50 protein-coding genes (1 of these 50 only partly in view) are annotated in these 57,384 nt (G+C 59.4%); 27 read left to right on the top strand and 23 right to left on the bottom strand.

Annotated elements, in window-relative coordinates; translation table 11 throughout:
* On the bottom strand, positions 1 to 121 hold the 5' portion of the coding sequence (locus ACN0X0_RS17670; protein ID WP_417280238.1) for a hypothetical protein. It extends 149 nt beyond the left edge of the window; the window shows 121 of its 270 coding nt (coding positions 1-121); it begins with the start codon at positions 119 to 121; its stop codon lies beyond the left edge, outside the window.
* A 186-nt stretch (positions 122 to 307) separates the two neighbouring features.
* Here ACN0X0_RS17670 and ACN0X0_RS17665 point away from each other — a divergent pair, with 186 nt between their 5' ends.
* From ACN0X0_RS17665 to ACN0X0_RS17650, 4 genes are all read left to right on the top strand, one after another.
* The gene (locus tag ACN0X0_RS17665) at positions 308 to 841 is read left to right on the top strand and encodes an RNA polymerase sigma factor (protein WP_417280237.1); all 534 of its coding nucleotides are present in this window, start codon (positions 308 to 310) and stop codon (positions 839 to 841) included.
* 25 nt (positions 842 to 866) lie between these two features.
* On the top strand, positions 867 to 1,931 hold the full coding sequence (locus tag ACN0X0_RS17660; RefSeq protein WP_417280236.1) for a FecR family protein: 1,065 nt from the start codon (positions 867 to 869) through the stop codon (positions 1,929 to 1,931).
* Between the two features lie 128 nt (positions 1,932 to 2,059).
* Positions 2,060 to 4,861: a TonB-dependent receptor domain-containing protein gene (locus tag ACN0X0_RS17655; RefSeq protein ID WP_417280235.1), complete on the top strand. Its 2,802-nt coding sequence runs from the start codon at positions 2,060 to 2,062 to the stop codon at positions 4,859 to 4,861.
* A gap of 71 nt (positions 4,862 to 4,932) precedes the next feature.
* Positions 4,933 to 8,088, top strand: coding sequence for an autotransporter outer membrane beta-barrel domain-containing protein (locus ACN0X0_RS17650; protein WP_417280234.1), 3,156 nt, complete (start codon positions 4,933 to 4,935; stop codon positions 8,086 to 8,088).
* A 409-nt stretch (positions 8,089 to 8,497) separates the two neighbouring features.
* On the opposite strand, the gene ACN0X0_RS17645 is transcribed toward ACN0X0_RS17650, so the two are convergent.
* From ACN0X0_RS17645 to ACN0X0_RS17590, 12 genes are all read right to left on the bottom strand, one after another.
* Positions 8,498 to 9,943, bottom strand: coding sequence for an aldehyde dehydrogenase (locus ACN0X0_RS17645; protein ID WP_417280233.1), 1,446 nt, complete (start codon positions 9,941 to 9,943; stop codon positions 8,498 to 8,500).
* A 10-nt stretch (positions 9,944 to 9,953) separates the two neighbouring features.
* A complete protein-coding gene (locus ACN0X0_RS17640) occupies positions 9,954 to 10,733 on the bottom strand; it encodes a coniferyl-alcohol dehydrogenase (RefSeq protein ID WP_417280232.1) in 780 nt (259 codons plus the stop codon).
* Between the two features lie 12 nt (positions 10,734 to 10,745).
* On the bottom strand, positions 10,746 to 12,224 hold the full coding sequence (locus tag ACN0X0_RS17635) for a flavin-containing monooxygenase (protein ID WP_417280231.1): 1,479 nt from the start codon (positions 12,222 to 12,224) through the stop codon (positions 10,746 to 10,748).
* A 12-nt stretch (positions 12,225 to 12,236) separates the two neighbouring features.
* Positions 12,237 to 13,076 carry an alpha/beta fold hydrolase gene (locus ACN0X0_RS17630; RefSeq protein WP_417280230.1) on the bottom strand — a complete coding sequence of 280 codons (840 nt, stop codon included), beginning with the start codon at positions 13,074 to 13,076 and terminating at the stop codon, positions 12,237 to 12,239.
* Positions 13,077 to 13,191: 115 nt separating this feature from the next.
* Positions 13,192 to 13,959: a 3-ketoacyl-ACP reductase gene (locus ACN0X0_RS17625; protein ID WP_417280229.1), complete on the bottom strand. Its 768-nt coding sequence runs from the start codon at positions 13,957 to 13,959 to the stop codon at positions 13,192 to 13,194.
* A 1-nt stretch (position 13,960) separates the two neighbouring features.
* Complete coding sequence (locus ACN0X0_RS17620; protein ID WP_417280228.1) at positions 13,961 to 14,689, bottom strand: ABC transporter ATP-binding protein; 729 nt, start codon at positions 14,687 to 14,689, stop codon at positions 13,961 to 13,963.
* On the bottom strand, positions 14,686 to 15,444 hold the full coding sequence (locus ACN0X0_RS17615) for an ABC transporter ATP-binding protein (protein ID WP_417280227.1): 759 nt from the start codon (positions 15,442 to 15,444) through the stop codon (positions 14,686 to 14,688). Before ACN0X0_RS17615 ends, ACN0X0_RS17620 begins: the two co-directional genes overlap by 4 nt.
* Positions 15,441 to 16,730 carry a branched-chain amino acid ABC transporter permease gene (locus ACN0X0_RS17610; RefSeq protein ID WP_417280226.1) on the bottom strand — a complete coding sequence of 430 codons (1,290 nt, stop codon included), beginning with the start codon at positions 16,728 to 16,730 and terminating at the stop codon, positions 15,441 to 15,443. Before ACN0X0_RS17610 ends, ACN0X0_RS17615 begins: the two co-directional genes overlap by 4 nt.
* Before the next feature lie 19 nt (positions 16,731 to 16,749).
* The gene (locus ACN0X0_RS17605) at positions 16,750 to 17,709 is read right to left on the bottom strand and encodes a branched-chain amino acid ABC transporter permease (protein WP_417280225.1); all 960 of its coding nucleotides are present in this window, start codon (positions 17,707 to 17,709) and stop codon (positions 16,750 to 16,752) included.
* Position 17,710: 1 nt separating this feature from the next.
* Positions 17,711 to 18,640, bottom strand: coding sequence for an SMP-30/gluconolactonase/LRE family protein (locus ACN0X0_RS17600; RefSeq protein ID WP_417280224.1), 930 nt, complete (start codon positions 18,638 to 18,640; stop codon positions 17,711 to 17,713).
* An 80-nt stretch (positions 18,641 to 18,720) separates the two neighbouring features.
* Positions 18,721 to 19,953 carry a branched-chain amino acid ABC transporter substrate-binding protein gene (locus ACN0X0_RS17595; protein WP_417280223.1) on the bottom strand — a complete coding sequence of 411 codons (1,233 nt, stop codon included), beginning with the start codon at positions 19,951 to 19,953 and terminating at the stop codon, positions 18,721 to 18,723.
* A gap of 363 nt (positions 19,954 to 20,316) precedes the next feature.
* The gene (locus ACN0X0_RS17590; protein ID WP_417280222.1) at positions 20,317 to 21,054 is read right to left on the bottom strand and encodes an SDR family NAD(P)-dependent oxidoreductase; all 738 of its coding nucleotides are present in this window, start codon (positions 21,052 to 21,054) and stop codon (positions 20,317 to 20,319) included.
* Positions 21,055 to 21,210: 156 nt separating this feature from the next.
* On the opposite strand from ACN0X0_RS17590, the gene ACN0X0_RS17585 reads away from it, so the two are divergent.
* Positions 21,211 to 21,987: an IclR family transcriptional regulator gene (locus ACN0X0_RS17585; RefSeq protein ID WP_417280221.1), complete on the top strand. Its 777-nt coding sequence runs from the start codon at positions 21,211 to 21,213 to the stop codon at positions 21,985 to 21,987.
* 30 nt (positions 21,988 to 22,017) lie between these two features.
* Here the strand turns inward: ACN0X0_RS17585 and ACN0X0_RS17580 are convergent, their stop codons facing one another.
* On the bottom strand, positions 22,018 to 22,368 hold the full coding sequence (locus tag ACN0X0_RS17580; RefSeq protein ID WP_417280220.1) for a fumarylacetoacetate hydrolase family protein: 351 nt from the start codon (positions 22,366 to 22,368) through the stop codon (positions 22,018 to 22,020).
* Between the two features lie 461 nt (positions 22,369 to 22,829).
* On the opposite strand from ACN0X0_RS17580, the gene ACN0X0_RS17575 reads away from it, so the two are divergent.
* Both ACN0X0_RS17575 and ACN0X0_RS17570 read left to right on the top strand, forming a co-directional pair.
* Positions 22,830 to 22,991, top strand: coding sequence for a hypothetical protein (locus ACN0X0_RS17575; protein WP_417280219.1), 162 nt, complete (start codon positions 22,830 to 22,832; stop codon positions 22,989 to 22,991).
* A gap of 198 nt (positions 22,992 to 23,189) precedes the next feature.
* Positions 23,190 to 23,423: a hypothetical protein gene (locus tag ACN0X0_RS17570; RefSeq protein WP_417280218.1), complete on the top strand. Its 234-nt coding sequence runs from the start codon at positions 23,190 to 23,192 to the stop codon at positions 23,421 to 23,423.
* Positions 23,424 to 23,749: 326 nt separating this feature from the next.
* Here the strand turns inward: ACN0X0_RS17570 and ACN0X0_RS17565 are convergent, their stop codons facing one another.
* A complete protein-coding gene (locus ACN0X0_RS17565; RefSeq protein ID WP_417280217.1) occupies positions 23,750 to 24,598 on the bottom strand; it encodes a helix-turn-helix domain-containing protein in 849 nt (282 codons plus the stop codon).
* 237 nt (positions 24,599 to 24,835) lie between these two features.
* On the opposite strand from ACN0X0_RS17565, the gene ACN0X0_RS17560 reads away from it, so the two are divergent.
* Together ACN0X0_RS17560 and ACN0X0_RS17555 are read left to right on the top strand one after the other, a co-directional pair.
* A complete protein-coding gene (locus ACN0X0_RS17560; protein WP_417280216.1) occupies positions 24,836 to 26,908 on the top strand; it encodes a TonB-dependent siderophore receptor in 2,073 nt (690 codons plus the stop codon).
* Positions 26,909 to 26,910: 2 nt separating this feature from the next.
* On the top strand, positions 26,911 to 28,524 hold the full coding sequence (locus ACN0X0_RS17555; protein WP_417280215.1) for an enterochelin esterase domain-containing protein: 1,614 nt from the start codon (positions 26,911 to 26,913) through the stop codon (positions 28,522 to 28,524).
* Between the two features lie 63 nt (positions 28,525 to 28,587).
* Here ACN0X0_RS17555 and ACN0X0_RS17550 read toward each other — a convergent pair whose 3' ends face one another.
* Positions 28,588 to 29,685, bottom strand: coding sequence for a LacI family DNA-binding transcriptional regulator (locus ACN0X0_RS17550; protein WP_417280214.1), 1,098 nt, complete (start codon positions 29,683 to 29,685; stop codon positions 28,588 to 28,590).
* Between the two features lie 105 nt (positions 29,686 to 29,790).
* On the opposite strand from ACN0X0_RS17550, the gene ACN0X0_RS17545 reads away from it, so the two are divergent.
* The 11 genes from ACN0X0_RS17545 (at position 29,791) to ACN0X0_RS17495 (ending at position 41,628) form a co-directional block, all read left to right on the top strand.
* Positions 29,791 to 30,690, top strand: a complete 900-nt coding sequence (locus ACN0X0_RS17545; RefSeq protein WP_417280213.1) for a ribokinase — start codon at positions 29,791 to 29,793, stop codon at positions 30,688 to 30,690.
* The gene (locus tag ACN0X0_RS17540) at positions 30,683 to 30,844 is read left to right on the top strand and encodes a hypothetical protein (protein ID WP_417280212.1); all 162 of its coding nucleotides are present in this window, start codon (positions 30,683 to 30,685) and stop codon (positions 30,842 to 30,844) included. The genes ACN0X0_RS17545 and ACN0X0_RS17540 overlap by 8 nt, the downstream gene beginning before the upstream one ends.
* The gene (locus tag ACN0X0_RS17535; RefSeq protein ID WP_417280211.1) at positions 30,841 to 31,761 is read left to right on the top strand and encodes a dihydrodipicolinate synthase family protein; all 921 of its coding nucleotides are present in this window, start codon (positions 30,841 to 30,843) and stop codon (positions 31,759 to 31,761) included. Before ACN0X0_RS17540 ends, ACN0X0_RS17535 begins: the two co-directional genes overlap by 4 nt.
* A gap of 297 nt (positions 31,762 to 32,058) precedes the next feature.
* On the top strand, positions 32,059 to 33,009 hold the full coding sequence (locus tag ACN0X0_RS17530; RefSeq protein WP_417280210.1) for a dihydrodipicolinate synthase family protein: 951 nt from the start codon (positions 32,059 to 32,061) through the stop codon (positions 33,007 to 33,009).
* A gap of 13 nt (positions 33,010 to 33,022) precedes the next feature.
* Complete coding sequence (locus ACN0X0_RS17525) at positions 33,023 to 33,976, top strand: phosphoglycerate dehydrogenase (RefSeq protein ID WP_417280209.1); 954 nt, start codon at positions 33,023 to 33,025, stop codon at positions 33,974 to 33,976.
* Between the two features lie 75 nt (positions 33,977 to 34,051).
* Positions 34,052 to 34,564 (top strand): TRAP transporter small permease, encoded by a 513-nt coding sequence (locus ACN0X0_RS17520; protein WP_417280208.1) that lies wholly within the window; start codon positions 34,052 to 34,054, stop codon positions 34,562 to 34,564.
* Positions 34,564 to 35,841, top strand: a complete 1,278-nt coding sequence (locus tag ACN0X0_RS17515) for a TRAP transporter large permease (RefSeq protein WP_417280207.1) — start codon at positions 34,564 to 34,566, stop codon at positions 35,839 to 35,841. Before ACN0X0_RS17520 ends, ACN0X0_RS17515 begins: the two co-directional genes overlap by 1 nt.
* A 56-nt stretch (positions 35,842 to 35,897) precedes the next feature.
* A complete protein-coding gene (locus tag ACN0X0_RS17510) occupies positions 35,898 to 36,902 on the top strand; it encodes a TRAP transporter substrate-binding protein (RefSeq protein WP_417280206.1) in 1,005 nt (334 codons plus the stop codon).
* Between the two features lie 128 nt (positions 36,903 to 37,030).
* Positions 37,031 to 38,656 (top strand): fucose isomerase, encoded by a 1,626-nt coding sequence (locus ACN0X0_RS17505; RefSeq protein ID WP_417280205.1) that lies wholly within the window; start codon positions 37,031 to 37,033, stop codon positions 38,654 to 38,656.
* 111 nt (positions 38,657 to 38,767) lie between these two features.
* The gene (locus ACN0X0_RS17500) at positions 38,768 to 40,393 is read left to right on the top strand and encodes an FGGY-family carbohydrate kinase (RefSeq protein WP_417280204.1); all 1,626 of its coding nucleotides are present in this window, start codon (positions 38,768 to 38,770) and stop codon (positions 40,391 to 40,393) included.
* 224 nt (positions 40,394 to 40,617) lie between these two features.
* Entirely contained in the window at positions 40,618 to 41,628 is a 1,011-nt protein-coding gene (locus ACN0X0_RS17495) for a substrate-binding domain-containing protein (protein WP_417280203.1), read from the top strand.
* Between the two features lie 45 nt (positions 41,629 to 41,673).
* On the opposite strand, the gene ACN0X0_RS17490 is transcribed toward ACN0X0_RS17495, so the two are convergent.
* Entirely contained in the window at positions 41,674 to 42,342 is a 669-nt protein-coding gene (locus ACN0X0_RS17490) for a histidine phosphatase family protein (RefSeq protein ID WP_417280202.1), read from the bottom strand.
* Entirely contained in the window at positions 42,335 to 43,117 is a 783-nt protein-coding gene (kdsB, locus tag ACN0X0_RS17485) for a 3-deoxy-manno-octulosonate cytidylyltransferase (protein WP_417280201.1), read from the bottom strand. The genes ACN0X0_RS17490 and kdsB overlap by 8 nt, the downstream gene beginning before the upstream one ends.
* 409 nt (positions 43,118 to 43,526) lie before the next feature.
* On the opposite strand from kdsB, the gene ACN0X0_RS17480 reads away from it, so the two are divergent.
* From ACN0X0_RS17480 to ACN0X0_RS17465, 4 genes are all read left to right on the top strand, one after another.
* The gene (locus ACN0X0_RS17480; protein WP_226553680.1) at positions 43,527 to 44,507 is read left to right on the top strand and encodes a substrate-binding domain-containing protein; all 981 of its coding nucleotides are present in this window, start codon (positions 43,527 to 43,529) and stop codon (positions 44,505 to 44,507) included.
* An 80-nt stretch (positions 44,508 to 44,587) separates the two neighbouring features.
* Positions 44,588 to 46,084 (top strand): sugar ABC transporter ATP-binding protein, encoded by a 1,497-nt coding sequence (locus tag ACN0X0_RS17475; protein ID WP_417280200.1) that lies wholly within the window; start codon positions 44,588 to 44,590, stop codon positions 46,082 to 46,084.
* Complete coding sequence (locus ACN0X0_RS17470; protein ID WP_417280199.1) at positions 46,077 to 47,057, top strand: ABC transporter permease; 981 nt, start codon at positions 46,077 to 46,079, stop codon at positions 47,055 to 47,057. The genes ACN0X0_RS17475 and ACN0X0_RS17470 overlap by 8 nt, the downstream gene beginning before the upstream one ends.
* 39 nt (positions 47,058 to 47,096) lie before the next feature.
* Positions 47,097 to 47,585 (top strand): VOC family protein, encoded by a 489-nt coding sequence (locus ACN0X0_RS17465; protein ID WP_321367322.1) that lies wholly within the window; start codon positions 47,097 to 47,099, stop codon positions 47,583 to 47,585.
* Positions 47,586 to 47,652: 67 nt separating this feature from the next.
* Here ACN0X0_RS17465 and ACN0X0_RS17460 read toward each other — a convergent pair whose 3' ends face one another.
* The 4 genes from ACN0X0_RS17460 to ACN0X0_RS17445 all read right to left on the bottom strand — a co-directional run bounded on the left by ACN0X0_RS17460 (position 47,653) and on the right by ACN0X0_RS17445 (position 51,934).
* Positions 47,653 to 48,702: an ABC transporter ATP-binding protein gene (locus tag ACN0X0_RS17460; protein WP_417280198.1), complete on the bottom strand. Its 1,050-nt coding sequence runs from the start codon at positions 48,700 to 48,702 to the stop codon at positions 47,653 to 47,655.
* A gap of 40 nt (positions 48,703 to 48,742) precedes the next feature.
* The gene (locus ACN0X0_RS17455) at positions 48,743 to 49,573 is read right to left on the bottom strand and encodes a carbohydrate ABC transporter permease (protein ID WP_043869034.1); all 831 of its coding nucleotides are present in this window, start codon (positions 49,571 to 49,573) and stop codon (positions 48,743 to 48,745) included.
* On the bottom strand, positions 49,570 to 50,490 hold the full coding sequence (locus tag ACN0X0_RS17450) for a carbohydrate ABC transporter permease (protein ID WP_417280197.1): 921 nt from the start codon (positions 50,488 to 50,490) through the stop codon (positions 49,570 to 49,572). Before ACN0X0_RS17450 ends, ACN0X0_RS17455 begins: the two co-directional genes overlap by 4 nt.
* 94 nt (positions 50,491 to 50,584) lie before the next feature.
* Entirely contained in the window at positions 50,585 to 51,934 is a 1,350-nt protein-coding gene (locus ACN0X0_RS17445; RefSeq protein ID WP_417280196.1) for an extracellular solute-binding protein, read from the bottom strand.
* 126 nt (positions 51,935 to 52,060) lie between these two features.
* On the opposite strand from ACN0X0_RS17445, the gene ACN0X0_RS17440 reads away from it, so the two are divergent.
* From ACN0X0_RS17440 to ACN0X0_RS17430, 3 genes are read left to right on the top strand one after another with little or no spacing between them, the layout of a single operon-like run.
* Positions 52,061 to 53,104: a 2-hydroxyacid dehydrogenase gene (locus tag ACN0X0_RS17440; protein ID WP_417280195.1), complete on the top strand. Its 1,044-nt coding sequence runs from the start codon at positions 52,061 to 52,063 to the stop codon at positions 53,102 to 53,104.
* Positions 53,105 to 53,160: 56 nt separating this feature from the next.
* Entirely contained in the window at positions 53,161 to 54,729 is a 1,569-nt protein-coding gene (locus tag ACN0X0_RS17435; RefSeq protein WP_417280194.1) for an FGGY family carbohydrate kinase, read from the top strand.
* A gap of 22 nt (positions 54,730 to 54,751) precedes the next feature.
* Positions 54,752 to 56,023 carry a class II aldolase/adducin family protein gene (locus ACN0X0_RS17430; RefSeq protein WP_417280193.1) on the top strand — a complete coding sequence of 424 codons (1,272 nt, stop codon included), beginning with the start codon at positions 54,752 to 54,754 and terminating at the stop codon, positions 56,021 to 56,023.
* Between the two features lie 9 nt (positions 56,024 to 56,032).
* Here ACN0X0_RS17430 and ACN0X0_RS17425 read toward each other — a convergent pair whose 3' ends face one another.
* Positions 56,033 to 56,989 carry a sugar-binding transcriptional regulator gene (locus tag ACN0X0_RS17425; RefSeq protein ID WP_417263481.1) on the bottom strand — a complete coding sequence of 319 codons (957 nt, stop codon included), beginning with the start codon at positions 56,987 to 56,989 and terminating at the stop codon, positions 56,033 to 56,035.
* Positions 56,990 to 57,384 lie beyond the last annotated feature (395 nt).

The raw sequence follows: 57,384 nt of genomic DNA, 5'->3' as shown, positions 1-57,384 counted from the left end.
CCGGAATGCCGCGTGCCTTGGCTTCGCGCGCAAGCACAAGCGCCTGACGGCAATAGCGGCGCGCCTCGAAAATCGCCTGACAGGTGTCCTGCGCCACTGTTCGCCAGAACTTGAATTGCAACGCTTGGCGATCCTTGAGCGATTTGATAGACGGACGCGAAACTCGGCGCCACCTTCTGCTCAACTCAACGGCAGCTGTCCGATTGCACAGACTGATTTCTGTGCTGACAGTGGGGGATAGGTGATTGGTACGCTTGGGGGGAACTCGGGGCACATGTGTTTGCCGTGCATACGACGGAGATGTTGTATGATGCACGAGCCCCCAAAACTACGGTTTGCCACATATTGGGAAAACCGGCCAATTCTGCTCAATTATGCGTTTCGCATCCTTGGATCGCGCGAAGCTGCTGAAGATGTTGTGCAAGAAGCTTACATCCGTTTCTCCACACAGGACAGGGCCACAGAACCGACCCATCTCAAGGCCTATCTGTTTCGCATCGTGCATAATCTGGCGCTGAATTCGAGCAAACGCCGCCGGTACGAGAGGGACCAATTGCGCCGAGATGTGCCGGACTGGGGCCTGCCTGCGGCGGCGTTGACGCCAGAAGATGTCCTTCTATTCGCAGAAAAGGTACGGGGTGCGATGCAAATTGTAGAGGATTTGCCCAAAGAGCAACGCCAGGCTCTGGAGTTGCATCGCTATTCGGGGCATTCGATGAAAGAGGTCGCCCGCAGGCTCGGGGTCTCTGAGCGCAAAGCTTACAGGCTCGCGCAAGCTGCCTTGGCCACCGTTGCGCTACAGCTGCGAGGACAGACACAGGAAGACCCGCCCCCTGAGTGACATGACCTCTTAGGATATGACTTTTATGACGCCCGGTTTGGACGGGCGCGATGCGGAACGCCAATCAAAGGAAGCCTCTGTCTTGGAACAGAATGACAATAGCAACCGCGAGGTTTTCGAACAAGCCGCCGGGTGGATGTTGCAGCTGAACGCGTCGCCCGAGGATTCCGAACTGCGGGCGCGGTTTGATGCGTGGCTGGCCCAGCCCGACCATCAACAGGCATGGTCAGACGTGCAGACCGCATGGGACGCGCTGGGGGGTGTGGATGCTTTTGAGCCACATCCCGTCAGCGAAGCACATAACACCGCAGAGGTCATCTCTTTGGCGGCGCGACACGGGCGCTCGCCTGCAAAGCGCGTCATGCGCGGAACGGCACGGGCGCTCGGTCTGATCGCCGCGCTTTGGGTTGCGTGGCTCTACATTCCTTATGCGCTTATTGCTTTGCAGGCAGATCATCGCACCTCGAAAGGCCAGACTGCTTTTCTCGAAATGGCGGATGGCTCGACCATCGAGCTTGCCGGAGCCTCTGCCATCGACGAGACTTACGCCCCGGCTGAACGGCATATTTCCCTGTTGCAGGGCGAGGTCTTCTTTGATGTGGCACAGGATAAAGAACGCCCCTTTGTGGTTGATGCAAGCGGGGTGCGCATCATGGTACATGGCACTGCGTTCAATATCCGCGTCACATCTCAAAGCACGACCGTTGCGCTTCTGCATGGGGCGGTTTCCGCACAGATCGACGGGCTCTCTGAGGAGCCAGCCGTGCTCACCCCGGCGCATCAGATTGTGATTGCACAGGACACAGGCGCCTATCGCATCGAACCTGTCGCTCCCGAGGACATTGGCAGTTGGCGAGATGGACGTATTTTTCTGAGCGACGTTACCCTCGCGGAAGCCGCCGAGATCATCGGGCGGGCGCATAGCGCATGGGTTTCCATTCCTTCGGATGCCCTCGCGCGACAACAGGTCAGCGGCTTTTTCGACCTCTCTGAACCCGATGCGTCGCTGGACCTTCTGGCCGCCTCCTTCGGCGCGCATGTGCGCCATATGACGCCCTATTTGAGGGTGATTTCCGAGGGCAGATCTTAATTCTGATAAAAAAAATCAGTTTTTGACAAAAAATCGCACTTCGCGCTGACAAAATCGGCGCGGCGTTTGTCCTTAGAACCAAATGCGCACTCAAGATGCGCCTGAGAGGGACTAAGGAGAAATCGCCGATGACCGCACAAAACCTATTAAAACCCATAAGATGCGCGCGCGTCGCCCGTCGCGGTCCGCACAGGTTTGCCTTGTGGCTCACTGTGGCAACGCAGGCGCTGGTGGGGGGCACGGTTTTGAGTTTTGCGCCGGCGCAGCTTTTAGCACAATCCCAGACCCAGCGCAGTTTCGACATCCCTGCACAATCTGTGTCCTCGGCTTTGGCGCAGTTCGGTCGGCAATCCGGCACTCAGGTGGCCTTTGCGTCCTCGGTGACCAGCGGGCTGACGTCACGCGCCGTGTCCGGCACGATGCCACCGGAACAGGCGCTGACCCTTCTGCTCAATGGCACGGGCATTCTTTGGCACAATTCCGGGGCCGGTTTCGTGATCGAAAAGCCGGATTTCGGCGCGCAAATGGGGCTGTCTCTCGGAGAGGATGTCATGGTGCTCGATACCATCGTGGTGGCTGCGGGCAGTTGGGGCGCTTTGGGCGACAGCGATCGAAAGTATCAGGTCCCGGCCTCTGTCGATTACATCCCCGAAGAGGATATCCAGTGGTTTCGCGGCAGTTCGGCCGGGGATTTTCTCAAAGGTACGCCCGGCGTCATGACCGGCGACAACCGCAACAGCGGGGCTGTGGATGTAAATATTCGCGGCATGCAGGGCTTTGGTCGCGTTCCGGTGGTGATCGACGGAACCCAACAGCAGAACACCGTCTATCGCGGTTATTCCGGGGTCGCCAACCGCAACTATGTCGATCCGGACCTGATCAGCGACGTGACCATCGACAAAGGACCAAGCGCGGGCGTCTACGGCGTTGGCGCCACAGGCGGCGTGGTGGAGATGCAAACCATCGGGGCAGAGGACATCCTCAAAGAGGGGGAAACCTACGGCTTTCGGGTGCGTGGTGGATTTGCCACCAATTCCTCGGCCCCACCCGCCGAGGGGACGCGGGGCGGCATCTACGGATTTGAAACACAACGTTACCGCACGGGATGTAGCTATGATTGCGCGGTGCAAGATGTGCCTGAAGGCCTCGATGATGTGAACAGCTACGGCACGCTCGACGGGATGGACCGGCCATCGGCCTTTGAGCCCACGTCGACCAATGGTAGCGTGGCGGCGGCGAAGGTGTGGGAAGACCTTGAGTTTGCCCGCGAAATCGAATTGGTCGGGGCCTATTCGCGGCGCAAGACCGGCAACTATTATGCCGGCACGAATGGCGACACCCCCACCATCGAATATAGCGATGTTCGACTGGATTTGTCCGGCGACCGCTGGGTCGATTACACCTATGTCACGCTGGAGGGATTGAACCGCTACCGGGCAGGCGAAGAGGTGCTCAACACGTCGCAGGACAACACGTCTTACATGCTTAAGGGCAGCCTTGAGACCTTCAACGGGCAGAGGTTCGAACTTGGCTATATGCGGTATGAAAGCCTGTTTGGCGAATTGATGCCCTCTGTCATCATCCGTGGTGAAGGCGCGGAACAGGCCCCTTTGTCCGAGGTTTCCGTCGATACCTATACGGCGCGCTACAAATGGGATCGGGACGATCTCATCAACCTGAGCGCCAATCTCTGGCACACCCATACGGACACTTTGATCCGCACGCCTTATGAATTTTTCGGCGGCGAATTCGATCAGGGCTATTGGGATATTTCCAAACGCACAGGCTTTGACATCACGAATGAGTCCACGCTGCGCACCGGGATGGGAGAGGTCGCGCTGTCTTATGGTGCGTCATATACCTACGAAACGCTCGCTCCGCCGGATGATTACGACGCAGAGGGCTCTGAGGTCTCCGACGTCTTGCAGTCCCGCGATGGCTGGCGGCGCGAGGCCAGTGCCTTTGTCGCGGCGGAATGGGACCCGCTCGACTGGCTGACGCTGAACGGTTCGTTGCGCTACACGCACACCCACAGCTACGACAACAATCCGGCGCAGATTGTCGGCACGGACAGCTACGAGAACAACGAGGAAAAGAACTCCGGTTTCGCGCCTATTGCGGCGATCACGGTAGAGCCTGTGGGCGGCTATCAGGTCTATTTGCGTTATGCCGAGGCGATCCGTGCACCGAGCTTGTTTGAATCGACCGGCGGTTGGTCCTTTGAAAGCTCGCCTTCTCTGGCGCTCAAGGCGGAACATGCCAAGAACTGGGAGTTGGGCACGAATATCATGCTCGATGACGTCTTGGGCGCGGGGGACAGCCTGAGGTTCAAGGCGGCCTATTTCCACAACCGCACCGACGATTACCTGACGCGCGTGTACTATAGCGGCTCGGATACGGAAACGGGCACCGGGTCCACCGCTATGCGCAACATCGACTATGCGGAATGGAAAGGGTTTGAAGTGTCGGCCGCTTATGACACCGGGCGGTTTTTCGCGGAAGCCTCCGCGACGCATTACACCCATATGAATTTCTGCACCAAAGAGACCGACTGGCAGGCGGATCGTTGTCGTCCGGGCGGGGTGTCGAATGGCTATGCGCAACTGCATGTCACCCCTGAGACCAGCGCGACGTTGACCCTTGGCGGGCGGTTCTTGGACGAGTCCCTGACCCTGGGGGCGCGGACCTCCTATGTTGGCGCGCGCGCCTCCGGCACAAGCAGCGATGACTCCGGCTACTACACCAATATCGTCGAATGGGCCCCCTATACGCTCGTCGATCTGTTCGGCAGCTATGAGCTGAACGACAGCACCAGCGTGGATTTTAGCGTCGATAACCTCACCGACGTCTACTACATGGATGCTTTGACACTGGGTCTCATGCCTTCACCGGGACGCACGATACGCGCCAGCATCACCGCAAAATTCTGACATCCCACATGGTTTTCCCGACCGCTGCCACCGGCGGTCGGCCTTCTTCACACATCAAACGAGGACACAGCATGTCCAATATTCTCGCACAGACCCGCACTCTCGCACACACCCAACGAGGGGCCTCTTTCGCCCTTCGCACCAGTGTGTCGACCTTGACGCTCAGCCTGTTGATCGCGCTTTTGCCCGATGCAACCCGGGCGCAATCTCTCTCGCCCGCCGAATGGACCGGGGCCGTGGATGCCGACTGGCAGGAGGTCGGGAACTGGGCCGATGGCACACTTCCTGATGGCACTCAGGAGGTCAATCTGGGCTCTGGTGACATCAGCCTCTCCGGCGGGTCGGGCACAGGCACATATATCAACGTCGGCACCGAGGGTGCCGCCGATCTGACCATCGACGACGATGCATTGTTTGAGGTCGAGTGCTTTGCGATTGGCAATACGGTGGGCGAAACCAGCAGCCTCACCATCAGCGGGTCGGGCACTGTGGTCGATGCCCTCAACGCTCTGGGCGTCGGGTTTCGCGTGGGGGAGACCGGCGATGGCACCTTGACCATTTCCGACGGGGCGACGGTCCTCAACGGGGGCGCGTTGCAGATCGGATATGGCGCGGACACCTCGGGCACGCTCACCATCACAGGAGATGGCACAAGCGTCTCAGTCGGACGGATCAATATCGGTCAGAACGGGCAGGGCACGATGTTGGTCGACGATGGCGCCTTGGTCGATCTCAATGAGAGCGACCTCTATGTCACGGCGGCGGAAGGCAGCGACGGCAGCAGCCTGACGATTTCCGGCGGTGCGCAGATGATCAATGTTGATGACGCCGACATCGGCCGCTCATCGGATGGCACCCTGACCCTCTCCGACGGCGGCAGCTTGTCCATGGCTGGCTCTTTGAGAGTGGGTTCGGACACCTCCGCCGGGTCCGTGGTCGTGACCGGCGCGGGGTCGACCTTGGAGACGGATGGGAGCATCACCTTGACTGCGGGTAGTTTCGGGACATTCGATATTCTCGACGGTGCCTCCGTCTCCTCCAACACCTTTTCCCTCGGTTCGGGCCTCTATGGGGGCGAAGGGGCCGTGCTGACCGTGTCTGGTGAAGGCTCCACGCTTGAAACCGTCAACGGCTTGAGCATCGGCACCTATGGCGAAGGGGTTCTCAACCTGTCCTATGGCGGCACGGTCTCGGCGGGCACAGGCGGCGGCGACAATGCCTATCTGCTTTTGAGCAGTGACGAATTTGGAGAAGGTGTTGTCAACATCGGCGCGGTCGAGGGAGAGGCGGCGATCGAAGCCGGATCGCTCGCGGGCACCGAAAACATTCGGTTCGGTGAAGGGACCAGCCAATTCGTGCTGAACCACACGGATACGGGCCTTGAGATCGACGCCGATTTCGTCACGGCCTTCGAAGAGACCGGAACGGCCATGATCAAACAAATCGCGGGGACGACGATCTTTAACGGCAATGGTCTTGAGTATAACGGCGCGATCGAGGTGTCCGGCGGCACGGCTCTGTTCACGGACAGCTTTGGCGGTGCGATCTCGGTCTCCGATGGGGGCACTTTGGGTGGAACCGGATCGCTTGGCTATACGGAGATCATCATCACCACCACATATTTCGATTTCGACACCTATGAAATGGTCACTGAAACCGAGATCACGCAAGAGTATTACACCGCGACGATCGGGTCGGGTGGCACACTGGCGCCGGGGCTGACGAATGAGATCGGCGCGCTGAATTTTGCGGGCGATCTGGTGTTTGAGGACGGCTCGACCTTCCTGGTCGATATGGGTGAGAACGGCGTCAGCGATCAGGTCACGGTCGACGGCGCCATCACCATCGACGCAGGCGCGCAAATCGCGGCTGTGGTGCAAAGTGGCATCTCCTATCTGGAGGGCTGGGAATATACCGTTCTGAGCGGCGAGAGCCTTGCGGGCACGTTCGCAGACATCAGTGAGACCGGCGACTATGCCACCTTTACCGCCACCTATAGCGATACGGATCTGACACTGACGATTGGCGAGGCCGTGGATCCCGGCGACGACCCGGATGACGGCTCAGGGTCGGGAGACGATGACACGCCCACAGGACCGGACTTCACCGCCACCGCCCAGACCGCGAACCAAGTCGCAGTCGGCACCGCGATCAACGCCATGAGCGAGAGCAGCGATCTCTACAACACGCTCTATCTCGTCCAGTCCGGCGGCACGGCCGAGGCCCTGGATCAGCTTTCCGGGGACATTCTCGCCACGACCCGCAGTGCGATGATTTCCGATGGGACTTTGATGCGCGATGCCATGGGCGCACGCCTTCTGGCGCTTGAAACCTCGCGCGAACAGGGCGATTTCGTCTCCCAAGGCGGGGGTTTCCAAGAGCCCTATCGCACCAATCGCCTGACGCCCTGGGCCGCCACCTATGGTGCCTGGAGCGATCTGGACGGCGACGGTGAGGCGCAAGACGTCGAGCGCATGGCGCATGGTCTCGTCATGGGGCTCGATGGCACCGGGTTCGATGATTGGAACATCGGCTTGATGGCCGGCTTTGGCTATGCCTCCTATGACAGTGAGCGTTCTGATGTGTCGAGCGACAGCTATCACCTCGGTGCCTATGCCGGCAAAAACTGGGGCGCCTGGACGCTGCGTTCTGGGATTTCGTGGAGCCAGAACGATTTGCGCAGCAGCCGCAGTGTCGAGATCGCGCAGATTTCCGGGACCAGTTACACCGATACTCTGACCGGGTCTTATGAGGCGAAGACAATGCAGGCCTTTGGCGAAGTGGGCTATGGGTTTGAACGCGGCAACACACGGTTTGAACCCTTTGCCAATCTGGCGCTCATGCGGCTTGAGACAGATGGGTTCACGGAGACGGGCGGCGCTGCGGCTTTGACGGTCGAGGGCGACACCAGCAAGACCACCTTCACCACGCTGGGCCTGCGCGCCGATCACGCGCTGGCGCTCGGGGTTGGATCCGCGCGGCTGTCCGGCACTCTGGGCTGGCAACATGTCTTTGGCGACACCGACTTTACCTCTGTGCATAGCTTTGTCGACAGCGACAGCTTCACCGTGACGGGCGCGCCTCTGGAGCGTGACAGTGCAATCGTGAAAGCGGGGGTCGATGTTCAATTGTCACCCGGTTCCGTTCTGGGACTGTCCTATGAGGGCGCCTTTCAATCAGGCTTCGCATCGCACGGTCTGGGCGCACGCCTCGATCTCCAGTTCTGAGGCGTTGCATAGATATCAGCCTCCCGGCAACAGGCCGGGGGGATTGCCTTACAGCCATGCCATTGGTTTTCAGCAGTTTTGAGATGCGAAGAGCTGTGTTGGATGAAGCATATCGGAGATAATTTCAGGATTTCGCAAACCAATGGGGTCTGACCCCAGTTGTATCGTCTCAGCGCATGGTCGAGATATTTTCGCAGAACATGTCATTATCGCGTCCCATCAAACGGTGCGATCATAGGCCGTAAACAGGCTTTGGTGGGCTGTCGCTCGGGAGGGGTTTGTGCTTTAGGTCCTTGTCCAGACCTGCCGCGAACTTCGTGCCGCGGTGATGGAAATGTCGCACGACATCGCGCCACTTATAAGATCAGCGGCGCACCTCTGCGCGCCGCTGATCGTGTCCTGTCCGATTTTAGAACGGATAATGCTGTTTCGGATCTTCGATGGTGATCCAGCGGGTGACCGTGAACTCATTGATCCCGAGCTTGCCACCAAACCGTCCAAAGCCCGAGTCCTTCACGCCGCCGAACGGCATTTGCGGCTCGTCCGATACCGTCGGCCCATTGATGTGGCAAATGCCGCTTTGAATGCGATTTGCCGCGTCCATCGCCTTGGTGATGTCCTGTGAGAACACCGCCGAGGACAATCCGTATTCCGTGTCGTTGGCGATCGCAATGGCCTCATCGGCGTCTTTCACCCGGATGATCGATTTCACCGGACCAAAGCTTTCCTCGGCATAGATACGCATCTCGGGCGTCACACCGTCGAGCAAAGTGGCCGCATGGATCGCACCGTCGCGGGTCCCTCCGGCGACGAGTTTCGCGCCTTTCGCGGTAGCGTCTGCGATCAAGGCATCCATCTTTTCCGCTGCAGATTCCGTCACGAGAGAGCCCAGAACGACCTTTTCGCGCGGGTTGCCATAGGGCAGGCTCGCGGCCTTGGCGGCGAGTTTTTCAATGAACGCATCGGCCACGGCCTCGACCACAATGATGCGTTCCGTCGACATGCAAATCTGGCCCTGGTTCATGAACGACCCGAAAATGGCCGCATTCACAGCGCCGTCGAGATCGGCATCTTCGAGCACAACGAAAGGCGCCTTGCCGCCCAGCTCCAAGAGTACCGGTTTGAGATTTTCCCCCGAAAAACGCCCGATAATGCGTCCTACATTTGTAGAGCCGGTGAAATTGACGTGCCGCACCGCGGGGGCCTCGATGAGCGCTTTGACCACATCAGCGGCATCTTCGGGCGCGTTGGAGATCACGTTGATCGCCCCCGCCGGAAGCCCCGCCTCGACCAGACATTCGCCGATCAGACGATGCACTTTCGGGCACATTTCGGAGGACTTAAGCACCACCGTATTGCCACAGGCCAGCGCCGTCGCCACCGCCCGCGTGCCCAAAATCACAGGTGCGTTCCACGGCGCGATCCCGAGGCACACGCCCCGCGGCTTCGCCACCGCCAGCGCCAGGCTGCCCGGTTTGTTCGAGGGGATCACCTCGCCGCCGATCTGCGTCGTCATCGCGCCCGCTTCGCGCAGCATGCCGGAGGCGAGATGCACGTTGAACCCGGCCCAGATCTCGGTCGCGCCGGTTTCGGTGACCATGGCCTCGACGAACTCGCCCGCGCGGGCCTCCATAATGTCGCCCGCTTTGACCAAAATCTTGCGCCGCGCCTCAGGTCCGGTGGCGGACCACTCTGCAAAGGCGGCCTCAGCGCTGGCCACGGCCTTAAGCGCATCCGCGACAGAGGCCGCGGCGGCCACGGTGGCCACATCGCCCGTCACCGGGTCGATGCGATCATAGGTTTTTGCCCCTTCGGCGGCCACATCCGCGCCGCCGATCAACAGATTCAAACTCATTGACATCTCCTTAGTTCAGCCCGTTCGACGTGGCTTCGATATGCGCGCGCATCCCGCCATCGGTGGGAATATTCACGCCCCGCAGCCAGACGGACCCATCGGACAACAGGAAGGTCACGACAGGCGCGATGTCGGTCGGCGTGCCGGGACGATCCATGATGCGCATGTCCTCTTCGGCGCGTTCGCCAAGGGTCTCCAAGAAATCGCCCAGGATTGGCGTGTCCACCGGGCCGGGGCTTACGGAATTCATCCGAATGCCACGCTCGCGCCAGGTCCAGCGGTTTTCATGGGTCCATGCCACAAGCGCTTGTTTCGTAAAGAAATAGCTGTTCTCGGCGGTGATGTCATGGGCGGTGCAGAACTCGGCGACGCCGCCAAAGGTCAGCCCTTCGGTGGCTCTGATCTTGGCGACTTCGCCTTCCCAGCCCAGCCCCGCCAAAGAGGCGAGATTGACGATGGAGGCGCCGTCACTGAGGCTGTCCACCAGCCCCAGCGTGAGCTTTTTGAGCGCCAAGAGATTGACGGTCACCACGACCTCTTTCGGCGCGGTCGGCGGCACGCCCGCGATATTGGCAAGCCCGTCGGCTTTCACCGATTTGAGCTCATCGATCAGCGCATCGAGCGCGGCCTCATCGGTCAGATCGACCTGATGAAAGGCGTCCAGCTCAACACTGGGCGCGTTGCGGTCGATGCCGATCACCTTGCCGCCCGCCGCCTTGATCTGTTTCGCGGTTTCCTGACCGATGCCCGACGAGACACCCGTCACGATGATGGTATTGTTTTTCAACATGAAATTCACTCCTCACTCAGCCGCCACAGGCGCGCTGTTCATCATGTAACCTTCCGGGTGGAAAGTTCCATTCTCGTCACGGAAACTATGCGCGAAATCGGGCCAGACCAGCGTCAGACGACCGGAGCGGTCATCCACGTACCAAGATTTACAGCCACCGGCGAGCCAGACGGTGCCCTGAGACATCCGGTCGATCTTGTCCATATAGGCGTCTTCGGCCTCGCGTTTCACTTCGATCACCTCGACCTTTTGGCTCTCGATCGCATCGAGCGCGCCGAGGATGTAATCGACCTGCGCCTCGATGATATAGACCACCGAGTTGTGGCCGAGACCGGTGTTCGGACCGTTGATGATGAAGAGGTTCGGATAGCCGTTGACCGCAATCGAGTCGTAGGCCTGCATGCCGCGATCCCAATGGGCGTCGAGGCTGATGCCTTCGGTGCCAAAGATGCGGGTGGCGAAGGGCGGGCGCACGGCCTCGAACCCGGTTGCGAAGACCAGCACATCGAGATCGTATTCCGTGCCGCTTGCCGCGATCGCCTTGCCGTTGTCGACCTTCTTGAGCGCGGAGGCCTCAAGCGTGGTGTTCTCGGCAGACATGGCCGGATAGTAGGTGTTGGAGATCAACAGACGCTTGCAGCCGATCTCATAATCCGGGGTCAGTTTGGCGCGCAGCTCCGGGTCTTTGACGTTGTCCTCGCGGTGCCGCACAGCGAGCGCCTTGGCCTCATTGAGGAAGCGCGGAATGTTGCGACGCTGGGCAAAGTTGAATTCCCCGGCCCAGAAAATTTCCGAACGAATGTCCTCGATCACCGACGGATCGCGACGGCACATGCGGCGCTCGCCCTCGCTATACGCACGATCCCAGCGCGGGATCATGTAAGGTGCGGAGCGTTGGAAGACGACCAGTTCAGAGGCGAGTTTCTGCATCTCCGGGATGATCTGAATGGCCGAGGCGCCGGAGCCCACGACACCGATGCGCTTGCCCATCAGATCGACGGAATGGTCCCAGTTGGCGGAGTGGAACACATCGCCCTCAAAGCTGTCGAGCCCCTCGATATTGGGCATGTGACCATCCGCCAAGTGACCCGTCCCGGTGATCAGGATTTTAGCCTCATAAGTGCCTTTGGAGGTCTCGACGACCCAGCGTTTCTTGGTCTCGTCCCAAGTGCTTTTCAGCATCTCCGTGTGGAAATGGATGTGCGGCAGGATGCCTTCGTCCTCGGCGCATTTGCGGATGTACGCCTGAATTTCGCCGCCCGGAGAGAACACGCGGGTCCAGTCGGGATTGGGCAGATAGCTGTAGGAATAGAGGTGGCTGGGCACATCACAGGCGATGCCCGGATAGTGGTTATCGCGCCAAGTGCCGCCGACGTCTCCGGCGCGCTCAATGGCGATGAAATCTTCGCGTCCGGTGCGTTTAAGCTGGATCGCCATGCCGAGGCCCGCAAAGCCGGTGCCGATGATCAGAATTTCGGTTTCAGTCGTCATTTGGGTGTCTCCTCAGGGTTTCTGGGCCGGGATGATCGCGCCTGCCTCATATTGATCGGGCTGGGCGGAGAACCGGTCGACATAGTGGAAAAGCTCGGCGGCGCGTTCGTGAACGACGGCGTGACCCGAGGGGATCTCGGCGTAGCGCGCGTCTTCGATGGCGCCGAAAAGCTGTTTGGAGTGATGTTTCGGCACCATCATGTCAAAGGTGCAGCCGATCACGAGGGTCTTCGCCGTGATGGTTTCGCACGCGGCGGCGATGTCGATGCGGGTGTTCAGATCCATCTGTTTGTCGACGAAAGCGCTCATCTTGAGCATGCCCGCGGCGGCTTTCATATCCTCAAGCGTCTTCATGTTCATGAAGGCCGGCGAGAAGGCGCAGAAGGTCATGTATTGGGTGATCGAGGCACTGTCCTGATCGCGGAGCTGTCGCCAGACATCGTTGCGCATTTTCTGATGCGTGTCGGTTTTGAGCCAGCCTGCGGCGAGGATCAGGTTCTTGATCTTCGCTCCCATCTCGGCGGCGATTTTTGCGGCCACACAAGCCCCCAAAGAATAGCCCATGAGCGTGACCGGACCCTCTGGCACCTCAGCCTCGATCACCGCTTTGACCTGTGCGACCAGATCGGCCAACTCGACCGTGTCGCCCGCCGGTTCGGACCAGTCGAGGGCGATGACCTTTTGACGATAGGCCATCATCGGGAAGATATAGCCATAATGACCGTCGATGGAGCCCGCCGTGCCATGCACCAGCACAAGCGGCAAACGGTCGTTGTCCGGCCCGGCCACACGGTAACGCACGGCCACGCCGCCGACCGTCACTTCGCCGTCGCGGTAAGGTTGATCGAGCATGTTCAAATCTCCTTTGCTCAAAGCTTCCCCGTCCGTTGCCCGTAAGGCATCGGGGCCGATCCGGTGGGCCGGTCGGGGGAAAAGGGTGTCAGGGTCGGGGCAAAGCCCCTTAGGGTCAGGCGGTGGGGATGTGATACCCCCCGTCCACGTAAATCGGTTGTCCGGTCACATAGGGCAGGGCGCCAGACGCGAGCGAGGCGGCCACGGTGCCGATGTCGGAGGTCTCGCCCCAGCGTTTCTGGGCGACCTGACCGGAAGAGATATAAGCGTCGATTTTGTCCGTCGGCGCGGAGCCAGTCATTTCGGTGCGGATAAAGCCCGGACGGATTTCATGCACCGCAATGCCATGCGCGCCGAGACGGTCGGCGTAGAGTTGCGCCACCATCGACAGGCCCGCTTTCGAGACGCAATAGGGGCTTCGGTCGGTCGAGACATGGGTGGCGGCGATCGAGGTGATGAAGGTGATGGAGCGATAGCTCTCCACCTCCCGCGCGATCATGCGTTTCGCCATGGCTTGGGTGAAAAAGAAATTGCCGCGCAGGTTGACGCCGAGGTTTTTATCAAACGCCTCCGCGCCGAGGTCGAGAATGTCCGTGAGCGGACGCGCCGCGATGCCTGCGTTGTTCACCAGCGCATCGACGGGTCCAAGCGCCTCTTCGACCGCTGCAATCGCACCCTCATGGGCCGAGAGATCGGAGAGGTCCATCTGGCCGAAATAGGCTTTCGCGCCAAGCGCTTCGATCTCTTTGACAACCGCGTCGGATTTCTCATCGGTGTCAATATCGAGCCCGGCGACGTCAAAGCCCGCCTTGGCCATCGCCAAAGCAATGCCACGTCCAAGCCCCTGACGGGCGCCGGTCACAAGAGCAACAGGTCGGCTCATCTTATACCTCCAGCCATTCGGCGCGCACCTCGGGGCTGTCCATCAACCCTTTGGGCGTGCCTTCGAAAACGATTTCACCATGTCCCATGACGTAGAGCCGGTGAGAAATATCGAGTGCGATCACGAGTTTCTGTTCGACCAAAAGGATCGACACGCCTTTCGCGGCGATGCGCTCCAAAAGCTCACCGACAGCGGCGACCATTTTCGGCGCGAGGCCCTCGGTCGGTTCGTCCACCATGATCAGGTCTGGGTCGCCAATCAGCGTGCGGCAGATGGTGAGCATCTGCTGCTCGCCACCCGACAGCGATCCGGCATTGGTCTCGGCGCGGGTGCGCAGGACGGGGAAGAGATCAAAGATGTCTTCCATGGTCCAACGGCCTTCGCCTTTGGATTTCAGCCCCAGAATGAGGTTTTCGCGCACCGTCAGATCGGGAAACACATCGCGGCTTTCCGGCACGTAGCCGATGCCCGCATAGGCGATCTTATGCGGCTTTTGCCCGCCAAGCGCCTGTCCGCCAAAGGACACTTCGCCCTTGGTGGTCACGGCCGCCATGATCGCTTTCAAAAGAGTCGAGCGCCCGGCGCCGTTGCGGCCCAGAAGCGAGACGATCTCGCCACGTTTGACCTCAAGGTTCACACCATGCAGGATGTGGCTCTTGCCATACCACGCTTGCAGGTCTTTGACGGACAGGAGTGTTTCCGCCTCGATGTTCAGCTCAAGCTTGGTCATGCTGCATCCTCCTCGCTCGCGCCCAGATAGGCCTCCTGCACCGCAGGGTTGGCGCGGATTTCTTCAGGCGTTCCGGTGGCGATGATCTCGCCGTAGACCAAAACGGAAATCCGGTCGGCCATTTCGAAAATCACGCCCATGTCGTGTTCCACCATCAGCAAGGTTTTGCCCTCGGTCACCTTCATGATGAGCTGCAACGCCGCATCGGTTTCCGAATGGCTCATCCCCGCCATGGGTTCGTCGAGCAAAAGCGTGTTGGCCCCCGAGGCGACCGCCAGACCCAGTTCCAGAGCGCGCTGCTCGGGGTAGGTCAGGCTGTCGGCGGTGTCGTGCGCGCGGTGGGTCAGGCCAAGCTCGTTCAATAGGCGCTCGCACTCCGCGGCCACATCCTTGAGGGATGAGGTTGGACGCAGCAGCGTATAACGATGCCCGAGTTTCCAAAGCACGGCACAACGCAGGTTTTCCGTCACCGTCATCTGAGGAAAGATGTTGGTGATCTGGAAACTGCGCGACAGTCCCGCGCGCACGATTTCTGCGGGCGGATGGCCCGCGATGTTCTTGCCGTCAAACAGGATCTGCCCGGAAGTGGGGGTGATCCGGCCCGAGATCAGGTGAAACAGCGTCGATTTCCCGGCCCCGTTCGGCCCGATCAGCGCATGACGTTCGCCTTTGCGCAGATCTAGGTTCACGCCGCGGATGATTTCCACCGGGCCGAAAGATTTGCGCAGGTCCTTGATTTCAAGTGCGTTGGTCATGCCATCTCTCCTTTGCCGAGGCTGTGGCGGAGTGTGTCCAGCCGGTCGAGAAGCGGGCGCATGGTCAAAACGCCACCCGCAACCAGCACGAAACCCAACCCCCAGGACAGAACGGAGGTGGCATTGAGCGGCAGCCAAAGCACCATCATTTGCGGCCCAAGCCCCGCATCGAGTCCGGCACGATATGCCAGCTCGGTCAGAACGATAATGCCGACAAGTGTGGCGACACCCGCGAGACCGATCAGGGCGAGAAGCGGGGCCTGCACTTTGAAGGTGCCGGAGCGCATGAGGGTCACGCCGGACATCAGCATCCCGGCCAGACCCGCAGGCTGCACCATCACCACGAAGATGAACAAAAGGCCGAAATACATCATCCAGGCGGAGGAAATATCCGACAGCCAGATTTTCATCAGACCGATGACAATCGCGCCCAAAACCGGACCGAAGAAATGTTTGGTCCCGCCGATATAGGTCATCAAGAGTACCAGCGTCGAGGTTGCGGCGCCCAGCTCATTGACCGTCATGATCTCGAAGTTCAGCGCGGCGAGAGAGCCCGCCACACCGGCGATGGCTGCGGCGATGGCATAGGCCAGCATGCGCACACGTTTGGCCGAAAACCCAAGAAATTCAACACGTTCTGCATTGTCGCGCACGGAGTTGGCCAAAAGGCCCAGCGGGGTTTTCGAGAAGAAATACAGAAGCGCTGCGCAGATCAGGAACCAAACCGCAACGATGACATAGATGTCCAGGGTCGGGCCGTAATCCATACCGAAGGAGGCGCCAAGGTCCATGCGGTCCATGGAAATGCCTTCTTCCGATCCGTAGATCGACGGGAAAAGCGCGGCTGCGGCATAGACCAGCTCGGCAAGCCCCAGCGTGATCATGGCAAAGGGCATCCCGCCCCGGCCGGAGGCGAGCCAGCCGCCGAAGAAGCCGAGGACAAGCGCCCCAGCCGCACCTATGAGCGGCACGAGCGGTAGCGGGAAATTCCACCCTGCATCGGCCATATGCAGCACGGCATGGGTGGCGATGAAACCGCCGAGGCCAAAGAATGTGCCATGGCCGAGAGACAAAAGTCCGGTCTGGCCCAAAAGCACATTATAAGAGAGCGCAAAGATCGCCATAGTGCCGAGATAGTTCAGCGTGGAGATCATCGAATTGCTGGTGAAGATCATCGGCAGAAGCGCGAGGGCAACCGCGATGGCGGCCCAGGGCAGGCCGGAGATAAGGCCTGATTTCTGAGGAGTACTGGTCTGCTGCGGAGTTTCAACTGCGTTGACTGACATTGTTCTTATCCTTTCCGCATCAGGCGCGTTTGCCGAACAGGCCCATGGGCCGGAAGATCAGCACTGCGACGAGCAGGAGATAGGGAATGACCGGACCGATCTGGGACACGGACACGTTCCAGATGTCGGAGACGAGCGCGCCGAGAGCGGCGGGCGGTTGCGTGACACCAACGAGGCCAAAGACATCGGCGACGGAGAGGTCGATGGCGACGGCAAAGGTCTGGATGAAGCCCACGAGAAGCGAGGCGACGAAAGCACCCGAGAGCGAGCCCAGACCGCCGACCACGACGATCACGAAGAGGATCGGACCAAGCGACATGGCCATAGAGGGCTGGGTGATCAGGATCGGGCCGCCGATGACACCGGCGATGCCCGCCAGTGCGGAGCCGACGCCGAAAACCGACATGAACACCAAAGGCACGTCATGGCCCAGCATCGAGACCATTTCAGGATGGGTGAGCGACGCCTTGACCACCAGACCCACGCGGGTGCGGGTCAAAAGCAGGGCGAGGGCGGCAAAGATCGCGACGGACATGATAAGCATGAACAGGCGAAACGCCGGATATCCGGTGCCGAAAATCTCGAAAGCGGTGAAATCGAGCGCGGCAGGGATTTGATAATCCATCGGGCTGCGGCCCCAGATCATCTGAACCGCTTCCTCGATCACAAAGGCCACGCCGATGGTGAACAAAAGCTCGCCCAAATGGCCGAATTTGTGCACACGGCGCAACCCATAGCGCTCGATCAGCGCGCCGACGAGGCCGACCAGCAGAGGCGCAAGGATCAACGCCGGGAAAAAGCCCACGTATTTCGAAATCTCAAAGCCGAAATAGGCGCCGATCATGAAGAAACTGGCATGCGCAAAGTTCAGCACACCCATCATCGAGAAGATGAGGGTGAGACCAGACGCAAGCAAAAACAACAGCATGCCGTAAAGCGTGCCGTTCAACAGGGAAAATGTGATGACTTCCGCGCTCATGTTACAGCCCCGAAAAATTTGGTTTGAGGCCTGCACGCGGCCAATCAACTGCGATCAGCCGCCCGGAGCCGGAAAGGGTGACATAGGCGGTCTTCATATCCGGTCCGCCAAAGGCCAGATTGGTCGCAAAGGCATCCGGCATCTCGATGGTCTCGACCTCTTTGCCCTCGGGCGAAATCACAGTGATGCACCCCGGCGTCAGGCCGGCGCAGCAGATGTTGCCATTCGCCTCGACGGCCAGGCTGTCATAACGCTTAAAACCTTCGAGTTGCGCCAGAACGGCTTCGCCCGGCTCGAAAGGATTAGGTTTGCGGATCTCGCCCGCGCCGGTGACATCATAGGAATAGAGACGCCCGGTCTCGGTGTCTGCGACGTAAACCGTCTTTTCATCAGGCGACAGTCCCACGCCATTCGCGGTGGTGATCGGATAGGCGATGGTGGTGGCAAAAGAGCCGTCCGGCTTGCCATAATAGAGCCCGCCATGCACAAAACTGCGCTCCGTGCGGGTGCCGTGATCGGTGAACCAAAGCCCGCCATCGCGGTCGATGACGATGTCGTTCGGCATCAAAAGCGGATGACCGTCGATCTCGCGGTAAAGTTCGGTCACAACACCCGTCTCAAGATCCACGCGTTCGATGCGCCCACCGGAATACTGCGGATTGCCACCCACCGGCTGGGTCACGCCGCCCGGATCACCCCAGGCAAAGCCGTCACCGTTGTTACAGATATACATTGCCCCATCCGGGCCGACCGCTGCGCCATTGGGCGCACCATCGAGTTTGACGAGCACCTCTTTCGTGCCGTCGGGCCAAACCTTGGTCAGGCAACAATTCTTGATCTCGCAGACGATCACAGAACCGTCCGGCATCACGACAGGGCCTTCGGGGAACCCGAGACCCTCCGTGATGTCTTTATAGGGATAATGCGTCATAAGTTCTCCTTTGTCCGCCGACACGACAGACAAGGCATGGGGGCTCTGCGCACCCCATGCCTTCTTTTTTTGATCGGGTTTTACGGGCGTTTCATCTCGCAGGTCGTCGGAAGCGTAATCACATCCGCCGGAACAATCGCCACGTTCTCCCAGCCCCAGCCCGTGCCTTCTTCGTCCAGCGTACCTTCCGGCACATCAACGAATTTCGACACGGCCATTTGGGTGATAATCTGGTGATCGTCAGCCCGGCTGTGAGCGGGGGCACCGTAAACCGTTTGGAACTCGATGCCCTCGAGAGCCGCAATCAGATCGTGAACCTCGTTGGACCCGGCTTTTTGTGCCGCTTGCGTCAGGGCGCGGATCGCGGAGGTGTCGCCCGGAAACGCCGAGGCGGATTGCCCGGTTTTCTCGCGGTAGCCTGCTTCAAACGCGTGGAGTTCTGCACTGTCGATTCCGGCATCGCCATCGAAGATGGAGTAGACTTTGCCGTCGAGGCCGGATTGCGCCATCGCGGTCGGTGCGCCCGGACCGGTGGAGAAATAGGTGAACCATTCGGCCTCAAGACCGCCTTCGCCCGCCGCTTTCAGCACCAGCGCCAAATCGGCACCCCAGTCGGAGGTGATCACGGCCTGCGCGCCGGATGCTTTGATCTTCGCGATATAGGGCGTGAAATCGGTGATCTTCTGAAGCGGATGGGTGTCGTCGCCGACCCACTCGATGTCCGGGCGAGCCTCGCCGACCATCTCGATCACGGATTGACGCGTGGTCTGACCGGAGGAGCCTTCGGCGTTCAGAAGATAAACTTTCGTGATGTCCGTCCGCTCGGTCAGGTAATGCGCGAGGCCTGCGGTTTTCATGTCAGCGTCCAGCACCCAGGAAAAGCTGTAATAGCTGCATTTCTCGCCGGTGATCGCCGGATCGTGGGAGGCCCCGTCAAAGACGATAACCTGATCGTCTGGATTGCGGCGGTTGTGTTTGTTGACAAAATCAACAAGCGCGAAAGTGTTCGAAGAGGAGACGGATGTCTGAAGAATGCGTGCGCCAGCGTCGATCGCCTTTTGCGCCTGAATTGCGGTTTCCTGAGCCGACATCTTATTGTCGAAGGTCAGGATTTCGATCTGTTGGCCGTTGATCCCGCCTGCCGCGTTCACTTCATCGACGGAGTAGCGCAGCACGTTTTCGATCCGCTCGGTCACCATCGCGGCCGGGCCCGAGAACGGGTCGATCATCGCGAATTTGAACGTGTCTTCGGCGAGCGCGCCTGTGGCCATCAGCGTGAGAGCGGATGCAAAAAGGATATGGGTTTTTTTCATAATGTCCTCCCGTAGACAAATCACTCGCGCCCGCATCGTGGTGCGGGTGCCGCCTTGCCGTGCGTTCTGAGCAAATCGTCAGTTTCTCCAATTGGCCGAAGCCATGGCACGCGCCCCTTGATCTTTGTGCGTTTGGGGCGAGTGTTCCTCCATGCTCTATATGCTGGAAAACTCGTCGAAAATGGTCAACTCAAATGTTCCACTATGTGGACTAAAAGAGAATTTTTTAAGCGAAAATAAAATTCTCAACCATGAATATTTTAAAAATAATTTATATTTTAAAGTGCTTTAAGGGGAAAATGTACCGAAAATGTTTTTGGACATTTTTGGTACGACTCTCAGGACAAGGTCCAAAGCGTGGACTTAATATGTCGCGCGTCCTCCCGACATATCGAAGACCGATCCGGAATTGAAGGAGCATTCCGGGCTGGCCATGAAGCATATCATCGCGGCGCATTCCTCGACCGTGCCAAAACGGCCCTGAGGGATTCGCGACAGGGAAAACTCAACCTGCTCGGGCGGCAGCTGTTCCATCAGGGGTGTTTTGATCAGGCCGGGCGTGAAACAGTTGGCGCGGACCTCTGTCAGGGCAAGTTCTTTGCCGAGCGATTTGGTGAAGCCGATGATGCCGGATTTCGCGGCTGAGTAGCTGGACGAGTTCGGATTGCCCTCTTTGCCCGCCACCGAGGCCACGGTGATAATGCGCCCGTAATTGCGCGCCGTCATGCCGTCGAGCACGGCGCGCGTGCAGAGGAAAACCCCGCCGAGATGGATGTCGATCACCTGCCGCCATGGGGCGAACTCATGCCCTTTCACGGGGTGCGTCGGTCCGGTGATCCCGGCGGCGGTGACGAGAATGTCGATCTTGCCAAAGGCGGCTTCCGTGGCGTCCCGCGCGGCTTCGACGGAGGCCTCGTCCGAGACATCGACCGCAAATCCGCGGGCGTTTTCTCCGAGCTCTTTGGCGGCGCTTTCGGCGTCCTTGAGGTCCCAGATTGCCACGTGCGCGCCTTCGGATAAGAGCCGTTCCGCCACGGCGCGACCGATGCCGCGCGCGCCTCCGGTGATGGCGGCCACCTGTCCTTCAAATCTCTTTGTCATGCGTTTCCTCCTTATGAATACTCACTATGTCCATTAATTTGACTCTTGAGTAGTGCGCTATGGCTTGTTTAAATAGGAAAGATTTGCAACCAAAAGCATGAAAATCGGAACATAATCCGTTGATAAGTCCGAATGATGGACGGTTTGAGTGACCCTATGGAAGAGACAAAAGACAAAAGCGGCAAAAGTCAGGTGGTGGAACGCACCTGTTTGATTCTGCGCGAACTCGGTCGGCATGGCCCGCGCGGTGCGCGTCTGCTTGACCTGACCGAGGGCACGGGGCTGAGCCGTCCGACGGTGCATCGCATATTGGCGACTTTGACGGCGGAACAGTTCGTGGAGCGCACGAACGGGCGGCGTTATCGCCTGTCTTCGATCATGTACGAATTGGGTCTGAACGCGCCGAGCCCGGTGGGCGATCCGGCGCGTTTGCGGCCGATCGTTCAGGCCCTTGCCGACCGCTGTGGTGATACGGTCTACCTTGCGATGCGCACGGGGGATTTTTCGCATTACCTGCTGCGCTGCGAAGGGGCCTATCCGATCCGCACCCATGTGGTCTCCGCCAATCAGACTCTGCATCTCGTGTCCGGCCATTCCGGGCGCTCGCTTCTGGCTTCGATGCCGGAAGATGAGGCCGAAGACGTGATCTTGCGCGCGACGCAGGACAGAAAGCTTTTTGGCGAGGCGACCCCGGACAGTTTGCGCGATGAGGTCGAACGGGTGCGTGAAAACGGCTATGGCTGGGCGCGCGATGTGACCTTTGTGGGCGTGGCCGGCCTGACCGTGCCGGTTCCCAATGCGCGCGGCAGCGCCTATCTGGCGATGTCGATTTCCTCGATCCCTCAACGCATGACACAGGAGCGTGCGATGGACATCCTGCCGGAGCTTAAGGCTACGGCTGCCGAGATTGCCGTGATGATTTCCAGCGACTAAAGCGCTCATTCGGCGCACTGGCCACCCTCGTCATTCTGTGTATGTCAGAACGGGGCTGATTTGTTCGCAGCAACGACCAAAGCCGATCCGGTAATCCTCGCCCTGAGCAAAACCGCGCAGGGTCACCGTGTCGCCGTCTTCGAGAAAACTGCGTTCTGTTCCATCCGAGAGTGCGAGAGGAGCGGCGTCACCTTGGCTGAGCTCAAGCATCGAGCCAAAGCTGTCGGGCGTGGGGCCGGAAATCGTCCCTGACCCCAAAAGATCACCGGTGCGCATCGGGCAGCCCGACAGGGCGTGATGGCAAAGTTGCTGGGCCGAGGAATAATAGAGTATCAGCGTGTTGGTGCGCGGCGGTGTCGGATTGGGGGACGGAAGGGGCATCGTTCTTATCTCCTCTCAGCGCGTGGTGAGGCTGTTGCGCAGCCCGGCATAGTCACTCAGCGTCTGCGCCGCAGGTTTTTCTCGCAGCCGCCGTTCCGCGACTGTCTTGGACATGGGCTTCTGCTGTGCTGGGACTGCTATGTGGCGGCTATCGCACCTGTGGCCGGGCTTGATGGTTTGTTGCCGATGATTGTCCGACTGACGGCACAGCGGACAGTCGCATCACAAAACGCTGTTGCGGCAGAGGAAGAGCTGCGCGCTGGTCGCGCCGATGATGGCCCCGACAATGGCCGAAACGCGGGAACTGAAGCTTTCGACCCCCACGCCCGAGCCGCCTATCATGGCTAAATCCAGTCACCATATGGCCGAGGGCTTCGTCTCAGAGGAAGCAGGGGACGCGGTCGCAGTTTTCCCGGCCAACAAACTGGGCGATTGAATTTGCGATCATCCCGGGCGGCGATTTGATAAACTGCGACCCGTCGTTCCTTGGCCGGTTCCAGCCCTATCAGTTCGACACGCTGGAGGACGCGGGGGCTTCCGCGCAAGGCGACGCGGCAAAGGAAATGCTCGCCCGTCTCAACCCGCAAGGCATCATAGGTCTGACGGTGGGATCGAGCTTTTAGGGTCGATCATTCCGCTCTCGATGCTGATGACCGTCTAAGGCGTTCTGGCCTATCAATCGGTGGCGGCGCTGTTCACCGCCGGTCTGATCCCCGGCCTTTTGATGATGGGCGCGTTTTTCCTCATCGTGGGCCTGTCTCGCGCGTATTGACCGAAGCCGGACGAGAGCTGGATGCCGAAAGGCACATGGTGCGAGATCGATGCCCGGGCTGATCTCGCTGACGATCATTCCAGGGTTGGTCTCCGACGCGATGATGCCCACGGAAGGGCGCGCGCTGACCGCTGTGGTGGCGCTCATTTTGGCCGAGATTGTATCTGGCGATGGGGTTGCCGGTGTCGAAGATGATGCAGGTGTTCCGGGACGCGCTGCCGTTCTCGCCGCCTTCCTGATCGTTTCGGCGATCATCGTCCTGTTGCTTTACCTGTACACATGATTGCCAGCCGCCGCCGGCCTGCAAGTCCACCCATATATGCCGCCTCGCGGCTCAACTTTCGGAGTGAAAAATGGAAGCGCACACCACATCCCCCGCCTTCGCCGCCAATGGGGCCGAGGTGCTCAGCTTTGCCAATGATACGGAATAAGGCCTCTCAAACGCCATCATCACCGGCAACGAACAGAAGAGGCTGCGGTTCGCGCAGGGCACCGAGGCGGTATGGAGAAACCCCGCGACATTGCCAGCACGGACGGTGATGGCGTCACGTCAGGCGAATGATCATCCATGAGGCTCTGTTGTGGCGCAGGGGGACTGCGTTACACGGGTCAAATCGCACTGTTGCGCAGCTTGTGCGGGGTCAGGCCAAAGGCATGACGAAAGGCCGTTGCGAAATTCTCAGGAGAAGCATACCCCGCAATATGCGCCGCCTGGGCCACGGTGAAACCGTCCTCCGACAAGGCGCGTCTCGCTTTTTCAAGCCGCTGCTGGCGCAGGAAATCGCTAATTGTTTGTCCGGTCCCTGCTTTGAAATGTCGCTGTATGGAACGACGATTCATACCCAGATCCAGCTCCATTCGCTCCAATGTCAAAGTCTGATCGAGATGCTTCAACATATAGAGACGGATCTTTTCCGCCACTGGGTCGGCACTGGCAACGCCATGCTGCGTGGGTGTGGTCGAGGCTTCCGCCAACACCCGACGGATCAGCTCCAGCCCGCGGGAGACTCTGAACAGTTCGGTTTGAACCGCAACCTGTGAAGGCGGTGGGTTTAGGATCTGCGTGCTCAGGCGCACAATTTGTTTTCCCGGCTGCCAGATATGCGTACTCAGCCCAGGGGTGGTGGTCTCAGACCATGGGGCTGTGGCTTCAGAGGACAATAACGCCAGCCAGTCATGTGGTGTCGCCAATGCAATTTTGCGAAATGGCGTTCCATAGGCATGTAGAAATTGCAAATCGGCTCGACGCACGAGACGCATCACAAAAGCGACCGGGGCTCGGCGCGCATCCATTTCAAAGATTTCACCATTGATGGCGAAGGACTGAAACCCGTCCAGCAAGACCATCAGCTGAAATTTTGGGTCGAGGTCGGTGAGCGGAGGGCGTTCGGGGTAATCGGCCAGCGCCAGATTTCTCACGCCGATTCGGAAATTTCCAGGGAAGATACTAACGGCCATTTCGATGCTTTGATGAGTCAGTGTGTCGCGTCTCCAAAGGCATGAGTCGCGCTGGCGCGGACCCCGCGAATGGACGTCATGTTTCAGGCAAGTTATCAAACCTGAGTGAAAAGCTCAAGAATACGCGCGACGGAAACTCAGGTGAAATCAAGCCTGTCCGTCAGGGGATGAAACATGAAGAAAACAGTGAAGAAAGTCGGTGGTTGCCGGCAGCAGACGTGTGTCTGGATCGGCCTTATGGCGACAACTGCGCTTGCGGGAATGGCACAGGCTCAGGAGATCATACACCTTGATCCGATCTACGTCGAAGGCGAGGGTCTTGAGAGTGATGGTGAAGTCGAGGGCTATGTGGCCAATACATCCTCTGCCGCGACGATCGGTGGCATGTCGCGTGTAGAAACCCCGGTGTCCGTTTCTGTTGTCGGTGCCGAGCAGATCGAGGATCAGGGGGCCACCTCTCTGGTCGAAGCGCTGCGCTACACGGCGGGGGTCTTTGGCGAATATCGCGGCACATCGAACCTGTCTGACGAAATCGTTCTGCGTGGCTTTGGGGATCGGGCCTTTGTGCCTAAAACTCTCGATGGGCTCTCCTTTGGCTCTGGCGGCCAGATTGATCCCTATTATTTCTCCCGTGTCGAAGTGGTCAAAGGTCCGAATTCCGTGGTGAGTGGTCAATCCACCCCCGGCGGGATGGTTGCCATGTCATCCAAACAACCGACGCAGGAGCAGGGCAATGAACTTCAGTTTGAATTCGGCTCCGATGACTATCGGCGTGTGAATGGCGATTTTCAGGGCGATCTGAGTGAGGACGGTTCCCTGTCGTATCGCCTGGTGACATCGGCCTGGCAGAAAAACCTGCAAGAGGAGTTCGACCAGAGCCGCTACCTTTTCGCGCCAACGCTGCGTTGGGAGCTGTCTGAGGACACCACGCTCACGTTCAAAGCACTGTATCAGGACGAACCCGAGGCCGGTCAGCGCGGGTTCATGCCCAAAGCTGGCACTTTGATCCAAACGTCAAACGGCATCTGGATTGATGAGGATTTCCAATCCTATGCCCCGGACTACGATTACGTGGAGCGCACCACCAAATCGCTGGGGTATGAATTGGATCATACTTTCGGGAACGGCTGGACCCTCAAGCATAGCTTGAACTGGAGTCAGATCGACATGGATCAAAGCCAGGTGGGTCTGTGGTCCTCCTCGGGTGATGATGCGGGCAACTACGATCTGTATGTATTCCGCGATGTCTCTGAACGCGAAAGCCTAACCGGGAAAGCTGCCCTGAGCGGGACTGTGATGACCGGCGCGTTGGAGCATGACATTGCGGTCGGCATGGATGTTTTGAAAAGGAAGACCACCGGGACTTATGACCGGTCCGGTGTCGTGTTTACCTATAATTTCGCGGATGGCACATCGCCCACCTTGGCGGAGATCGAGGCGGTTTCCCTTGACGCCTCTAACAGCGTAACGGACACAGAACTGACCCAGACCGGCCTGTTCGTTCAGGATCATGTGAGCTATCGCAACTGGGATTTCCTTGCGGGCCTTCGCTATGACTGGACGGAAACCTCTGCTGCGGAAACCTATGACGCAGAGGCACTGACCGGGCGTCTCGGCGTGTCCTACGGGTTCGGCAATGGGCTAACGACCTATCTGAGCTACTCCACCTCTTTCGAGCCGGTGACGGATACCGACGATGACGGCAATGTCTACGACCCGACAACCGCGCGCCAATGGGAGCTTGGGGCCAAATGGCAATCTGTCGATGGCCGGATGTTTGTCTCAGCTGCCCTGTTCGACATTCAGAAAAAGAACATCCTCGAAAGTTACACCGAAGAGGGTGAGACCTATACGGATCAGATCGGTTCCGTGCGCTCCAAGGGTGTCGAGATCGAGGCACAGGCCGAGGTCAATGAGCGTCTCTCCCTCATCGCGGCCTATGGCTATAACGACGGCTATTATGAAACCGGCGAGAATAAAGGGAACAACTTTTCCGCTGTGCCGGATCAGAATGCCTCGCTTTGGGTGAAATACGGGCTGACGGATGCGATCGATACCTCCTTTGGCATTCGTTACGTGGGATCGAGTTGGAACTCCTCGTCGAATGACTTCAAAGTGCCGTCCTATACGCTCTTTGATGCGGGGGTTTCTGCGGATATGGGCAAGCTGATCCCCTCGGCCCAAGGGGTCAAGGCGAAGCTGAGTGTGCAGAACCTGACGGATGAACGCTATGTCACGTCCTGTGTCCGCGAGTATTGCTGGCTCGGAGAGGGGCGCAACTGGGCGGCAACGCTGACATATGAGTGGTAAACATGACCTCTAAGCCATATCAGGCGGTCATCCCGACGCTCTTACTGAGCGCCGGGATTGGCTTTTGCCCCCCCGCCAACGCCGAAAATCTCGGGTCTGTTTCGGACAGCCAAATCCTGCAAATTGCTGCGGGAGAAAGTCAGGCCCTATACTCGCAAGCCGCGGCAGGAACCTATTTGCGGCTGCGGCTGCACAGTGAGACACAGCCAATTGACCTGACCCTTGTCGACGCGGATGGCACGCCGCTGCGCCAGCTTCTGGACAATGCTTTGGGCGCGCCACAGGTTCATGTCATCGTGCAGGACGGAGATTATTTCATGATCCGCAACGAAGGCTCAGAAGCAACTCAGATCACATGGGGCATCGAACGCAGCGTCTCTCCCGAGGAGATGTCCGGACCTGCGCCGAGCTTTCTCAGCCCCACTTTGACTCGGCTCAACGATCAGATCGCGGAGGGCGGGGGAACAGAGGCGTTCTGGGCAGATCGCGCCCGCGATGGCACGCCGATGATCGAACCGTCTTCTCGGGACGGGTATGTCATCGCCACCTTTCTGTGGCGGGGCACGCAACACAATGTTCGCCTTTGGGGTGGGCCGACGTATGATCACACCTGGTTGACGCGGCTGGGGCAAAGCGATGTTTGGTATGCCTCGTTCGAAATGCCCGTGACCGCGCGGCTGTCCTACGGGTTTGCCCCCGATGTTCCCCAATTCGAAGGCAGCGCACGGGAAAACCGGGTTGCCTTACTGGCCACGCTTCAAGCCGATCCGCTGAACAAATATCCGGTCTTTTCGCAAGCGCCCGATAGATTCGCGCAGCGCTCCATGGTCGAAGGTTCCAAAGCACCGGTTCAGCCCGGTCTTTCGGAGGTGACAGACCCGAATGCGCCCGCAGGCGCCCTCCGATCCTCGGTGCTTACAACGCCGGACGGGGAAAATCGGCGGGTGGATTACTACACGCCGGCGCATTTCGATCCCGACCGCACCGACACGGTGCTTTTGGTGCTGTTCGATGGGCCAAGCTATCAGACCGACCGTGCGCCGATCCCCCGTATGCTGGACCGGCTGATCGCAGAGGGTCGCCTGCCACAGGTCGTTGTTGCGCTGATCGACCCGGTGGATGGTGATCAGCGGGGTGTCGATCTGACCTGTAACCCCGAGTTTGCGGATCTTCTCGCGGGAGATTGGATGTCACAGATCGAAGCCGCGCTCGGCATTGCCCCGGATGCGGCGCAGCGTGTTCTGGCGGGGTCGTCCTATGGCGGGCTTGCGACCGCTTATATCGCCCATCGTCACCCGGATGTTTTCGGCAACGGCATCGTTCTGTCCGGCAGTTTCTGGTGGGCTCCGGAGGGCTATGACGGGCAGGGGCGCCCGTACATGTCACAGCTTTGGATGGACAAGGCGCCGGAGGTTCGGCTTTGGATGTCTGCCGGACTTTACGAGACCGGGCGCACACCCGGAACCGTTTCCATCCTCGAAACCACGCGGCATCTGCGTGACATTCTGACATTGCAGGGAAAGGATGTGACCTATCGCGAATATGCGGGCGGGCATGACTATCTGGTCTGGCGCGGGGCATTGACCGAAGGGTTGCTCGACCTTTTCGGTCAATGAAACATGGCGGGCCTGCGCGGCGGGCCCGTCAGAATTCTCGACGCCCCGCCGATGTGGGCGTTCTTAGGCAGAAATCATGTGTTCTGGGTCAGAGTGTCGGGGCGGGGCGGCGATGGATTGTCTGAGCACCAGCCGAGGCTCCACGAGGCTGTGTGAAATGCTGAGGTCATTCAGCTTGAGCCGTTGCAGAATCTGATGCGCGGCCTCCACGCCAATGACGTAGTTGTCGATTTCCGCGGTGGACAATGGTGGCGAGGTCATTTCGGACATCGCTGTGTTGTCGAAGCCGCTGATTGAGAAATCTTCGGGCACCTTGAGGCCCAGTTCCCGCGCGCGGGACAGGGCGCCAATCGCCTGTGTGTCGTTGCCGCAGATGATGGCTGTGGGGCGTTCCGTCAAGGGCAGGCGCATGAGAGCATCAAGGCTGTCGGCACCGTGTTTGAGGCTGCCATCGCCGATCAGGATGCGGTCCGGGTCAAGGGCGATACCGGCCTCTGACAGGGCCAGTTTTACCCCCTCAAGACGTGCCGCGACACGTGTGTTGCCCTCGACCTGCTGAAAGATCAGGCCAAATTTTTGATGCCCGGCATCCAGATGAACGCGAGTCAATGCGGCGAAAATTTCGTCGTGGCGAAATCCGATACAGGGATGCGGCAGATCAGAGCCGTAGATGTAGCTCAGAACATAGGGCGTCTTGTGGACTTTGAGCTGTTGAAAAAGCATGTCGGGATAGTCTTCGCCCACGAGCATCAGGCCCTCGACACCATGTTGCAGCATGGCGCCGACCTCAGCCAAAGCGTCCTCGCCGGAGTACCGCGAACAGCCGAGAAAGAGCCTGTATCCGTGCTGGGTGAGGACATCTTGCATCCCCAACACCTGACGGGCGAAGATTTCGTTGTCGAGCGTCGGGATGATCGCGCCGAGGATTCGCGTCCTGTTGGTCGCCAGAGCCCGCCCGGCGGCGCTCGGCACCCAGTTCAAAAGCTCGGCTGCCGCGAAGATACGTGTCCTCACGGTTTCGCTCACGCGCTCCGGGTCATTGAAGGCGCGGCTGACTGTCGCAGTGGAGACGCCGGCTTTTTCCGCGACCTGACTGAGACTTGCGCCTGTTTTGCGCGACCTGTTGCGGCGGCGTTTTGGTTGTGTGTCGTCGTTTTGCACGGGTCCTCCAGTCAGATGAGTATGTCAGGTTTCGATGTCCGGTGGAAGAAAGCGGTTGACCCATATTGGGCAGATATGTAAGCGCTTACATAGGAGGAGACAACTATGCTCACGGTTTTCGGCTCGATCAATCTTGACCTGTTGTGCAGGGTGCCTCGTCTGCCGGACGAAGGTGAGACTCTCAGGATGACCGCATTGCAGACGATGCCGGGCGGCAAAGGCGCCAATCAGGCCGTCGCGGCGGCGCGTGCCGGTGCGAATGTGCGCATGATCGGTGCTGTCGGCCAGGACGCGGCGGCGACAGAGGCCCTCTCGGGGCTCGTTGCGTCCGGGGTCGATCTGTCCGGTGTTGCACGTATCGAAGATCAGCCCACGGGAACGGCCATCGTCCTCGTGGAGCCGGGTGGCGACAATCGCATTCTGATCGCTGCCGGGGCCAATGATCACGTGACCATGTCGGATGCGGATCAGGATGGTTGGCTGTTGCTTCAGATGGAAGTGCCGGTTGAAAGTCTCGTTCAGGCGATCAACAGCGCCACGGCCTCTGGCCAAAAGGTCATGCTCAACCTCGCACCTGCCGCGCCTTTTCCCCGCGCCAGCCTCGAAAAACTCACGCTTCTGGTGGTGAACGAAGGCGAAGCCACGGAACTCAGTTTGCAACTCGGGTGTAGGGCAACGGCGGAGGCCCTGTCGGAGGCGCTTGGGACCGCTGTTTTGCGCACCCTTGGGGGCGCAGGAGCGGAATGTTGCGGCCCCATGACCTCCGGTGTGCTTGTGACCGCGGCGGCGCCCTCCATCCGGCCTGTTGATACGACAGCGGCCGGGGACACGTTTATCGGCTTTCTCGCCGCCGCCCTCGATGCGGGCCAGCCTATCGGGGCGGCCATGGAACGCGCGGTGCGGGCGGGCGCGCTCACCTGCCTCACACGGGGCAGTCAACAGTCCATTCCCGATGCTGCCGCGCTCGATGCGGCGACATTCGAACAGGAGAGCTTGGATGCGTAGCGTCAAAGCCCTTCTGGTTCAGCACCCCCGTGAGCTGCAGGTTCCGGGCGTGACCACGCGATGCACGATCGCGCCTTTCTCTGGCCTGTCGGGTGACATCGACGGGCTGCATCCCTCTTTCGCCATCTCTCAGCTGTTTGGAGCTTCGGTATGACACGTTCTTTCTCGGGGATTATCCCCGTCATGATCACCCCCTTTCTCGACACTGGCGAGATCGATGCCGAGGGGCTGACGCGGCTTGTCGATTGGTACATCGACCACGGGGTCGACGCCTTGTTCGCGGTGTGTCAGTCCAGTGAAATGCAACATCTGTCGCTCGCTGAGCGGGTGCAGCTGGCCGAGCTGACGCTGAAGGCTGTGCGGGGCAGGGTGCCGGTGATCGCATCGGGCCATGTCAGCGACGACATGGAGGCCCAGCTCGAAGAGTTGAAGGCCATCGCGGCGACCGGCATGGACGGGATGGTTCTTGTGACCAACCGACTCGGGCTTGGCGAGGCGTCCTGGCAGGACGATCTCGATTGGCTTCTGGAGCGCTTGCCGGAAGACTTGCCGCTGGGGCTTTACGAATGCCCCGCGCCGTTCCGCCGTTTGCTGAGCGACGAAGAACTGGCCTATTGCGCCGGGACCGGACGGTTTGGTGTGCTCAAGGATGTGTCCTGCGATCTGCCGACTGTGACGCGCCGGGTGGCGCTGACCGAGGGCACGCCGCTGCGCATCGTCAACGCCAATGCGGCGATTGCGGGTGCGGCGATGAAAGCTGGCGCGCGCGGGTTCTCGGGGGTGTTCACCAATTTCCACCCGGACCTCTACCGCTGGCTGATGGCCGAGGGGGAGGCCCATCCGGAACTGGCCGAAGACCTGACGATTTTCCTCGCGCTCGCGGCCCAGACCGAACCGATGGGTTATCCCAAGCTTGCCAAGCTGTATCACCAGCGTCTCGGCACATTTGACGGCATTTCGAGCCGGGCCGCCAATTTCGATATCGAAGAGCGGTTCTGGGCGCTGGTCCCGACGCTGGAACATATCGAGCGCGGCACCGAGAGTTTCCGCGCCCGGATCGCAGCGCTTTAACCGACAGGGCAGAGTCTGAACGCGTAGAAATCTGTCCGGCAGCTCATTTAAAACAACTTGATCTGCCGGATATGTCACATTAGTGTCGCCATGCTAACTCGAATTAGCAAAGAGATTCTTTGGGAGGAGATCACGCAGGTGCAGGAGAAGATTCTCTGGCTCTGCGAGGACACACCCCCAATTTGTGCCTGCGACCTGTGCGTAGGCATTTCACGGCAAAGCAGCGCAGTTCCATGCCGCTCCTCTTGAATATGGGCGCGAACTGTTGGCTGGAGACTGATAAGAAGAGGATGGGTCATGCAGAATTCTGACAAAGCCAAAATTGGCTCGCAATATGGGGTCTGGCCCGTCATGCTGACGCCATTCACCGAGAATTACGAAATCGATTGGGCCTCTTTGGAGCGGTTGATCGACTGGTATATCGACGCTGGCGTGCAGGGGCTTTTTGCCAATTGCCAGTCCAGCGAAATGTTCTTTCTCGATGCGGCCGAATCTCTCAAATTGACGCAGTTCGTGGTCGATTACACCGCAGGGCGTGTTCCGGTGATTTCTTCCGGCCACACCGCTGGATCTGCGAGCCGTCAGATCGAACAGATTCAGGCCCATGCCGAAACCGGGATCGAAAGTCTGATCCTGATCAGCAACCGTCTTGCATCGCAGGATGAGGGCGATGATGTGTTCTTGCGCCGCCTCGCGGATATCACGGCACATATCCCCGAGACGGTGAGTGCGGGACTTTATGAGTGCCCCTATCCGTACAAGCGTCTTTTGTCCGATGAGGCGGTCAAATGGTGCGCTGACTCCGGGCGTTTCAGCTTTCTCAAGGATACCTGCTGCGACCCTGAGATGCTGCGCCGCCGGGCCAAGCTGGTGCAGGGCAGTCAACTCCGGATCATGAACGCCAATGGCCAGACGGTTTTGGAAAGCCTGAAGGCGGGCTGCCATGGCTATAGCGGTGTCATGGCCAATTTCCACCCGCGTCTGTGGGTGTGGTTGGTCGAGAATTGGGACAAAGAGCCGGAAAAGGCGCAGACTTTGTCGGATTATCTGTCATCTGCGGCTATGCTCGAATATCTGGACTATCCGGTTTGTGCCAAAGACTATCAAAAGCGCATTGGCAATTTCACCACGGATCTGAGCCGCACCCGCCCGATTGGTGGATACTATCAGGGCCATTTCCCGCACACTGTCACGCGCACCCTCGCATTGGGCGATCAGGTTGCTGACATGCTTGGCATTGAACTCTAACGGAGGAAATCTCATGACCTATCGAGTCCTCGTGACCGCAACGAACTATTCGGAGCTCTGCAAGGAGGCGAAGGCCCTCTTGCTCGAGAATGGCTGCGACGTCATCGAGAATGACTTTGGCCGTCCGATGACATTTGACGAGCTCAAAGACCGCGTCGCCGATGTCGATGCCGTTGTGGCCGGTGTCGATGATTGGAATGAGGATGTGTTTAAAATCGCTCCGAACCTCAAAGCCATCGCGCGTTTTGGGGTCGGTGTGGACAACATCGACATCGAAACCGCGCGCAAATACGGGATTTCCGTGACCAATGCGGCAGGTGGAAATTCCAACGCCGTGGCGGAACTGACCGTCGGTCTTATCATCTCTGCGATGCGCAGCGTGCCCCAGCTTCATGCGTCGACGCGTGAAGGCAAATGGGATCGTTTCGTGGGCGATGAGATCATCAATCGCAAGATCGGGATCCTTGGGTTCGGCAATATTGCGCAAAGCATCGCGAAGAAGCTTCAGGGCTTTGATGTAGACGTCATGGCCTATGACAAGTTTCCGAATATGGCAGCGGCAGAAAAGCTGGGCGTCACGATGGTGGATGCGGATACGGTTGTCGCAGAGGCCGATGTGCTGTGCATGATGCTGCCAAGCCTGAAGGAAACCCATCATTTCATGAATGCGGAGACTTTCGCGAAGATGAAAGACGGGGCCTATTTCATCAATACCGCGCGTGGCGCTTTGGTGGATGAGGCGGCGCTGGCCGAGGCGCTGACCGGTGGCAAACTGCGCGCCGCCGCGATTGATGTCTATGAGACCGAACCGACCTCTGTCGACAATCCGCTGTTCTCAATCCCCAACATCCTGACCACGCCGCATACCGCCGCCGAGACCTATGAGACCTATCACGGCGTTGGCCTGATCACAGCACAGGCTGTTCTGGACGTTCTGGCGGGCAAAACGCCGAAGAACCTTCTCTGAGAACGGTAAGGGAGGCGCTTCACTTGCCCGTAGACCCTGCGGGCAGGTGGCAAGAGTACGAAGGGAGGACTGACTGTGAAGTTTGTCAGATATCTGGATCGCAACCTTGAGAGATCCTTGTTGACGGTGATCCTTGTGACGATCTCGATCACGTTGATCGCGCAGGTTTTCATGCGCTATTTCCTGGCCAGTCCTTTGGTATGGGCCGAGGAGCTTTCCCGCTTTTTGCTGGTCTGGTGCACCATGATCGGCAGCAGCTATGCCGTGAGAGAATCCCGACACATCATCGTCGATTTCGCACCCGTGATGTTCGGCAAGCGTTCCATTACGTTTTTCACCCTAGTTTCGCATCTTGGCGTGCTCGCCTTTTGCATCACGGCGCTCTACTACGGCGTCCCCTTTGTGGAACGCGTCAGGTCCATCGGGCAGCTGTCGCCGACGCTGAACCTGCCCATGTGGCTGGTGTATCTTGCCTTGCCGGTGGGCATGGCCGCGACCGCCCTTCGGACGTTGCAGGCGATCTATCTTTTGCTGATCAAGCCGACCCCGTCCGATGATCACGATGAAACCAACACAGAGGTGATGTGATGTATCCGGTTTTTGCTCTGGCCTCTTTTGTCATCCTGTTGTTGGTGACGGTTCCTATCGCCATGTCTCTCGGGCTGGCGGCCTTTGTCCCCGGCTGGCTCGGGGCACCGATCAACCCCAGTCAGGTTATTCGGACGATCACGACGTCGATCGATTCCTTCCCGCTGCTCGCGGTGCCGCTCTTTATGGTGGCTGGCGACATCATGACGACGGGTGGTCTTGCGCGCCGTTTGTTCAGCTTTGCAGATGCGCTGCTTGGCCGGATGAATGGCGGTCTGGCGGTCTCGACCGTGGTCGCCTGTATGTTGTTCGGCGCGATTTCCGGGTCCTCGCCGGCAACCGTGGCCGCGATCGGTGCGATGGCGATCCCTTTGCTGACCAAGAATGGCTATGACAAACGCTTCTCGACGGTGTTGGTGACGACGGCAGGGACGCTGGGTGTCATCGTGCCGCCGAGCATTCCGATGATCATCTACGGCATGGCGGCCAATGTTTCGGTGAGCCAGCTGTTCATGGCGGGCATTTTCCCGGCACTGACCATTGGTACGCTGCTTTCGGGCTATGCCTTCTGGTATGGAACGAAGCACAAAGACAAAATCACGACGACGGCGGGTCAGGTGTCGATTGGGAGGGCATTCCGTGAGAGCTTCTGGGCGTTGATGGCGCCGGTTGTGGTTCTGGGCGGGATCTATTCCGGCACTTTCACGCCGACAGAGGCCGCTGCCATTGCGGTGGCTTACAGCACCATCGTCTCGATCTTTATCTTCCGTGAAATGACCTTTGTTCAGTTGTTCAACACCATTGGCAAAACGACATTGATCATCGCGCCGATCCTCGTGATCACGGCGACAGGTGCGGCCCTGGGGCGGGTTTTCAACCTGCTGCGTGTGCCGAGCATGATCGGGGAGATGATCAATGGTGTCGTTAGCGAACCCTTGATGCTGTTGCTTTTGATCAACTTGATGCTGCTGGTCGTCGGGATGTTTCTGGAAACCTTGTCGGCGATCATCGTGCTGACGCCGATCCTTCTGCCGATCCTTGCGCCCTATGGTATCGATCCGTTGCACTTCGGTCTCATCATGACGACCAACCTCGCAATCGGGTTCGTGACACCGCCGATCGGGGCCAACATCTTTGTCGCGACGGGGCTCACGAAAGTCTCGGTGGTCGATATCTGCAAGGGGCTGCCCATCCCCCTGACGCTGCTTTTGATCGGCCTCGCGCTCATCACTTATGTCCCCGGACTCTCACTGTGGCTCGTTGGGGTGATGAACTGATCTCGCCAGCTGTCCTTTTCTCGAATTGACGATCTCATATCAAAGGAGGAGACCTTATGAACTACGTCAAGAAACTGCTTTCCGGAGCGGCCGTTGCGGCGGCCACCTTCACCAGCCCGGCGTGGGCTGCGGATTATACGATGATCATGGCGCATACGCTGTCGGATAAAGAGCACCCGATCTATCAGGCGTTCCTTGAGCTGAAATCGCTGATCGAAGAACGTTCCGAAGGTCGGATCGAAGTGCTCGACCAAGGCGGCGGTGCGCTTGGCGGCGACCGTGAAATCATGGAAGCGACCCTGTTTGGCGACATCCAGTTCGGTCCCATGTCCACCTCTGGCGCGACCCAGTTCATTCCCGAACTGTCCGTGTTCGACATCCCCTACGTGATGCCCAGCGATAGCGAAGCGCGTCGTGCGCTCGTCAATGACGGTGCGCTTGCCGAGGCGATTTCTGAGGCGCTCGACAAAAAAGGTCTGCGCTACGAAGGCATCATGAACGGTGGCTTCCGCAACCTCACGACGGCGGACACCGAAGTGCATACCCCGGCTGATATCGCGGAAGCCGGTCTGCGCATCCGGGTTCAGGAAAATCCGGTGCACGTGAAAATCTGGTCCGATCTGGGCGCCGCTCCGACGCCGATTTCCTTCCCTGAACTCTACGGTGCGCTCCAGCAGGGCGTCGTGGACGGGCAGGAAAACCCCTATGGTCACATCCTCTCTCAGCGCTTCTACGAAGTGCAGGGCTATCTGACCAACACGAACCATATCTTCCTCGCGAACATCTCGATGATCAGCAAGGACTGGTATGAATCCCTGCCCGAAGATCTTCAGAAAGTTGTGGACGACAGCTTTAAGGACGCGACCGATTTCCAATGGGAATTGCAGGCGCAGCTTGAGGAAAGCCAGCGTGCGCAGCTTTCGGAGCATATGACGATCGTGGATCTGTCCGAGGAAGAAATGCAGCAATTCCGCGAGCAAACAGAGGGCGTTGCGGACCTCGTGCGCGAACGCGCCGGTGATGAGATCGTTGACATTCTCATGACCGAAGTCGGCCAGTAACAGGCGACCGAACATAAAAGAAAAGCCGCATCTCAAACGTTTTGCGGCTTTTCTCTCTCGCAGGATGCATCGCTGAATCCTCTCTCATCCGCGAGAACACTCTCACAATCATTCATGAAGGTAGGCATATGAGCTCGTCCCAAAAGGTGTATCTCGTTGCAAGCGGCGATCTGCGCGAAAGTGCAAATGTCAAATGTTGGCCCGCGCAACAGGAACTGGAAACCCAACTGACCGCAGAAATCGAACGTCTGGGCGGGCAGGTGGAGCGCGCGCATCCGTTTAAAGAGCACCTCGGTCACGGATTTATCGCCAGCCAGAAAGAAGGCCTTGATGTTTTCGAACACATCGACCGCAAGGCGCCGCTGATCGTTGCCGAGGCCGTGTGGCAATATTCGCTTCATGTGCTGCCGGGGCTGATGGCGCATGAAGGCCCGATTTTGACGGTTGGCAACTGGTCGCCGACCTGGCCGGGTCTTGTTGGGCTTCTCAACCTGAACGGCTCCATGACCAAGGCAAATGTGAAATATTCCTCGCTTTGGACTGTTGATTTCAAAGACGAATGGTTCCTGAGCCGTCTCGCGCAATGGCTGCGCGATGGCGAGGTGAGCCACGACACCTCCCATGTCGCCCCCTACAGGCCGAGTGCGGCGCAAGACACCCTGTCTCAGGCCAAGGCCATTGCAGAGGACCTGCGCCACCGGCGGTCGATCATGGGGGTCTTCGACGAGGGATGTATGGGCATGTACAACGCCATTATCCCCGATGAATTGCTCTTCCCGCTGGGGGTCTTCAAAGAGCGTCTGTCGCAATCTGCTCTCTATTTCGAAACGACGCAGGTGTCTGACGTCGAGGCGCAAGAGGTGTTCGACTGGCTGGTCGAAAAGGGCCTGACCTTCCATTTCGGTGACAACGGCGCCGAAGATCTCACCCCTGAGCAGGTGCTGGTCCAGTGTAAGATGTATATCGCCGTGGTGCGCATGGCGGAGAGCTACGGATGTGAAACCGTCGGCATTCAGTATCAACAGGGGCTCAAAGACCTGTTGCCTGCGTCCGATCTTGTCGAGGGGCTTCTGAACAATGCCGAACGGCCTCCGGTCAAAGGCGCAAAAGGCGAGATCATCCGGGATGGCGCGCCGATTGTGCATTTCAATGAGGTGGATGAATGTGCCGGGCTTGACGCGCTCTTGATCAACCGCGTTCACAACGCCTTGGGCCAGCCGCTCGAAACCACGTTGCATGACATTCGCTGGGGCGATTTCGACCCGACCGGGACGACGGAGGACTATGTCTGGACCTTCGAAATCTCCGGCGCAGCTCCGGCGGCCCACCACGAAGGTGGCTATGCGGGATCGTCCTCGATGCGTCAGCCGGCCATGTTCTTCCCGTTCGGTGGCGGCACGCTGCGCGGCATTGCCAAGCCGGGTGAAATCATCTGGTCCCGGATTTTCGTCGAAGGTGGTGCGCTGCATATGGACATCGGACGCGGCAAGGCGATTTCCCTGCCCGAAGAGGAAACGGAACGCCGCTGGACCTCGACCGACTATGCGTGGCCGATGATGCACAGCGTGCTTTACGGTGTGTCCCGCGACCAAATGATGGCGCGGCACAAATCGAACCACATCCAGGTCGTCTACGCCACGGATGCCGCAAAGGCCGATGAGGCAATGCGCGTGCGGGCCGCTCTGGCGCATGAGCTTGGCATTCAGGTCAATTTCTGCGGCACCGCCGCCGATGGCCGCGAGTTTGTAAGCTAAAGCGCCCGGCACATCACAAGGCGCGCGCGAGAGGGTCGGGGCGCATCAGGTGCGCCCCACTCCGCAGTCGGCGGGGTGATGTGCAGTGACAGGCAAGAAAGGAATTGACGCATGAGCGAGTATTTCATCGGGGTTGATGTGGGCACCGGCAGCGCCCGCGCAGGGGTGTTCGATGCGGACGGACGGCTTTTGGGGGTGGCAAAGAAGGACCTCCAAATCTGGAAGAGTGCCGGCGGTCATGTCGAACAATCTTCCGAGGATATTTGGCAGGCGATCTGTTTTTGCACACGCGAGGCGGTGAAACAGTCCGGTGTCGATGCCTCCGCTGTCGTCGGTCTTGGGTTTGATGCCACCTGTTCTCTGGTGGTGCTCGATCCGCAAGGGACACCGCTTGCGGTGGGAGCCTCGGAAGACGCCGCGCGCAATGTCGTCGTCTGGATGGATCACCGTGCCACGGAGCAAGCCCGCCGGATCAATGAGACCGGGCATGAGGTCCTTCGCTATGTGGGAGGGCGCATCTCCCCCGAGATGGAAACGCCAAAGTTGCTTTGGCTGAAAGAGAACCGCGCCGATATCTATAAGCAGGCAGGACATTTTTTTGATCTGGCCGATTTCTTGTCGTGGAAAGCCACCGGCTCGACCGTGCGGTCCGTGTGTACGGTGACGTGCAAATGGACCTATCTCGCGCATGAAAAGCGCTGGGACGAGAGCTATTTCGAGGCCATCGGCCTTGCGGATCTCGCCCGCGACGGGTTCCGGCGCATCGGCACGGAGATTGCCGATATTGCAACGCCGCTCGCGCAGGGGCTGACCGCCGAGGCTGCAGGCGAGTTGGGATTGGCGCAGGGGACCGCCGTGGGCGCTTCGTTGATCGACGCGCATTGTGGTGGGGTGGGCACGTTTGCCTGTCGCGGTCCTGATGGCGAAGACCTGCCGCCGGAAACCCAAATGGCGCTGATCATGGGCACCTCTGCCTGTGCGATGACCTTGTCTCGTGATCCGAATTTTGTCGATGGCGTTTGGGGGCCCTATTATGGGGCGATGATCCCCGGCTGGTGGCTTTTGGAGGGCGGACAATCCGCCTATGGCGCGGCGCTCGATCATTTGCTCAGCCTGCATCCCGCTTATCCTGACATGATGCGCAAGGCCGCGGAGGAGTCTCAGTCGTTGCCGGTGTATCTCGAGCACCGGGTCTTGGCTGAGGGGCTGACGGTGGAGACCGCCGCAGATCTGGCGCAGGGCTTGCATGTCGTGCCGGAGTTTCTCGGCAACCGTGCGCCCTATGCCGATCCCAATGCGACCGCCGTGATCAGCGGGCTGACGCTGGATGCCTCCGAAGCGAGTTTGTTGCAGCTCTACGTGGCCGGTTTGTGCGGCCTGTGCTATGGCACGCGTCAGATCATTCAGGCGGAAAAGGACAAAGGTCTGCCGATCGAGACGCTGGTCGTGAGCGGGGGGGCGGCGCAAAGCGCGCTCTTGCGCCGGATTCTGGCGGATGCCACCGGGATGAAGGTGGCCCTGCCCCGGACGCAGGAGCCGGTGTTGCTGGGTGGCGCGATTGTGGGGGCGGTGGCCTCTGGTCGTGCGCCGGATCTGCAAAGCGGTGCGACACAGATGTCTGCAATTCAGGAAATCACAGTGCCGAACACGGCGTCTGCCGCGCTGCACCAGCGCAAATACGAGGCGTTTTGTCTGTTGCAGGACGCGGATCGCCAAATCCGAGCGCTGTCGTTGTGAGCGCGGCCTCCCGCGACACAGGTTTTGAGAACCTGAGGGCGTCGGTGGTGTGAAAGATTGCGGCGACGGAAGTTTGTGCTAGGGAGTCATGCCAAGCAAACAGGTTTCACACTGGGCCTGACCGGCATGTGCCCGGGGCGTATCGCCCCATTTATATCTGGTGGTTGCGGCTTGTGGTCTCAATGAGGCTGACAAGCCGCTGATCTGTGTAAGGACCTGTGAGCATGGCAAAAACGATCTCGGAGATTTCAGAGGCCACAGGGTATTCGCGGACGACGATCACGATGGTGCTCAATGGGCGGGCGGAGCAATATCGGATCAGCAAACGCGCCCAGAAAATCATCACAGACTATGTGGCGAAACACGGGGTCACGATCAACCAAACCGCGCGCAATCTGAAGACCAGCCGCAGCCGCACCGTCGGATTCATTGCCCCCGATCTGGCCAACACCTTCTTTGCCCGCATCATGGCGCGTCTGGAGGAATACTGTCGCGCCGAAGATCTGGTTCTGATCACGACCTCCAGCCGGGAGAGCCCGCAGCTCGAACAAAAGGCGTTGCGCAGTTTGCTTGAGCGTGGTGTGGACGGGCTTGTCGTTGCGCCATGTTCGCCGCTTCAGGCGCAGGCCGCGCAAAGGTCCGCAAAGGCGGTTCCGCTTGTGCTGATCGACCGCGATTATGACGTCCGGAGCTTTCCGGTCGTGTCCAGCGACCACGAGGCCAGCGCACGTCAGCTCACCCGCGAAATGATCTCATCTGGCGTCGCAAATATCGCGTTTCTCTGTGGTCACCCGGATATTCCCAGTGTTCAGGCCCGGATGGACGGGTTTCGGGCCGCCATTGCAGAGGCGCAGTTCGGCGTCGACGACACACAGCTTTTGTCCGATGAGGAGGACAGTGTCGAGGCCGGGCAGCGGATGATGCAGGCTTTGCTGCAGGACCCGCAAAAGAGGCCGGCGGCCATTCTCTGTTCATCGTTGCTGGTGCTCGAAGGGGCGCTCTATCAGCTGAAACTTACCACGGGTTCGATCCCGTCTGAGATGATGATCGGGGCGTTCGATTATGACGGGATGCTGCATTCTCTGCCCAATCCTGTGGTGATTGCGCGGCAGGATGAAGACGCTTTGGCCAAAGCGGCTTTCCAGCTTTTGTTCCAACAGATGCAAAGCGACGCGCCGATTGGCAACAGCAGGGAGATTTTTCCTGCTGAGATGATGCGCCTCGACACGCCGTAATCCCTCCTGTGCGGCCCGCGTGCACAAAACGGTCGGGCTCCTCATTCACGTGAGGGGAGGGCAGGGCTCCGCAGGGTTGTGATTCCAGCACAGCGCCTTGCCAGCCTCGATCACACAGAAATGCCCGGTCAGCACCTTCGCCTGACGTGGGGCAATCCCGTATTGTTCTGCGATCAGTCTCAAAATGCCATTGCTGGTCACAATCACTGCCGTGGCGTCGGGACCATGCGTTGCCACAATCTCGTCGATCATCTCTTTCCAGGCTTGCGCGATACGATCCGGTTTCGGATGCCAGTCAAACCCATCGGGCCAGATGCTGTCCTTTTGCCATCGGGTGATCTCATCCGGGCCAAATTGGGCAATGATCTCGTCGTTCGATTTGCCTTCCCACACACCGTAGTCGATCTCGCGCAGCGCCTCCGAGGCCTGACGGGGCACGCTTTGCCACCCCGCATGCTCGGCCAGAATCTCTGCGGTTTCTGTGGTGCGCTGCAATGGGCCATAGATCAGCGTATCCGGTTTGATCCGGGTGGCTGCGAAGGCTTTGCCCAATTGCTGTGCCTGATCTTTCCCTTTGTGCACCAAAGGCATATCGCTGCGCGCGCCCACCCAGACCACGCGATCTTCGGGGCCAAAGGTGTTGCCGTGGCGGACCAGAACCAATGTCAGCCCAGCCTTGGCCTCAAAACGGGATGTGTCGCAGGTCTCAGTCAACGAGCTCACCCTCGCGCCGGATGATGTCTTCGACGATGGCGATATCCTCTTTGGCATCGACAGAGGCATGGGTGCGACCGTGGTAGTCGACAATGACAGTGCGCACTGTCATGCCGTTTTCCAAGGCCCGCAATTGTTCAAGCCCCTCTGTGAGTTCCAGAGGCGAGGGCTCAAGGTTGACATATTTGCGCAAGGCTTCCGGGCGATAGCCGTACAGACCGATATGGCGATAGGTCTGCGTGTGTCCGGGCGATCTCACATAGGGCATGATGAGTTTGGAGAAATAGAGAGCATTTCGCTGTTTGTCGAAGACGGCGGTGGTGCCGCTTGCGGGGGTGACTTCCTTACTTTTGCGCAGATCACGCAGCATCGCATCGTCCAACGCGGTGACGGGGGTCACAATGTCAAAGGCGTTGTCGGGTTGGCCAAATTCGTCGATCATCGCCTGAAGCACCCAGGGCGGGGTCAAAACCGCATCGCCCTGAAAATTCAAGATGGCGCTTTCCGTCGCCCCAAGCGCTTCGAGCGTGGCGTAACAGCGCTCTGTGCCGTTGCGACATTGCGCATCGGTCAGTATGGCCTCGGCGCCAAAACTCTGGGCGTGATCGACGATGCGCTGATCTTCGGTGCTGATCACCACCCGCGAGTTGCCGCGCGTCGCTTTCGCGATGTTCCAAACCCGCTCCAGCATGCTGACACCTGCGATGTCGAACATGGGTTTTCCGGGCAATCTGCTTGACCCATAGCGAGCGGGGATGACGATTAAAACGGACATTGCGACCTTTCCGAAACCTTTGCGTACTCTTTAAAAGCAGATACCGCCTTTTCGAAAGGCATTCAATTTATCGGGCCCGCTTTTATGCGGTCCGACGTGCTGCAGCTCTGTCTAAGGCAGAGCCGGGTGGGACAGGTCCTGCGTTGAATAACATGCCATATCTCCCCGAAAGCCGTCACCTTTGGAACGGATAGGCGGAGGGATTGAAGATGTGGCGAAGAATGTTTCTTGACAGCTGATATTATATAAATAACATTTATGAAATAAATAACATCCAAAGACTCGCGCTGGGGAGAGGAGCCCCGGCGAGAGGCGCGCATATCCGGCGCGGGATTGGAGTTGGTTTCTCTGGAGGAGAGGGGCCTGAAACTGAGCATGCGTGGAGGCATGCTCGCAATGGGAGGAAACTATGAGAAAACTTATGCGCGGTCTTTCGGCCGCAGCCTGTGGTATTGTGTTTGGCACAACGTTGGGCGCAACAAGCGTATCGGCTCAAGACGCAGTTCCTGAGATCAAGGACGAATATCGCTTTGTGATGATTCCGATCTTGGCGCAGGCGTGGTTCGACATCGTTCACGACGCGGCGGCGGACTCCGCGGAACAGCTGAGCGCCCAGCTCGGCACCAAGATCACCATCGATTACCAAGCCCCGGCGCAGGCCGATCTGGTCGAACAAAACACGCTTTTGGAGCGTGCCATCGCGACCAAACCCGACGGCATCGCTATCGATGCCATCGACGTGAATGCCAGCATGCCGATCCTCAACGAAGCCCGTGATCGCGGCATCCCGGTCGTGCTTTTTGTCTCAACCGCGCCGCAGGGCTCGCAATTCACCTATATCTCCAACGATTTCTACGATCAGGGGCGGATTTTGGGCGAGGAACTTTTGAAGCGGATCGACAACAAGGGCAAGATCGCGATCCTGCACGGTGTGCCGACCAACTCCGCCCATGCGGACCGTTACAAGGCGCTGACGGACCTGTTCGCGCAATACCCGGATGTCGAGATCGTCGACGAGGGCTTTGATTATGACGATGTGCAAAAGGCCCAGACCGAAGCCTCGCGCATGTTGGCGGCCAATGCCGATCTCGATGCCATCGCCGTGGTGGATGCCGCCGGTCCCGTTGGTGTGGGGCTCGCGCTGCGCGAAGCGGGGCGTGTCGGCGAGGTGCAATTCGTCGGTATCGACGATGTGCCGCAGCTTCAGGAACTGATGCGTGACGGGGTGCTCGATCTGTCGATTGCCACCCGCCCGCGCATGATCGGCGAATGGTCCACGGTGGCGCTGATGCTTCAGAACATGGGCGTGGAAACGCCGTCCTGGATCGACACGGGCATCGGCTACATGACGCCTGACATGGTGGCCGAAGGCAATATCGACGGCTTCTAAGATCCGGTTTCAGAACATCGACCGGGCGCATCCCTGCGATGCCCCGGTCTCCTTCTCAGGCCAATCTCAGGGAGATCGATATGAGTCTTTTGGAAGCCCGTGGCATCACCAAGCGCTTTCCCGGTGTGATCGCGCTGGATGCGGTGGATTTGCGGTTCGAACGCGGCGAAGTGCATTGCATCGTCGGCGAAAATGGCGCGGGGAAAAGCACGCTGGTCAAGGTGCTGACCGGCATCTACCGACCCGATGAGGGCGATTTGCACCACGATGGCGAGGCACCTCCGGCGATCGGTTATGTGCCGCAGGAGTTGAACCTTTTCGACCATATGACAGTCGCGGAAAACATGTTCCTGCCGCTGGAAAATGGCGCGCTGTTTCGGCGCAAGGCGCTTGAAGAGGCGGCGCGGCCCTTTCTCGATGATTTGAAAATGACCTGTGCGCCGGAGGATCTGGTGCGGGACATTTCGGTGGCTGAAAAGCAGCTTTTGCAAATCGCCCGCGCGCTGGCGAGCCGCCGATCCGATATTCTCATCCTCGATGAGCCGACCGCCTCATTGACCGCGACCGAGATTGAACGGCTCTTTGCGATTTTCGAAGAGTTGCAGGCCCGCGGCACGGCGATTGTCTTTATCACCCATCGGCTCGACGAGGTGATGCGGCTGCATTCCGTGGTCTCCGTTCTGCGCAACGGCTGTGTGGTCGGCAATTCCGATGGCGAGAAGGTCTCAGAGGCCTGGATCGTCTCCAAGATGACCGGCAAGGAGATGGACCTGAGCACGCTCTACCGTCCGCGCACCCCGCGTGGCGCCCCAGTGTTCCGGGTCGAGGGGCTGTCTGGCGATGGCTTCGAAGAGGTTTCTTTCGATCTTCACGCGGGTGAGGTCCTGGGGTTTGCCGGGCTGGTGGGCGCCGGGCGTTCCGAAGTTCTGCAAACGCTCTTCGGGATGCGCAAGCCGACGGCAGGGCAGGCGTGGTTTGACGGTGAGCCATGGGTGTTCAACAAACCGGCCCGCGCGATTTCCAAAGGGGTGATGTATCTCTCTGAGGAACGCAAGGCACATGGGATTTTCCCGCATATGTCGGTGCGCCAGAACGTCGGCGCAGGTCTGTTGCGGGACGTGGCGCGACTGGGTGTGGTGTCCAATGCGCGCGAGGCAGAGGCCACAGCTAAGATCATCGGTGACTATCGGGTCAAAACCGCCTCATCCGAGACCAAGATCATGAACCTCAGCGGCGGCAATCAGCAAAAGGTGCTGATCGGGCGCGGCCTCATGGCCAACCCGCGGGTGATGATTTTTGACGAACCGACGCGCGGCATCGACGTCAACGCCAAGGACGAAATTTACCGCCTGATGCAACAGGTCGCCGAGGACCAACAGATCGCCGTGGTGCTGATCTCCTCGGAGATCGAAGAGCTGTTGAAATGCAGCAACCGAGTTCTGAGCCTTTATGACGGGCGGATCAATGCGGAGATCGCGGCGGATGAGATGAGCGAAGAGCGCTTGCTGTCCTCGATTATCAACACGGGCGGCGCCTTTGATGCGACGGCCGCAAACAGGGAGGATGCCCATGTCTGACGGGCTGGTGAACATGACGCAGAGACGAGGTTTCAATCTGAAAGGCGGCGGCCAGATCGTCGGGGTTCTGATCGCTTTTGTGGTGATCTGTGTGGTTGCGTCTCTGGTCGCGCCGCAATTCCTGACAAGCTACAACATGACGATCATTTCCCGCGATCTCGCCTTTATCGGCATCGTGGCCATCGCGCAGGGCCTGTTGCTTTTGCTCGGCGACATTGACGTCTCCATCGGGGCCATCGCGGGGCTGTGTGGCATCGTCTGCACCAAGCTTTTGGTCGATGCGCAGCTCGATCCGGCGCTCGCCATCTCGGCGGGGTTGGCGGTCGGGGCCATTGCCGGCGCAGTGAATGGCACGATCATCACCATGTTCAACCTGAACTCACTGGTGGTGACCATCGGCATGCTCAGTGTCTATTCGGGTCTCAATCTCTGGATCACCAAGGGCCGTACCATCGTGGGCCTGCCGAAAGAGGTGACGGTTCTGGGGGGCGGCACGCTCATGGGGGTGCCGGTGCCGGTCTATATCATGGCGGGCGTGTTTCTCGTGATCCTGTTCCTGACCACGAAAACGGTCTACGGGCGCCGCCTTTATGCCGTGGGCAACAGTCGCGAGGCCGCCAAGATCATCGGAATCCACGAACAACGTGTCCGCATCACCGCCTATGCCGTGGCGGGCGCACTGGCCGGGCTGGCGGGGATGTTGTTGTGCTTCCGCCTTGTGTCGGCGCAGGCCTCGATGGGGCAATCTTGGCTTTTGCCGTCGATTGCCGCGCCTGTCATCGGCGGGATCGCCACCACGGGCGGCATTGGCACGATCTGGGGCGCACTTCTGGGCGCGGCCATCATCGCGGTGATCGGTAATGTGATCGTGCTGGGCGGTGTCGATGTCTACCTGCAACAGGTGGTTACGGGTGCGATCGTGGTGATCGCCGTCGCTCTCGATGCCATCACACGCAAAATGGGCCGGGGCTGATCCCCCGCCCGCAAATTCATTCCAAAGGAGGAGATAGGAATGTCCGAGGAAACCAAAATCACTCAGATCGGTGTCGTCGTGCGCGATCTGGATGCGACGATGAAAATGTATCATCAACTTTTGGGCTGGGGACCGTGGAATGTGTACGAACACACTGCTCCCGTGCTGCATGACACCCATCTGCACGGCAAGCCTGCCACCTATTCGATGCTCTGCGCCGAGGTGATGGTGGGTGACATGTGTTACGAGTTGATCCAGCCGCTTGAGGGCGACTCGATCTACAAGGAATGGCTCGAAGAACATGGTGAGGGCCTGCACCATGTCGCCGTGATGAAACATGGTCAGGGCGCCGCTGACCAGTTCAAGAAGGACATGGATGCGGCGGGCGCGAAGATGCTCATGGGTGGGCGCATCGGCGAGACCATCGAGTTCTATTACCTCGACAGCGAGCCGCAACTGAAGGTGATCCTTGAATCCGGCACTGGCCACGCTATCGACTTGAAACCGATCCGCACATACCCTGAGTGAACGATCCAGGTCCCAAGAAAAAGCCCCCGCATTGCGGGGGCTTTTTTATGTCTCGCTTTGTGGTGCTTTAGGCCGCGATGCGATGATCGTCTTTGCCAAAAACCATGATGTGTTCGGGCCGAATGCCAAGCGCGAGGGTCGCAGGGCGTTCCGTGTCACTGCCTTGCCGGATCACCTCGATCTCACCGTCGCCAAGAGTGGCGAAATAGCTCGTCGAGGTGCCGACAACCTGTTGATTGGTCACATCGAGGGTCAGCCGGTTGGCCTCGGAGGTGCCATCGAGGAAATGTTCAGGTCGGATGCCAAGGGTGACCGCGCCTGTCGCGGCGGTGGCGCTGGTCAGAACCGTGCCGTCGCTCAGTGTCATCTGATGCCCGTCAGCCTGCGCGGTGACAAAGCTCATCTGCGGCGAGCCGATGAACCCCGCGACAAAGCGGGTTCTCGGCGCAGTGTAAAGCTCGGCCGGGCTGCCGACCTGTTCGATCCGCCCGTCCTTCATCACCACGATACGGTCCCCCATGGTCATCGCTTCGACCTGATCGTGGGTCACGTAGATCGAGGTCACGCCGATCCGCTGTTGCAGGGCGCGGATTTCCTTGCGCATCTGGACGCGAAGCTGGGCGTCGAGGTTCGACAGCGGTTCGTCGAACAGGAAGGCGTTGGAATGTTTGACCATAGCGCGGCCCATGGCCACCCTTTGACGTTGCCCGCCTGACAAGGCGCGCGGGCGGCGGTCGAGATAAGGGGTGATGGCCAGAATGTCGGCAGCCCATTTCACCCGCTTTTCGATCTCCTCTGCGGAGGTCTTGCGCACCTTGAGGCCGAAGGCGAGATTTTGCGCCACCGTCAGATGCGGGTAGAGCGCATAGTTTTGAAACACCATCGACAGATCGCGTTCTTGCGGCGGCAGGTGGCCGACCGGCGTGCCGTCGAACAGAATATCGCCGCCCGAGATCGGGTTCAGCCCGGCCACACAGCGCAGCAGGGTCGACTTGCCACAGCCTGAGGGGCCGACGAGCACGATGAATTCGCCATCGTCGATCTCAAGGTTCAGCCCGTGAAGTGCCTTAACCTTGCCGTAGTGTTTTTCGAGGTTCTGGATGTTGATTGAGACCATGGGTTCTCCTCCCAAGTATGGTGGCGTCGCAGGGCGCGCGCTATTTGATGCTTCCCTGTGTCAGGCCGCCGACGAGATGTTTCTGAAACAAGAATGCGATGAGGTAGATCGGCACCATGCCGGTGAAGGAGGCCGCCGCCATCTGTCCGAAATTCACCAGTCGCTCGCCCTGAAAGAGCGACATGCCGACCGTGATCGTGCGGCTCGCTTCGCTGAACGTCAGGGCCGAGGCAAAAAGAAACTCGTTGTAAGACAGGATGATACAGATCAGTGCGGTGGCCAGAATGCCGGGGAAAATCAGCGGCAGGATCACCGCGAAGAGCGTGTGCCAATAGCCTGCGCCGTCGATCCAGGCGGCTTCGTCGATCTCTGCCGGGATGTCGCTGACAAAACTCTTGAGCAACCAAAAAGCGACGGGCAGGTTCATCAGCCCGTGAACCAGCGCAAGGCCCGGAATGCTGTCCATCAGCTGTGCGGTTTGCAACAGATAGAACAGCGGGATCAGCGCGATAATCGGGGGCGCGGCATAAGAGGCCAGCGTGATGTTGGGGACGGTCCTGCGAAAGGCGCCGAGTTTGATCGTGGCATAGGTCGCAGGCACCGCGATCACCAGCGTGATCACCCCGCTCAAAAGCGCCACGGCGACCGAGTTCCAAATCATGCGCAGCACCGGGACATGCGCGAAGGCATTGGGGTAATTTTTGAGCGTCGCGGCCTCTGGCAGGAGCCGACCTTGCAACACATCGTCGGGCGTTTTGAACGAGGTTGAGAACAGGTAGACGATGGGCAGCGCGAAAAAGATCAGCATCGCGGCCAGAAAGCCGAACCGGATCAGGCGATCCGTGCGGGTGTCCTGAACAGAGGCGGTCATCGACGTTTCTCCAGATGATTGTGCAGCAAAACGATGGGCAGGGTGACGACAGAAACGGTGATCGCGAACATCAGCGTCTGGGCCGCGGCGAGGCCGACATCGAATTCCCGCAGCGCGGTTTTCCAGATCTCGAATGTGGCGATGTTGGTGGCATTGCCGGGGCCGCCGAAAGTGAGCGTATAGACCAGATCAAAGGTCTTGAGTGCCATGATCACCCGCAGCAGGTAGACGGAGAGCAGCGCAGGCGCGATCATCGGCAGGGTGACGGTCCAGAAAATCCGTTTCGGATAGGCGCCATCGAGGGCGGCGGCCTCTTCGACGTCATGCGGCACGCCTTGCAGGATCGCAAAGCACAGGATCACGATCAGCGGTGTCCATTGCCATGTGTCCGCCAGCATGATTGCCGGAAAGGCGAGGTCATAGTTGCCGAAAAACGAAATCGGAGCGTCGATCAGCCCGGTGCGCAGCAAGATGCCGTTCAGCCAGCCGCCTGACGGGTTGAGGATCAGCTTCCAGGCGATCCCGACCATCACCGGCGGTGTCATCAGTGGCAAAAGCACGATGGTCCGAAGCCACCGCCCGCCACGCACGATTTTGCTCAGGATCACCGCAAGGTAGAGCCCAAGCGCCAGTTGCACCAAGGATACGATCAGCGCGAACAGGATGGCATGGCCCACGGAGCCCGAAAAATTCGTGCCGCTGAGCGCCCAATCAAAATTTTCGAGGCCCACAAAGCCCTGAAACTGTTGACCGAGATCGGAGCGGGAAAAGGCCAGAAGCACGAGGTACACCAAAGGGTAGCCCGCGAAAATCGCAAGCCCGGCCATCAAGGGCAGGGTCATGCCCCATTCCGCACGCTTGCGCTGGTTTGCGCCGCGATCTGATCCGAAAGAAGCTGCCGGTGGCGTCGCCATCATGGGGCCTCCTCTGTGTTGTCATTCATGAAATTACACCCCTTGGGCGCGGCATCCGCGATGCGCGTCCAAGAGGCAGGTCCTGTCCGCAGGGGGCTTAACGCAGCAGGCGTTCCCAGCTTTTCTGCGCCAGCTCCATCGCCTTTTCGGGCGTGCTTTCGCCGGAGATCATGATGGCGAGCTGTTCAGACAGGCTTTCGAGCATGCGCGGCGCTTGCGGTCCGGTGGGCCAGGCCATCGCCCCATTGAGCGAGGCGCTCGCGGCCCGTTGGCTTCGGGCGTTGAAGGCCTCGTACTCCGGGCTGGTCAGAGCGGAGATGCGGGTCGGATCGATGCCGGAGCCGGTGGTGGTCAGCAAGTCGAGATGCATCTGCGCCGAAGACGCCAGTTTGATGAACTCCCAGGCAAGGTCTTTCTTGCTGCCATAGGCCGCGATGCCAAGCGCCCATCCCGCGTTGAGCGGCGCGCGACTTTCGGTCTGGCTGCCGCCGACAGGCAATTGCACCACGTCCCATTTTCCGGCGATCTTCGAGGTCTCATTGTCTTCGGAATAGGCGCCGAGGTCGATCCAGCCTTCGGTCATTGCGGCGCGTCCGCCGACAAAGGCGGTGAGCGCCTGATCAAAGCCGGTTTCCGCAGGTGTCGGCAAAGCCGAGGGCACCGTGGCAACAAGGTTCTGGGCCGCCATGAGCGCGGCGTCGCTGTCGAGCGCCGGACGCCCATCCGCATCGAGAAATTCGCCGCCATAGTTGGCTAGGCGGTTGGCAAAGACAGAAATGTTCTGAAGCGGGGCACGAATGCCCATCAAGGCCATGCCATAGATGCCATTGGCGCTTTCGGCCTTGGTGATGGCCTCGGATGTGGTGATGACCTCATCCCATGTTTTCGGGGGCGTCAGACCGTTTCGCTCGAAAATCTCGGTGTTGTAGAACAGCGCATGAGTGTCGCCATCGAAGGGCAGGGCGTAACGACGGTCATTATAGAGGCTGTAGGGATCGTAGACGGTCGCGATGAAATCCTCCGGCATGATTTCGTCCGCGTCGGCTTCGATTCGGTCGGTTATGTCCTCAAGAACGCCGGTTTCGACCAGCGAGCCTTTCGAAATATACCAATAGTCAAAGGCGTCGAATCGTTTCGCGCCGGATTGCAGGTCGAGGGTGAGTTGCTGCTGAATCTGGTCGAGTGGTACGGGGACGATCTCCACCTTCACGCCGGTTTCCGCCTCGAAAGCCGCGGCGACAATTCGGGCGCCGCCCACCTGAGGCTGGGACATCAGCACGGTGATGGTCTCGCCCGCCTGCGCATAGGCACGCGCTGATAGCACGCCACTGCCCAAAGCGGCGCCGACCGCCAGTCCCATACCACCACCCAAAACTTGGCGCCGCGACAGCGTGGCCCCCGTGCTTTGCGGTTTTGTCCGATTATTCATCTGAGTTTTGCTGTTCATATTTTCCTCCCTTTGGGCTGGGCCCTGTTTCCTCCCGGACCGGCAGCCGCATAAATGACCTTGACATGAAATTAATATCAGTCAAGTTATTTATAACATGTGTAAGACATGGAATGGGAGGACGACATGGAAAAACTGAAGATTGCCGCCATTGGCGATCAATTCATCACCTCGGCGGTTTTTGAGACTGCGGTGCGCGATGCGATTGGCGCGGAATGCGAGGTGGTCACGCGCGATTTGCAATGGCCCGAGGTGCCGTTCTTTGCGCATGACGGACCGGCGGGAACGGAAATCAAGGAATACAGCGGCAACCCCAAGGATCTCGAAGCCATGCTGGCGGAGGCAGAGGTTCTGGTGACGCATCTGGCGCCTGTGACCGCAGAGCTTTTGGAAAAAGCACCGCGCCTGAAATTCATCGGTGTTTCGCGCGGCGGGCCGACCAATATCAACATGGAAGCGGCCCGCGCCCGGAATGTGACCGTGTGCAATGTCCCCGGTCGCAACGCCTCCGCCGTGGCGGAGTTTACAGTCGGGGCAATCCTCGCCAATGTGCGCCGCATCACCCTGGGCCATGCCGGGCTGTCCCAAGGCATCTGGCGCGGCGATCTCTACCGTTACGACCGCACCGGCGACGAGTTGTCGGATCTGACCGTCGGGCTTTTGGGGTACAGCCATATCGGACAGCGGGTGGTGCGTCTGCTCAAACCCTTCGGCTGCCGGATCTTGATCTGCGATCCCTATGCGAAACTGACCGTGCAGGATGGCATTGACGGCGTCGAACAGGTCGAAATCGACGATCTGATTGCGCAATCCGATATTCTGAGCATCCATGCGCGGGTGACGCCAGAGACGATGGGGATCATCTCGGAGGAGCGGATCGCGAAGATGAAAAAAGGCGCAGTTCTGGTGAACTCGGCGCGGGGTGAACTGGTCGACCAACCAGCGCTTTGCGAGGCTTTGCTAAGCGGACATCTCGGCGGCGCGGCGCTTGATACTTTCGAGGTGGAGCCGCCTAAAAAAGACGATGAATTGTTGCGATTGCCCAATGTCACCCTGACGCCTCATATTGCCGGTGCATCGCGCCGCGTGGCGACATTCGCCGCCGAACAGATCGCAGAAGATCTGGCGCGTTTTCTGAAAGGGGAAAAACTCAGAAACTCATGTAACTGAGGCAGAATGCGAGACATTTCGAGACGGTGCGGGGAGGCATCGTCAGGGAGGACATGATGAAGACAGCCTATGTGATGGCGGTCGATGCCGGCACTGGCAGCGGGCGCGCGATTATTTACAACACGCGAGGTGAGATTGTCGGAAGCGCCCAGGAGGAATGGGGGCATCCGGCGGTGGAGGGTGTCCCCGGCGGTCTGGATTTCACGACCGGGCCCAATGGCGCGCTGATTGACCGCGTGATTGCCCGGGCGATTGCCGCCGCTGAAATCTCCGCCGGGGAGATCGCCGCTGTGTCTACGACCTCGATGCGTGAAGGGATCGTGCTTTACGACGATGCGGGCGAGGTGCTTTGGGCCTGTCCGAATGTCGATGGGCGCGCGCAGGCTCAGGCCGAGGCGCTGACCGAAGCGGGCATTTCGGATGAGATTTACCGTCGCGGTGGCGATTGGGTGTCGATCACGGCGCCTGCGCGGTTGCATTGGCTGCGTGACAATCGACCTGATGTGTTCGCGCGTGTGCATCGCCTCGGGATGATTTCCGACTGGATGGCGACCCGGCTGACGGGCGCCTATGTGACCGAACCCACGGCGGGCTCGTCGAGTGCGCTTTTCGATCTCTCACAGCGCGGCTGGTCCGAAGAGTTGCTTGGATTGATCGGGCTGTCGTCAGAGATCGTGCCGCCGGTGGTCGAGGCCGGGACCAAGATTGGTGACGTCACCGCAGAGGCCGCCGCGCGTTGTGGTTTGGCCCCCGGTACGCCGGTGGTCGCGGGCGGCGGCGACACGCAGCTTGCACTTCTGGGGCTGGGCCGTCGGGCCGGTCAGGCGACTTTGGTGGGCGGAAGCTTTTGGCAGATGACGATCCTGTCGGATCAGCCGCTGGTCGATCCGGCTTTCGGGCCGCGCACGCTGTGCCATGCGCGCCCGGAAGAATGGATGGTCGAAGGGATCGGATTTCTGAGCGGCTTTGCGCTGCGCTGGGTTCGGGATGCGTTTTTTGAGCCTTTGTTAAAGCTTTCTGGCGGCGAGGTTGACGCCTTCGATCTGATTGAAAAGCTGGCGCAAGACACGCCTGCGGGCTCCGCTGGGGCGATTGCCGCCACGGCCTGTCCGATGCAATCGGATGCGTGGAAACAGCCGCCGCTGAGTTTTCTGGGCCTCGATCTGAACGCGCCGGGGCTGGCGCTTGGACAGGTGGCGCGCTCTGTCATGGAGGCGGGGGCCTTCTTGGCCAATCGTCACCTTGAGACGCTCGAAGCTCTGTCGGGGCAGCGCTATGACACGCTGCAATTTACGGGTGGATCGAGCCAGGGCACGCTTTGGCCACAGATCATTGCGGATGTGACGGGACGGGACATTGAGATTCCGGTGGTCAAGGAAACCACCGCGCTGGGGTGCGCCATGTTGGCGGCTGTGGGGGCGGGACTGTTTGCGACGCTGGACGAGGCGGTTGCGGCAATGGCCAGCCCGATCGAACGCCGCGTGGTGCCCGATCCGGACAATATGGCGGTCTATGCGCCGTTGAAAGCGCGTTGGTCTGAGGTGACTGACGGCCTGCGCGATCTTGGTGAGGCCTCCGGGTTGGAGCCGATCTGGCGTCCGGCGGGGGCGCGTGTGAAACAGTAATTATGGAAAAGGACATGTGATTATGAAGTCTCTTTGGGACGAAGCGGAAGCAGAGCGTTTGCGTCGGGCGGCGGGGGATGATCCGGCAGAACAGGATCTCGCGATGCGGGTCTACACGTCGCAGTTGATCGGGCAGGAGCCGGATCTGGTGCTGCACGGCGGGGGCAACACCTCGGTCAAAACCCGGCGGCGCGACGAGAACGGCGCCGAGCAGGATGTCATCCATGTGAAGGGCTCCGGTTGGGACTTGGCGACCATTGAGGAGCCGGGTCTGCCCGCGATGTGGCTCGATCCGCTGTTGGAGGCCCGCAAGACGGCGACGATGTCGGACGAAGAGATGGTCGCTTTCCTGCGCCGCGAGATGTTGGACCAAAGCGGGCCGAACCCGTCGGTGGAGGCCTTGCTGCACGCATTTTTGCCGGCGAAATTCGTCGACCACACCCATTCCTGTGCGGCGCTGGCCATTGCCAATCAACCGGACGCCGCCGAGCGCGCCCGCGAGATTTTCGGCGATGAGCTGAGCATCGTGCCCTATGTCATGCCCGGTTTCAAACTCTCGCACGCGGCGGATCAAATCCATGTCCAAGAGGGCGCGGGAACGTCGGGGCAGTTTCTGGTGAACCACGGCCTGTTCTCCTTTGGCGACGATGCCCACACCTCTTACGAGCGCATTCTGCGCTATACGACGATGTGCGAAGAGTATCTTGCCGCGAAAGGCGCGGCCTTGTTGCCCGAAGAAGTCGGCACGAAGGCGCAGGACCCGGAAGCGCATACCTCGGTGGCGGCGCTGCGGGGTGCTTTGAAAGAATGGGGATTTTTTGCGGACAGTCTGGCGCTCGATTTGCGTCTCAGCGATGCGAATGACCGTTTTCTGGCGCTGCAGGGATTGGCGGAGATCACCGGGCGCGGCACCGCGACACCGGATCACGTCATCCGCATCAAGCCCCGTCCGGTCATCGGCGAGGCGACATTCGGCGTCGAAGACTGGCGCGCGGCGATCAAAGATTTCGCGGCATGGTACGAGGCCTATTTTAATCGCAATGCGCCCCATGCCGACGAGCCGAAAACCATGCTCGATCCGTTGCCGCGTGTGGCGCTGATCCGGGGGCTTGGGATTGTCGGCATCGGGCGGACGCCCAAAGAGGCCGGTGTGGCCGCCGATCTGGCCGAACAAACCGCGCGGATCGTTTTGGCCGCAGAAGGGATCGGGCGTTTCACACCGCTCAACGAGCGTGATCTGTTCGACATGGAATATTGGTCTCTGGAACAGGCCAAGCTCAAGCCGAAAGCCTAAAAGAGGCCGCTACTCGGCGTCGAGAATACGCTGGGCCACGCTATAGGATGAAATGAAGCCATTGAGCAGGCCCGAGCGCAGCGCCGCACGGGCCGCTTGCCATTTCTCAATCCCGGCGCAGACGGCGACGATTTCGCGGTCATGCATCAGGTCGCGCTCCATCCCCAACATGCGTTTTGCGATGCCGCTGTCGATAAAGGCGCCTGTATCGTCGATCAGATTGCCTGCAAGGTCGGCGGCCACGCCCTGGCGGATCATGTCGCCCTGTTCGGCATCGGTGATCAGACCGAAAGACCGAAAAAACGAGCCGGGGCCGACATGCCCGACGCCTATCATGATCATGGAGGCGTCGCGCAACCGATCAAAGGATTCCCGGATACTGCGTTGACGCAGGAACAGGTTGCGGTCCGCTTCGCTGTCGACGATCAAGGGTGCGGTAAAAGCGTACCCCTTGCCTTCGGTCTTGTCGATCAGGGCGTGAATGACTTCGAACGGGTTGGCGTCACTCAGGGCCGCAAAGTCGCCAGTGACGGAAATGAACTCCGCTTTCTTGCGTTTGATCGCGGGCATGGCTTTGACAATCGCGGACATGGTGCGCCCTGACCCGATGCCGAGGATCATCTGATCCGTGTTTTCTAACCGGCCATGCAGGAACCGCGCCCCGGCGCTGGCGACGGCAGGCATCGAAATATCCATAGTCTGGAGTTCGTTCACATCCGGGACGATGGTACAGCTCGACAGACCGTAATCCTCGATCAGGCGGCTTTCGAGCTCCATGCAATTCGTCGGGACATTGTTCACGAAAATCTTGACCAGCCCCTGTTCATGGGCGGCTTGCACGAAGCGATGGACTTTCATCTTGCTCAGACCGCGACGCGTGGCGATTTGCGCCTGTGTCAGGCCGCCAACGTAATGCATCCATGCGATTTCGCGTATCTGGTCTTGCGTGTCAGAGTTCGATCCCATGCGCTTTATGTCTTTATTCCGAAATATACTGTCAGGTGTCGCATATGATAGTCATGTGATGGTGCGTCGCAATAGCTGTCTATGATGTGCAACTCTGGAGAGGCTCTGTCGTCTTATCCGCGTGCCAGTAAAGCGTCACGCATACACGTCGTGCCGAGTTTTTCTCAGGCCCGCATCGCGACCCAGAGTATGAGACGCCGAGGAAACTTCAGAGGCAAGGCGTCTCGCTATTCAATCGATAGAGTATAGAAGCGCATCGGCTCATCGAGCGGAGCCAATGCTGTGGTCCGAATTGAAGTCGCGCATCTGACTATCGCTTGTCCGTCGTCAGAGTTTTTGGGGCAGTTAGCGGCCTGATCTAAGAGAGGGTCTGGCTCATCTGGTTGGTTTGATTA

Source organism: Celeribacter sp. (assembly GCF_048270365.1).
Classification (GTDB): domain Bacteria; phylum Pseudomonadota; class Alphaproteobacteria; order Rhodobacterales; family Rhodobacteraceae; genus Celeribacter.
Note: the sequence above shows the minus strand (reverse complement) of the source record. Positions and strands in the feature narration are given on the sequence as shown.

Bases quoted from the DNA above. Each gene is read 5' to 3' on its own strand.
- ACN0X0_RS17665 (WP_417280237.1), top strand. From the start codon at position 308: ATGATGCACGAGCCCCCAAAACTACGGTTTGCCACATATTGGGAAAAC.
- ACN0X0_RS17660 (WP_417280236.1), top strand. From the start codon at position 867: ATGACGCCCGGTTTGGACGGGCGCGATGCGGAACGCCAATCAAAGGAA.
- ACN0X0_RS17655 (WP_417280235.1), top strand. From the start codon at position 2,060: ATGACCGCACAAAACCTATTAAAACCCATAAGATGCGCGCGCGTCGCC.
- ACN0X0_RS17650 (WP_417280234.1), top strand. From the start codon at position 4,933: ATGTCCAATATTCTCGCACAGACCCGCACTCTCGCACACACCCAACGA.
- ACN0X0_RS17645 (WP_417280233.1), bottom strand. From the start codon at position 9,943: ATGAGTTTGAATCTGTTGATCGGCGGCGCGGATGTGGCCGCCGAAGGG.
- ACN0X0_RS17640 (WP_417280232.1), bottom strand. From the start codon at position 10,733: ATGTTGAAAAACAATACCATCATCGTGACGGGTGTCTCGTCGGGCATC.
- ACN0X0_RS17635 (WP_417280231.1), bottom strand. From the start codon at position 12,224: ATGACGACTGAAACCGAAATTCTGATCATCGGCACCGGCTTTGCGGGC.
- ACN0X0_RS17630 (WP_417280230.1), bottom strand. From the start codon at position 13,076: ATGCTCGATCAACCTTACCGCGACGGCGAAGTGACGGTCGGCGGCGTG.
- ACN0X0_RS17625 (WP_417280229.1), bottom strand. From the start codon at position 13,959: ATGAGCCGACCTGTTGCTCTTGTGACCGGCGCCCGTCAGGGGCTTGGA.
- ACN0X0_RS17620 (WP_417280228.1), bottom strand. From the start codon at position 14,689: ATGACCAAGCTTGAGCTGAACATCGAGGCGGAAACACTCCTGTCCGTC.
- ACN0X0_RS17615 (WP_417280227.1), bottom strand. From the start codon at position 15,444: ATGACCAACGCACTTGAAATCAAGGACCTGCGCAAATCTTTCGGCCCG.
- ACN0X0_RS17610 (WP_417280226.1), bottom strand. From the start codon at position 16,730: ATGTCAGTCAACGCAGTTGAAACTCCGCAGCAGACCAGTACTCCTCAG.
- ACN0X0_RS17605 (WP_417280225.1), bottom strand. From the start codon at position 17,709: ATGAGCGCGGAAGTCATCACATTTTCCCTGTTGAACGGCACGCTTTAC.
- ACN0X0_RS17600 (WP_417280224.1), bottom strand. From the start codon at position 18,640: ATGACGCATTATCCCTATAAAGACATCACGGAGGGTCTCGGGTTCCCC.
- ACN0X0_RS17595 (WP_417280223.1), bottom strand. From the start codon at position 19,953: ATGAAAAAAACCCATATCCTTTTTGCATCCGCTCTCACGCTGATGGCC.
- ACN0X0_RS17590 (WP_417280222.1), bottom strand. From the start codon at position 21,054: ATGACAAAGAGATTTGAAGGACAGGTGGCCGCCATCACCGGAGGCGCG.
- ACN0X0_RS17585 (WP_417280221.1), top strand. From the start codon at position 21,211: ATGGAAGAGACAAAAGACAAAAGCGGCAAAAGTCAGGTGGTGGAACGC.
- ACN0X0_RS17580 (WP_417280220.1), bottom strand. From the start codon at position 22,368: ATGCCCCTTCCGTCCCCCAATCCGACACCGCCGCGCACCAACACGCTG.
- ACN0X0_RS17570 (WP_417280218.1), top strand. From the start codon at position 23,190: ATGCCCGGGCTGATCTCGCTGACGATCATTCCAGGGTTGGTCTCCGAC.
- ACN0X0_RS17565 (WP_417280217.1), bottom strand. From the start codon at position 24,598: ATGGCCGTTAGTATCTTCCCTGGAAATTTCCGAATCGGCGTGAGAAAT.
- ACN0X0_RS17560 (WP_417280216.1), top strand. From the start codon at position 24,836: ATGGCGACAACTGCGCTTGCGGGAATGGCACAGGCTCAGGAGATCATA.
- ACN0X0_RS17555 (WP_417280215.1), top strand. From the start codon at position 26,911: ATGACCTCTAAGCCATATCAGGCGGTCATCCCGACGCTCTTACTGAGC.
- ACN0X0_RS17545 (WP_417280213.1), top strand. From the start codon at position 29,791: ATGCTCACGGTTTTCGGCTCGATCAATCTTGACCTGTTGTGCAGGGTG.
- ACN0X0_RS17540 (WP_417280212.1), top strand. From the start codon at position 30,683: ATGCGTAGCGTCAAAGCCCTTCTGGTTCAGCACCCCCGTGAGCTGCAG.
- ACN0X0_RS17535 (WP_417280211.1), top strand. From the start codon at position 30,841: ATGACACGTTCTTTCTCGGGGATTATCCCCGTCATGATCACCCCCTTT.
- ACN0X0_RS17530 (WP_417280210.1), top strand. From the start codon at position 32,059: ATGCAGAATTCTGACAAAGCCAAAATTGGCTCGCAATATGGGGTCTGG.
- ACN0X0_RS17525 (WP_417280209.1), top strand. From the start codon at position 33,023: ATGACCTATCGAGTCCTCGTGACCGCAACGAACTATTCGGAGCTCTGC.
- ACN0X0_RS17515 (WP_417280207.1), top strand. From the start codon at position 34,564: ATGTATCCGGTTTTTGCTCTGGCCTCTTTTGTCATCCTGTTGTTGGTG.
- ACN0X0_RS17510 (WP_417280206.1), top strand. From the start codon at position 35,898: ATGAACTACGTCAAGAAACTGCTTTCCGGAGCGGCCGTTGCGGCGGCC.
- ACN0X0_RS17505 (WP_417280205.1), top strand. From the start codon at position 37,031: ATGAGCTCGTCCCAAAAGGTGTATCTCGTTGCAAGCGGCGATCTGCGC.
- ACN0X0_RS17500 (WP_417280204.1), top strand. From the start codon at position 38,768: ATGAGCGAGTATTTCATCGGGGTTGATGTGGGCACCGGCAGCGCCCGC.
- ACN0X0_RS17495 (WP_417280203.1), top strand. From the start codon at position 40,618: ATGGCAAAAACGATCTCGGAGATTTCAGAGGCCACAGGGTATTCGCGG.
- kdsB (WP_417280201.1), bottom strand. From the start codon at position 43,117: ATGTCCGTTTTAATCGTCATCCCCGCTCGCTATGGGTCAAGCAGATTG.
- ACN0X0_RS17480 (WP_226553680.1), top strand. From the start codon at position 43,527: ATGAGAAAACTTATGCGCGGTCTTTCGGCCGCAGCCTGTGGTATTGTG.
- ACN0X0_RS17475 (WP_417280200.1), top strand. From the start codon at position 44,588: ATGAGTCTTTTGGAAGCCCGTGGCATCACCAAGCGCTTTCCCGGTGTG.
- ACN0X0_RS17470 (WP_417280199.1), top strand. From the start codon at position 46,077: ATGTCTGACGGGCTGGTGAACATGACGCAGAGACGAGGTTTCAATCTG.
- ACN0X0_RS17465 (WP_321367322.1), top strand. From the start codon at position 47,097: ATGTCCGAGGAAACCAAAATCACTCAGATCGGTGTCGTCGTGCGCGAT.
- ACN0X0_RS17460 (WP_417280198.1), bottom strand. From the start codon at position 48,702: ATGGTCTCAATCAACATCCAGAACCTCGAAAAACACTACGGCAAGGTT.
- ACN0X0_RS17455 (WP_043869034.1), bottom strand. From the start codon at position 49,573: ATGACCGCCTCTGTTCAGGACACCCGCACGGATCGCCTGATCCGGTTC.
- ACN0X0_RS17450 (WP_417280197.1), bottom strand. From the start codon at position 50,490: ATGATGGCGACGCCACCGGCAGCTTCTTTCGGATCAGATCGCGGCGCA.
- ACN0X0_RS17445 (WP_417280196.1), bottom strand. From the start codon at position 51,934: ATGAACAGCAAAACTCAGATGAATAATCGGACAAAACCGCAAAGCACG.
- ACN0X0_RS17440 (WP_417280195.1), top strand. From the start codon at position 52,061: ATGGAAAAACTGAAGATTGCCGCCATTGGCGATCAATTCATCACCTCG.
- ACN0X0_RS17435 (WP_417280194.1), top strand. From the start codon at position 53,161: ATGAAGACAGCCTATGTGATGGCGGTCGATGCCGGCACTGGCAGCGGG.
- ACN0X0_RS17430 (WP_417280193.1), top strand. From the start codon at position 54,752: ATGAAGTCTCTTTGGGACGAAGCGGAAGCAGAGCGTTTGCGTCGGGCG.
- ACN0X0_RS17425 (WP_417263481.1), bottom strand. From the start codon at position 56,989: ATGGGATCGAACTCTGACACGCAAGACCAGATACGCGAAATCGCATGG.